Raw genomic sequence first — 48,199 nt, 5'->3', positions numbered from 1 at the left:
GACCTTGACAGGCCGCCCAATACTCTATGTCTTTTGCTTGGTTGAAAAAAATAAAGTTCTTATCCCGAACTCACGTTAATAGTACAGACTTATATCACATCAAATACGGCCAAGCTATCAACAACCCACTTTCTGCAAACAACATTTTTAAGAAGGGAACAAACCGCCCCCTCTCAGGGGAAAAGCGTAAACTGCCAATGATGATTCGTGCTGCGGCTCTCATCCAGAGCAAAGCCTTCCCAAGCAAAGGCTTTCAAGTCTTCAGGACGCCCTATGCGGTTCTTGACGATGAAACGCGTCATCTCTCCCCGGCACATCTTGGCATAGATGACGATGGTTTTCAGCTGCCCGTCCTTCCACACTTGAAACTCAGGCGTAATAACGCGCACCTCCCGCTCCACCCGCTTCCATTCAAACAAGTCCTTCATTTCAGCACTTGCCAAATTAACAAGAACACCACCACTATTTTTAATTTCTTCTATAAAACAGTCCGTCAACAAGGGTTTCCAATAATCAAACATGGAGACTCCCCCTTTTTCGGGCAAGCGGATATCTCCCTCCAGACGATAGGGTTTGATGCCGTCCAGCGGACGAAGCAGCCCATAAAGAAAAGAAGTGATACGCAGATGCTCTTGCGCATAACGAAAATCCTCCACTGAAAAATCCTTCGGAAGAATGCGTTTGAAAACAGCTCCGGTATAGGCGCAAATAGCCGGCATCGGATGATTCTCTTCCGAACAGAAATCATGAAAACGCAAACAGTTCTCGGTGGCAATTTTGGTATTCACCCGAAGAAGCCTTTCCAATTCGGATACTGGATACTGCGACATTTCCAACGCATTACGCACAGCCTCCGCTTCGAATTTCGGCACCGTGACTTCAGGCACGACAACCGAACAGCGTGATGCCATGGTCTTCGCACAAGAGATAAGGACAAGCATAACAATTCTTTTTTAGCAGATGCAAAAATAAAGGTTTTCGACGGAGAATTATGTATACCTATAAAGTTTTTCTCTGGAATTCACCTCCATTTCAAGAGTTTTTCATACCTTTACACCTTGTTGGAGAAGAGTGCACGTATTGAACCTTCCTGCTCCCCAACATATTGAGACAGAAAAAGAAAAAACAATATATAAAATGACTCACAAATGGAATTATCAACCCATTACACCCGAACAGGCAGAAACAAGCCAACAACTGGCCCAAGAATTGGGAATTAGCCCAATATTGGGAAAATTGCTGGCGGAGCGGGGAATAACAACGGCAGCGGATGCCCGGAAATTTTTCCGCCCCCAACTACCGGACCTATACGACCCATTTCTGATGAAGGATATGGATATAGCCGTAGAACGCCTGAACAAGGCAATGGGAAAGAAAGAGCGCATTCTTGTTTATGGAGATTATGACGTAGACGGTACCACGGCTGTGGCATTGGTCTACAAGTTTATTCAACAGTTCTATTCGAACATCGACTACTATATCCCCGACCGTTACAATGAGGGGTATGGAGTTTCAACCCAAGGAATAGACTATGCCGCAGAGAGTGGTGTAGGCTTGATTATTGTATTGGACTGCGGTATCAAAGCCATCGAAGAAATCACATATGCCAAGGAGAAAGGCATTGATTTCATCATCTGCGACCATCATGTCCCCGATGACGTACTGCCTCCTGCCGTAGCCATTCTGAATGCCAAACGGGAAGACAACACCTATCCTTATGAGCATCTGTCCGGATGCGGCGTAGGTTTCAAGTTCATGCAAGCATTTGCCATCAACAATGGCATCGAGTTCCATCACCTGATTCCCCTATTAGACCTTTGCGCTGTCAGCATCGCATCGGACATTGTCCCCATTATGGGTGAAAACCGTATTCTTGCCTACCACGGCCTAAAGCAGTTGAACAGCAATCCCAGTGTAGGATTGAAAGCCATCATTGATGTATGCGGACTGACGGACAAGGATATCACTGTCAGTGACATTGTATTCAAAATAGGTCCCCGTATCAATGCCTCCGGACGTATTCAGAACGGAAAAGAAGCCGTTGACCTGCTTACTGAAAAAGATTTCTCTCTTGCTCTGGAGAAAGCCGGACAAATCAATCAATACAACGAGACCCGCAAGGACTTGGACAAAACCATGACCGAAGAGGCCAATAAGATTGTGGCCGATTTGGACGGACTTGTCGACCGCCGTTCCATTGTATTGTACAATGAAGACTGGCATAAAGGCGTCATCGGAATCGTTGCCTCCCGGTTGACGGAAATCTATTACCGCCCGGCAGTAGTACTGACACGTACGGATGATATGGCAACCGGTTCCGCCCGTTCCGTCTCCGGATTCGACGTCTACAAAGCTATTGAATACTGCCGCGACCTTCTGGAAAACTTCGGAGGTCATACCTACGCTGCCGGTCTTTCCATGAAGGTGGAAAATGTACCAGCCTTTATCGAACGTTTCGAAAAGTTCGTATCACAAAACATCCTGCCGGAACAGACATGTGCCGTCATCGATATCCATGCCGAGATTGATTTCAGAGACATCACTCCGAAATTCTTCAGCGACCTTAAGAAATTCAATCCATTCGGTCCGGACAATGCCAAACCCATTTTCTGCACGCACAATGTCTATGATTATGGTACCAGTAAAGTCGTAGGGCGAGACCAGGAACATATCAAGCTGGAATTGGTGGACAACAAATCAAACAATGTGATGAACGGCATCGCTTTCGGACAAAGTTCTCACGTACGCTTCATCAAGACCAAACGTTCCTTCGACATTTGCTATTCCATTGAGGAAAATACCCATAAACGAGGCGAGGTACAATTGCAGATTGAAGACATAAAACCGAATTAAAAGCCTCTCCCCTCCCCCTCTCTCCGGTTCTCCGTTATAGGGGGGGGATAATCCCGTAAGAAGGAAATAAGGATAATACTGCATTATATAAGGAAATGATAAATATCGGTTGATACTATAAGATAATTAATCACTAATACTTAATTAGGAGAAAACATCAGTTCAACGATAAGAAGTAGTAAAAAAGTCCAGTAAAGTAATGAGCAGCAATAGCAACTTCAAAACTCCCCTCCTTGCGGGATTGCTCTCTCCCGATAACGGGGGAACCGGAGGGGGTGGATTGGAGATAAAGCTTTTAAAGCAGTACTGGGGTCATGACGCCTTCCGGGGGATACAGGAAGACATCATCAACAGCATTACCAAGGGACGGGACACTTTGGGACTAATGCCCACGGGAGGAGGAAAATCCATCACTTTTCAGGTTCCGGCGCTTGCCAAAGAAGGACTTTGCCTGGTCATCACCCCGTTGATTGCCCTCATGAAAGACCAGGTACAAAACCTGAAAAAGCGAGGAATCAAGGCACTTGCCATCTACTCGGGCATGAGCAGGCAGGAAATCATCGTCACATTGGAGAACTGCATATTCGGCAATTTCAAGTTTCTCTATATTTCTCCCGAAAGGCTCGATACAGAAATCTTCCGCACCAAACTGCAAAAGATGAGAATCAGTATGATTACGGTAGATGAAAGCCACTGCATATCACAATGGGGCTACGATTTCCGTCCAGCCTATCTGAAGATAGCCGAAATACGCAAACTGCTGCCCGGCGTACCAATCCTGGCATTGACAGCCACCGCCACTCCGGAAGTAGTGAAAGATATCCAGGCCCGTCTGCATTTCCGTAAGGAAAATGTGTTCCGTATGAGTTTCGAACGCAAAAACCTCGCCTATATCGTCCGCAAAACAGAAAATAAGACGGGAGAGCTGTTGCACATCCTGCGCCGTATGCCCGGAAGCGCCATCATCTATGTGCGCAACCGTCGCCGCACCAAGGAAATTACCGAACTGCTACACAACGAAGACATCACCGCAGATTTCTACCATGCCGGACTGGATGACGCCACCAAAGACATCCGTCAACAACGCTGGCAGACAGGAGAAAGCCGTGTCATGGTCGCCACCAATGCATTCGGTATGGGTATAGACAAACCGGATGTACGGATTGTCATCCACATGGATTTGCCCGATTCCATCGAAGCCTACTTTCAAGAAGCAGGACGTGCCGGAAGGGACGGACAAAAAGCCTACGCGGTCGTCCTTTACGCCAAGTCGGACAAGGCAACACTGCACAAACGCATTCCCGACACCTTTCCTGAAAAAGAGTATATAAAAGAAGTATATGAGCATCTTCAATACTATTACCAGATGGCAATGGGAGATGGACAAGGCTGTGTACGCGAATTCAATATAGAAGACTTTTGCCGAAAGTTCAAGTATTTCCCCGTTCCCGTGGACAGTGCCTTAAAGATTCTGACACAAGCGGGATACCTGGAATATACAGATGAACAAGACAACGCATCCCGGCTACTGTTCACTATCCGGCGAGACGAGCTTTATAAACTGAGGGAACTCGGCGAAGACATGGACAAACTCATCCAAACCATTCTCCGCTCCTATACCGGAGTCTTCACAGACCATGCTTTCATCAATGAAGAATCACTGGCCATACGCACCGGGCTCACACGCCGGCAAGTGTATGAACAGCTCATCCACCTTGCCAAGCTACGTATCGTCAGTTACATCCCCCGCAAAAAGACACCATATATAATATACACGCGAGAGAGAGTTGAAATGCGTCACCTGCAAATTCCTCCCGCCGTGTACGAGGAACGCAAAAAGCGATACGAGAAACGCATAAGTGCCATGCTGGATTACGTGAGCAGCGACACCGTGTGTCGCAGCCGGATGCTGCTGCACTACTTCGGAGAGAAAAACGGACACGACTGCGGACAATGCGATACCTGCATCAGTTTGAGGAACAAGAAAACTTCCGACCACCTTTCGGAAAAGGAACTTTCTGAAAAGATTCTTCAAGCCCTATCTGACAAACAACAAACTCCGGCCACTTTGGCAGAACAAATACCGGCTGATAAAAACATGTTCATCGATGTGTTACATGGATTGTTGGACGAAGGCAAGGTAATTGCTGTCAACGGAATGCTTCAAATCAAAAAATAATTCACTACTTTTGCCGTTGGAAAAGAATGCCCTGCCACTGAAAGGAACATCACTTATCAGCCATGCCCACCTTTTCCTTTTTAATTTTTAATTCTTTAATTTGTAATCACTTATGGGATTCTTTAAATCTTTTTTCTCCGGCAAGTCAGACAATCCGAAAAATGAGAAACAAAAAAACGAACAGAAGAATTTTGAGATATTCAAGTATGACGGTATGCGTGCACAACGCATGGGCCGTACAGACTACGCTATCAAATGCTTTACTGAAGCTCTTGCCATTCAGGAAGACTTTGAAACCATGGGATATCTCGTCCAAGTCTGCATCCAGACCAACAAACTGGACGAGGCACACAAACTGCTGGAACGCATGACCGAAATAGAACCGGAACATACCTCCTCCTACCTCAGTCTTGCCAACGTATGCTACATGCAGGAAGATTATCCTGCCATGGCAGATGCAGCAAAGAAGGCTATCGAGATAGAAGAGGGCAACGCCATAGCACACTACCTGCTAGGCAAAGCGGACAATGGGCAAGGAGACGGCATCATGTGCATCGCCCATCTTACGAAAGCCATCGTACTGAAAGATGATTTTACTGAAGCCCGTCTGCTCCGTGCCGAGGCTCTGGCACAAATGCAACAATATAAGGAAGCGATGGAAGACATAGACGCCATTCTGGCACAAGACCCGGAAGACGAAGGTGCCATCTTGCTCCGCGGAAAGATAGAAGAAGCTACGGGAAACAAAGAAAAAGCTGAAAGCAGTTATCAGAAAGTAACGGAGCTGAATCCCTTTAACGAACAAGCCTTCCTCTACTTAGGCCAGCTTTACATCACCCAAAATAAGCTGACAGAAGCCATCGGGCTCTTTACGGAAGCCACAGAACTGAACCCCAATTTCGCAGAGGCCTATCATGAGCGCGGACGTGCCAAGTTGCTGAACGGCGACAAGGAAGGTTCTGCAGAAGACATGAAGAAAGGACTGGAACTCAATCCTAAGGAAATACAGAACTTTAACGGACAATATGGTAACCAGCCGGAGGGAAGAACCGGTAATATCCTGGGATTATAACAAATTCAATTATTGCCGCCAATGAAACGAAATTTGTTTCTGTCAGTACTTTTTGTACTGATGTTCGCACCTGCCCATGCACAGCAAGTGAACATACTGTCCTATAACGTACATAATTGCATCGGCATGGACAAGGAGTACAATTACCAACGCATTGCCAATGTTATCAGTCAAACTTCTCCTGACATAGTTGCCCTGCAGGAGCTTGACAGTATAACGGTGCGCAACAAAGGAATCCATACTCTTGGAGAGCTAGAAAAACTGACCGGAATGCACGGCACCTATGCAGCAGCCATTCCTTTTCAGGGTGGAAGCTACGGCATCGGAATTCTCTCCAGAGAGATACCCATAAAATACGAGATTATTCCAATGCCCGGACGGGAAGAAAAACGCACCTTCATTATTGCAGAATATAAAGATTATGTATTTTGTGCCACACACCAGTCTCTCACTCCAGAGGACCAGCTCCTTGCCGTGCCATTGATAGAAAAAGCCTTGCAAAACCTCGATAAGCCCATTTTGATGGCAGGCGACATGAACTCTGCACCAGCAAGCGCTCCTCAGCTGGAATTGGCAAAACATTTTGCCACCCTCAATGACACAACCTCTTGTACTTTCCCGGCAGACCGTCCCAACCAATGTATAGACTACATCTATGGCTATTCCAAGAATGGGTATCGGTTTGATGTGCAATACCGAAAAGTCATAGAAGATACCATTGCATCCGACCATCGTCCGGTTCAAGTCATTGTACAAATCAAAGGGAAATAAGTTAAATTGCTACTATCCCTAAAAAAAACATTGTTTTTTGTTTGTATATAAAAGAAAAGCATTACTTTTGTCGCGTAATCCAAAAAAACAGAGAATACAAGTATGAAGTCATTTACTTATGCATATTACTTCTTTTTTTACTTTTACTTTAGCCAGAAAGTAGAGCGGGAGTTTGTATGTATCAAGTGACAGTGATGCTTAAGGACTGAATAGAGAACCAAGTAAATATACTGAATCCCGCTCCATCGTATGGAAGCGGGATTTTTTTATAGCATAACCAAGAAAATAAAGAATAATGAAAAAGGTAGCCATTCAAGGAACATTAGGCTCGTATCACGACATCGCCGCACACAAGTACTTCGAAGGAGAAGAAATAGAGTTAATCTGTTGCGCCAGCTTTGAAGACGTATTCGGCGCCATCAAGAAAGACAGTCAGACCATAGGAATGCTGGCAATAGAAAACACCATTGCAGGTAGTCTGCTGCACAACAATGAGCTATTACGCCAAAGTGGCGCACAGATTGTCGGCGAGTACAAGCTGCGCATTTCCCATAGTTTTGTTTGCCTGCCCGATGAAGACTGGGATGATATTACTGAGGTCAACTCCCACCCCATCGCCCTGATGCAATGCCGTGAATTCCTCGGACAGCACCCCGGTATAAAAGTGGTGGAAGGCGAAGATACTGCCCGCAGTGCCGAAATCATCCGAAAAGAAAACCTGAAAGGTCATGCCGCCATCTGCTCCAAAGCAGCCGCAGAGCGTTACGGCATGAAGATTCTGCAGGAAGGCATCGAAACAAACAAGCACAACTTCACCCGCTTCCTGGTAGTGGCCGACCCTTGGCAAGTGGATGAGCTGAACCGGCACCGTAGCAAGGACGTCAACAAGGCAAGCATGGTATTCACCCTTCCCCATACCGAAGGAAGCCTTTCTCAGGTATTGTCCATTTTGTCCTTCTACCGCATCAACCTGACCAAGATACAATCACTGCCCATCATCGGACGGGAATGGGAATACCAGTTTTACGTAGATGTCGTGTTCGACAATGTACTGAGATATAAACAATCCATTGCGGCCATCACACCGCTGACCAAAGAACTGAAAATATTAGGAGAATATGAAGATGGAAAGTCAAACATCTAAGATAAAGCCGGCCGAACGTCTGGCAAGCGTAAGCGAATACTACTTCTCGAAAAAACTGAAAGAAGTGGCACAAATGAATGCGGAAGGCAAGGACGTCATCAGCCTGGGCATCGGAAGCCCCGACATGCCACCTTCCGAAAAAACAATCCGAACACTTTGCGAAGCCGCCTGCAATCCAGACGGACATGGCTATATGCCCTACGTAGGCATCCCCGAACTGCGCCGCGGTTTTGCGGACTGGTACAAAAAATGGTACGGTGTAGCATTGAATCCCAACACAGAGATACAACCGCTCATCGGCTCCAAAGAAGGCATCCTGCACGTGACACTGGCTTTTGTCAATCCCGGCGAACAAGTATTGGTTCCCAATCCCGGCTATCCTACTTATACTTCATTAAGCAAGATTCTCGGCGCCGAGGTCGTGAACTATGACCTGAAAGAAGAAAACGGCTGGATGCCCGACTTCGACGAGCTGGAACGGATGGACACGAGTCGTGTAAAACTGATGTGGACCAACTATCCCAATATGCCCACAGGGACAAATGCAACACCGGAACTGTACCGGAAGCTGGTGGACTTCGCACGCCGCAAGGATATCGTCATCGTGAACGACAACCCTTACAGTTTCATCCTGAACGAACATCCCATCAGCATCCTCAGCATTCCGGGTGCCAAGGAGTGCTGCATAGAATTCAATTCCATGAGCAAAAGCCACAATATGCCGGGCTGGCGTATCGGCATGCTTGCCTCGAATGCCGACTTCGTACAATGGATACTGAAAGTAAAAAGCAACATCGACAGCGGTATGTTCCGTGCCATGCAACTGGCAGCCGCCACCGCTCTGGAAGCAGAGCAGGACTGGTACGACGGCAACAACGCGAACTACCGTAACCGCCGCCGGATGGCAGGAGAAATCATGCATGCCTTGGGTTGTACCTACGACGAAAAGCAGGTAGGAATGTTTCTCTGGGGCAAGATTCCCGACAGTTGTACAGACGTAGAAGAACTGACCGAACGCGTGCTGCATAAAGCCAGGGTATTCATCACTCCCGGGTTTATCTTCGGAAGCAACGGGAAACGGCATATCCGCATCTCACTCTGCTGTAAGGACAATAAACTGGCAGAAGCATTGGAACGCATCAAGAGTATGAAATAAATGCTTACAGGCAGGAGATAGACCACCTAAATCCGGAATCCCCGTTTACAAAAACTCCACCGGAGATTTAGTAAAACGAGAGGAATGATTTAGTAAAATCCTCTCCGACGTTTTGGTAAATCTTGGGAACCGCGTTCAGAAAGGTCTCCCGAGAGGGAAAGAATTATAAAAGAAAAAGAGTATAAATAAAGAATATTATTAAACAAATAAAGAATATGGAACTCGAACTAGAACCTATCACATTGCCCGGTGTTGAGAACAAACGCCCTATGGTAATAGCCGGCCCCTGCAGTGCCGAAACCGAAGAACAAGTAATGAGCACAGCCAAACAATTGGCTGACAAAGGCCTCAAGTTATTCCGTGCCGGTATCTGGAAACCGCGTACCAAACCGGGCGGCTTCGAAGGAGTAGGTGTAGACGGCCTTGCATGGCTGAAGGAGGTAAAGAAAGAAACCGGCATGTATGTTTCTACAGAAGTTGCTACCGCCAAGCATGTATACGAATGCCTGAAGGCTGGAATTGACCTTCTTTGGATAGGCGCACGTACCACCGCCAATCCTTTCGCCGTACAGGAAATTGCCGACGCACTGAAAGGCGTAGATATCCCGGTACTGGTGAAGAATCCGGTAAATCCTGACCTGGAGCTGTGGATTGGAGCTTTGGAACGTATCAACAATGCAGGCTTGAAGCGTCTGGGTGCCATCCACCGCGGGTTTAGCAGCTATGACAAAAAGCTCTACCGTAACTTGCCCCAATGGCATATTCCCATTGAGCTGCGCCGACGCATCCCCAACCTGCCCATTATCTGCGACCCCAGCCACATAGGTGGAAAGCGCGAACTCGTTGCCCCGCTCTGCCAGCAAGCTATGGATTTGGGCTTCAACGGACTGATTATCGAGAGCCACTGCAACCCGGACTGTGCCTGGAGCGATGCAGCCCAGCAAGTCACCCCGGATGTGCTCGATTATATCCTCAACCTGCTCGTCATCCGCAAGGAAACGCAAAGCACCGAAAATCTCAGTGAATTACGCAAGCAGATTGACGAATGCGACAACAATCTTATTCAGGAGCTGGCCAAGCGAATGCGTGTGGCACGAGAAATCGGCACTTACAAGAAAGAGCACGACATAACCATCCTGCAAACCGGACGCTACAACGAGATTCTCGAGAAACGCGGCTCGCAAGGCGCATTGTGCGGCATGGATGCCGAATTCATCAAAAAGGTATTTGAGGCGATACACGAAGAGAGCGTGAGACAACAAATGGAAATTATAAACAAGTAATTATTCAATGCACCAATATCAGCACATTAAACATCATGAGAATATTAATACTTGGAGCCGGGAAAATGGGCTCTTTCTTTACAGACATATTGAGTTTCCAGCACGAGACGGCCGTGTTCGACGTCAACCCGCACCAACTGCGCTTTGTCTATAACACCTACCGCTTCACCACGCTGGAAGAAATCAAAGAATTCGAGCCGGAGCTAGTCATAAATGCCGCTACGGTGAAATACACACTGGACGCTTTCCGTCAAGTGTTGCCGGTACTGCCCAAAGACTGTATCATCAGCGACATCGCCTCGGTAAAGACCGGGCTGAAGAAGTTCTACGATGAAAGCGGTTTTCGCTACGTGTCGACACATCCTATGTTCGGCCCCACTTTCGCCAGCCTCAGCAACCTGAATACAGAGAATGCAATCATCATCAGCGAAGGCGACCACTTGGGCAAAATCTTCTTCAAAGACCTCTACCAGACCATGAAGCTGAATATCTTTGAATATACATTCGACGAACATGATGAAACCGTAGCCTATTCCTTATCCATTCCTTTTGTTTCCACCTTTGTGTTTTCGGCAGTCATGAAGCACCAGGAAGCTCCGGGCACTACATTCAAAAAGCACATGGCCATCGCCAAAGGTCTGCTGAGCGAAGATGATTACCTGCTCCAAGAAATTCTCTTCAATCCACGCACCCCCTCACAAGTGGAGAACATCCGTCTGGAACTGAAGAACCTACTGGAAATCATCAGCAATAAGGATGCGGAAGGAATGAAGAAATACCTGACCAAAATCCGGGAAAAAATCAGATAACCAAGCGCAAGTGTGTGCTCCGATGCCAAAGCACACACTTGTATCTCAACTAAAAACCACATCTTTGCCTCCTGAAAGCTGCATCAAAACAGCAGCAATATTTTATCCACTTTAATTTTTTTAATTCATGGCATCTATCAAGAACAAATCAAAGCTTGCCGCCACGCAAAGCAAGCAGGCAAAGAACAATGCTTCGCCCAAAGCAACCTTACAACTATTCATGCAAGAAAACATCGACCGCATGCACCGACTGGGCAAAGTGCGCACCGGCGAGACCTACACGTGTACGCTCAACAGCTTCATGCGCTTCCGTCAGGGAAAGGATGTACTTTGGAAAGATTTCGACGCAGACTTGACGGCTTCCTATGAGGCCTATCTCAAATCGACCGGAGTGAGCATGAACACCATCTCCTTCTACAACCGAATACTGCGGGCCGTGTACAACCGGGCGGTAGAGAAAGGCTTTACGAAACAAGTATTCCCCTTCAAGAATGTCTATACGGGAGTGGAGAAAACCATACGGCGAGGACTGCCCATAAAAACCATTCGCAACATCCGAAACCTGGACTTGTCACACTGCCCCTCATTGGACTATGCACGCGACATGTTTTTATTCAGCTTCTACACCCGAGGCATGTCATTTGTGGATATGGCTTACCTGAAAAAAAATGACCTGAAAAACGGAATCCTCACCTATCGACGTAAGAAAACCGGACAACGTCTTTGCATACGATGGGAACGAGATATGCAAGATATACTCGAAAAATACCACATATCCCAAGAATCACCTTATCTGCTCCCCATCATTCATAAGATAGGAAAAGAAGAAAGAAAACAGTACAATAATGCGCTACACCTCGTCAACAAAAAATTAAAATTTATCGGCAGCATATTGCAACTTTCCATACCGCTCACCATGTACGTTGCCCGCCATTCTTGGGCCACTGTGGCCAAAAGCAAAAACATTCCGCTTTCTGTCATTAGCGAAGGAATGGGACACGACTCTGAAAATACAACGCTGATATATCTGGCTTCACTTAATACAGAAATTATAGACAAAGCCAATAAGCTCATTTTAGACCTACTTTAAACATACAGAGGCAAATACATCTCTTCCCAAGAGATGGAACCAAGCTGATGTTAAAATCAAAACTTCATCTCTTCCCAAGAGATGTATAGCATAATAATCAATGACAACATGCTGCAAGGGCATAAGTACAAAGCCGCATTCCAATATACGTTTCGATATACAATTTCACAAATTCATGAATTCCAGATAAAAAAACAAAGAAACATTTGGATATTATCACTGTTTATCATACTTTTGCAACCCAAATCCGTCTCTTGGGAAGAGATGAATCCTGAAACTACAGTCCGTAAGCGCAGACTGTAAAGAATATAGAAACTAAAAAGCACTATTACACATTGTAATTGTACAACAAAAAAACAATGAATAGTAATTCTGGCAGTATCTATGTTTTTGCTGAATACTCTTCATTGCAACCACCAGCGACATATAGGCTGGGCATACGGAATTTTGTTTGATTCCTTTTAGGAATTTATTGGTAATTTGATAATTTTTCTCTATAAGTAGAAGAGATTAAGATATTAATGACACTAACAAATCTTAAATAATGGGAAAGATGACTTTAAAACTTTATGCGGTTTTGTTTTTAGGTCTTTTCAGCATGGGAGCCAAATGTCAGGAAGTGGCTCTGAAAAGTAATCTGCTATACGACGCCTTCGCTACACTGAACGCAGGCGTGGAAACGGGATTGGCAGACAGATGGACGCTCGACGTATCTGCCAACTACAACGGATGGACACTCTCGCACGACCGGAAGTGGAAGCATTGGCTTCTTCAACCTGAAGCCCGCTATTGGTTTTGCGACCGATGGGCAGGACACTTCGTTGGAGCACACCTGCTCGGAGGTCAATACAACGTTGGCGGGCTGAAAAACGACTTCTCTTTTCTGGGAAGCGACTTCTCCAAACTCTCTGACCGGCGTTACCAGGGATGGTTCCTGGGCGTGGGTGCGGCATACGGGTATTCCTGGATTCTGGACAAGCATTGGAACCTGGAAGCCGAAATAGGCTTCGGATATGTCTACACACGATTCGACGCCTACCCTTGCGCCAACTGCGGAACAAAGCTCGAGAAAGACAAACCGCACCACTACGTCGGTCCTACCAAGGCCGCGGTAAACCTTGTATACACATTCTAAATTCATCCGGTGGTTATGGACACTATGAACAAATTAGCTAAGAAAATGATTTTTGGCTTGTTATGCCTATGTTGCGCACTGGGAGCCGACGGCCAAACACTGACGGACGGACAGATAGCAGTACAAAACCTAGCCGTCTCAAAGCAAGAAGACAAACTATTCGTGGCGATGGACCTCGACATCTCCGCACTTAAGCAAGGAAGCAACCGTGAAGTACTGTTCACCCCTTCGCTCACCCTTAAAGACGACAGCCTCAGCCTGCCTGCCATACGCATTGCGGGGCGTAACCGTTATTACCACCACCTGCGAAACGCCTCCGACACCGAACGGCTCTATCGCAACGGCGAACGCAATCTGATAGAATACCGCGTGACGGTGCCCTATGAAAAATGGATGGGAAGAGCCCGGCTCAGCGCCACCGAAACCACTTGCGGATGTTGCGACGCCCCCTTGACCAGCACCACTACCCCTCTGAGCAAACTACGGCTGGAAAAACGCGTACCTACACCTTTCGTACCCGCGTACGCCTATATACGCCCTAAGGCCGAGCAGAAAATCAACCGGATTGAAGGTTCAGCCTACATCGACTTCCCCGTGAACCGTACCGAAATACATCCCGACTACCGACGCAACCCTGAGGAGCTGAAGAAGATTCTTTCTACCATCGATGCCGTGAAGAATGATGCAGACAGCAAGATTATCAGCATCAGCATCAAGGGATATGCCTCGCCCGAAGGATCGTACAGCAACAACATACGCCTGGCCAAGGGACGTACTGAAACCCTGAAAGAATATGTACGCAAGCAGTATGTTTTCCCCCAATCACTCTTCACCACCGGCTTCGAGCCCGAAGACTGGGAAGGACTGGAGCGCTTCGTAACCTCCTCGCAACTAAAGAACAGAGAAGGCATTCTGGCCTTAATACACAGCGACCTGGACCCTGATGCGAAAGACCGGAAAATCAAGGCAACCTATCCCGCCGACTATGCTTACCTACTGAGCGAAGTCTATCCCGGACTGCGCCATTCCGACTATGCCGTACAGTATGAGGTACGTGCCTATACAGACCTTGCGGAAATCAGGAGCCTGCTCAAGAGCCAACCTCAGAAGCTGAGCCTGAACGAAATGTACCTCGTCGCGCAGGAGATGGAACCGGGCAGCGACGAGTATAACGCTACCTTCGCAACTGCCGTACGTATGTTCCCCGACGACCCCGTGGCAAACCTCAACGCTGCCAATACTGCCCTACGCCTCGGTGACCTGAAAGGAGCCGAAACTTATCTGAGCAAGGCGGGCGATGCTCCCGAAGCCATCTACGCACGCGGCATACACGCCGCCCTGCTGAAGCACTATGACGCAGCCCAACCACTACTGAAGCAAGCGTTACAGAAAGGAGTGGCGCAAGCGGAAGACGCGTTGCAACAGATAGAACGCATAAGACAAGAGATGGCCGAAGACGCGGAATAAAGGAGAGGAAACAACAAGAATATAACACCGAAATAAATAAACTCTTAATAAATTATACGCTATGAAAAGAAAAAACTGGAGTATTTTTTTCATTGGTATGCTGGCAATGTGTACCATTGCAGGATGCAGCGACAACGAACTGAACGGCAGCAATGAACCGGGCGTATACCCGGGACATCCCGAAGATGCCGTATACATGAATGTGAACATACAATTGCCCGTAGGAGGAAAAAACACAAGAAGTGAAACCGACTCAGACAAGGATGATGACTATGGAACCAGTACAGACGGTACGGAAATAGGAAAGGATTACGAGAACAAGGTGAATGGCGTCTTGATTGTATTGGCGGATGCAAGCAACAACTTCATCGCTGCCGGCGAACACAACTCATTGCCGGTAGTGCGTGAAGGAATCGTCAACACAACCCAGAAAATCAATAAATCCGCATTGGCCGCTTACTATGGCAACGGGACACTTGGAGCAGGAAAAGACCAAGTCAATCTTTATGTATTCTGCAATCCGACAATGGAGTTGAAACAAATCTTCGAAAAGTCCGGTACCGACAACAAATGGATTGACGAGATTGCCACTCTTGAAGAAAAACCTAACGGAACTGCTACAGGAGCAGCAGTCTGGGGAGGAAACGACCACAAGGCAGGCTTCCTGATGGCTACGGCTAGCAGCAAAGACATAAACAAGCAAATTCCGAAGAATTTTACCGATTGGGACAACTTTACAACTGAAAACAATGCCTTTGATTTCTCGGGCAAAAACACCTTGAGCAACGGCACCGAAATCGGAAATATCGGAAATATCCGTGTGGAACGTGTCGTGGCACGCTTCGATTTCAAAGACGGCAGTCCCAGCAAGGACCAGACATACGTCATAGCAGAAAAAGACGACAAGCCTACGCTGAAAGTCAAACTGAACAAGATGGCGTTGATTAACATGAGCAAGCATTTCTACTACCTGCGCCGTGTATCCGATAACGGTCTGGCCGATAACGTGGAAATCTGCGGAACTGAATATGACAGCGGACAAAGCTGGAACTACGTAGTAGATACCGATGCCGAACAAAAGAGCGGAGGCATCGACGAAAGCTATCCTTTTGACACCTACTTCAATTTCTGTCTCGGACACCAAGATAACAACACTTGGAGCATTGATGAGAAAGCCCGCGACCAGTGGTACACCAGTCTGATTAGCGACGTTATCAAGAAAGAAGAAGAAGATAACGATGACGAATGGAACAACGGACACAGTCGAGACGGTTACCGCATCTGGCGTTATGCCACCGAGAACACCATCCCCGGCATGAACAACCAGGAGAACGGCATCAGTACCGGCATCGTGTTTAAAGGAAAAATTCAGGTAACAGAAAATGCTCCCAAAGCATTGCAAGATGCTATCAACAAGGCAACAGGCAATTCTGACGCCGATGCCATCCTTTACGCTTACTCCAACCAACTTTATGTAAGCTGGACAGAAGTACGCAAAGCCGCACTTGACGCAACGGCAAACGAGGAATTCAAGAAAGCGGTATTCGGAACACCGAAAAATACTCCGTCGGAAAGCGTCTATAGTGATGATACCGAGAGCCCCGACCACCTGTGGAACATATGGCATAATGAAAAGAACCACAACGATGCAGCCGCCCTGTCGGCTTTCAAGAAAGTAGCCACCAACAAAGACCATCAGTTCACCCTCTACCAGTCGAGCGAGGACAAGGATGACGGTGCAGGCTACTACTGCTACTACTTCTACTGGAACCGTCACAACGACAACGGCAACAACGGTGTAATGGGCCCGATGGAGTTTGCCGTGGTTCGCAACAACGTGTACAAACTGTCTGTTGTCGACATCAACCGCCTTGGTCATCCGCGCCTTAGCGAAAACGACCCCGACCCCGTCGACCCCGGAACTCCGGACGAGAAGGGCGACATCTACCTGAAGCTCTCTGTCGAGGTGCTTCCTTGGGTGGTTCGCATAAACGACATTGAATTCTAAAAAAGCAACAAGTATGCAAAGCAATAAGCGAAATAGATTTTCAAGGTTCGCAGGCAGGGTGCTCGTCGCCCTGCTGGCAGCCGTTGCCTTATCCTCGTGCGAGCGCATCTTTGAAGACCTCGACCCGTGTCTCCACGGCGTATCGCTGCGCTTCGTCTACGACTACAACATGGAGTACGCCAATGCGTTCCCCAACCAAGTGGACTGCCTCACCCTCTATATCTACGACGAGAACGACGACTACGTAGATACCAAGATTGTAACCGGAACAGAACTGCAAGACGAGAACTACCGGATGAAGCTTGACCTGCCCGACGGCAAATACCATTTTGTGGCATATGGAGGAATCGCATGCGAAAAGAGTTCTTTCACCGTAAACACAAGTACCAAGCGCACCGAGCTCAGGACCCGACTGAACGCCGACTGCCTCAGCCTGCCCGAACGGAAATTGCTGCACGATATGTTCTGGGGAGAACTCACCATGGAAACGGCCGAGTCTTACAACGAAGGCACGGTAAAGATGATGAAGAACACCAACGGCATACGCATCGTGCTGCAGCAAGTGGCGGGAGGCATTGTCAAAGCCGAGGATTTCGACTTCGAGATTACGGACGACAACACCCTCTTCAACTACGACAACGACCTGCTGCCGGTGGCCGACGTCACCTACACCCCGTGGGTGAAAGGACAGGCACGGACAGGAGCATCCGTCATAGTGCCCGGAGTAGCGCCCGAACCCATCGAAGTGGCATATGCCGAACTGAGCGTGCCGCGCCTGATGGCCAGGAATTCTCCCAGGCTGGTAGTGAAACGGCATGCCGACAAAGCGACCGTGATAGACATCCCCCTCAACAAATACCTGCTGCTGATGCAGAGCGACCGCTACGACATGGACGACCAAGAGTATCTGGACCGCGAAAGCCGCTGGACACTCTTCTTCTTCCTAAAGAACAACGACGGCAACGACAGCTGGTTGAATACATGTATTGTGGTAAACGATTGGGTGGTACGCATCAATGACGTGGAACTGTAACAACTACGGCATGCGTGGCACATAAAAACCGGACTACCCGGCAAACGACTTTCAACAAACCAAGAACAGCTTTTCAAATGGAATTGAAGCATCGACATATCATCGGAATCTGCCTCCTCTGCGGCCTACTGGGAGCTACTTCGTGCAACGACGAATCCATCGTGCAGCAGCCCCCCGCCGAGGAAGACAATACCGTGTATCTGGCCTTCCACACAGCCGTAGTGGGAGCCTCTACACGTGCCGACGGCACCCCCGATGACGAAAATATCAATCAATTGCGAATCGTCATCGCTTCGAAGGCGAGCGACGATACGGACGGCGCAAGCGCATGGGAGGTGGAAGAAAACCGGCTCATCACCGAGACAAACATACAACTCTCGGACGAGTACACTTTCCGGGTGAAAGCCGGCTGCCAGAAACGTATCTACCTGCTGGCCAACTGCAACGGACTGGAGGACACGAACGGCAATCTGCTAGACTTCACAAGCACCCGTGCATTCTTGCCCGACGCAAATGGGAAAGCACCCGTAGACGGCTATGTCTTCGGACTGGGAGACAAAGACGGCGGCTACCAATATGCCACAGCCCTCGAAGCGGGAAACGGCATACCGATGACGTCGGTCTACGAAATAACTATTCCCCCAAAAGACGAGGCGCACGAAAAAGACTTCGCAAACGGCTTTTACCAAGGCATGCCCGAAGTGCTGTACGTGGTGCGCGCCGCCACCAAGTTCTCCTTCGCATTCGGCAAAACCGCGAAACGGGCCATCAACGTGACCGGATTCAGCCTGAAGAAAGCCATCAAAGACCGGATGTATCTGATGCCGCATGTCAACAAAGATACAAACGGAAAATACTGGGTGGCAGATACCGGGGATAAGGATAATCCTGACAAAGCAATATTGCCCGGAGAAGGTTCTGCCCAAGACTGGATAACATGGATGGTGGCGGAATCGGAAAAGACGGAAAGCGAAGCGACCCAATACCAATGGCTGACCGACTACGAAGTGCCGCAGCCCGAAGAAGGAGAAGAGGACGGAGATGTCGCCTATTCATTCAGCAAGGCCATAGAGGTATCTGCCCTCAAAGCAGGAGAAGAAGCAAAATTCACCACACCCGTCTACCTGCCCGAAAGCGACGGTACATTGGCAAAAGACAAGGACGCAAACCTGAAACTGCAGGAGTACGAAGTGACCATCCACACGGAAGAGAGCTTTGATGAAGAGACGACTGCTCCGGACAGTCCTAAAGTGGCAAGAAGCTACACCGCCACATTGCCGAATCTGGCCTCACTCTTCCGCAACACGCACGTCAAGGTAAAGGTGAATTTCAATAACCTTTCCGAGGCGGAACTGAAGTGGGAAGTGGACGTAGAACCTTACTGGGAAGTAGTGCTCGACCCCGTATTCGGACTGGACGACAAAGACGCCCCGAAGAAACGCTAAACACCGGAGAAGCCCTCCTTCTCCCCTCGAGAAAAGAGACGCCGGAAGGCTTCACACTTAAACATACATACAAAAAACAGCAACAGATATGAAACGCAATTTTTTGACCTACATACTTTTGTGCATATTGTTCCTCGGCAGTGCCGCCTGCCAGGACGACCCGCTCTACAACGGCGGCGAGACAGGCGAAGGCGAAAGCCTCGTCAGCGCAACCGTGAAGTTCAAGCCCCTTACTCCTGCATTGAATGGAAATACGCGTACGGCAGGGAATGTGATAAAGAATATCAAGGACTTGTGCGTGTTGCTGTATAATGAAAAGGGAGAGTTGCTGAAGACATATCCGCTTACCGAAGGAACAGGCGAAGGGCAATATCAATTGGAAGATAAAGACAGACCGGATAATAATCCCGACTCGGGTCTTCCTCCCGCCGAAGCACAGACGCCCCATGCCGACTTCAAACTGAAAATCCCCTACGGACGCTATCGGATTTATGCGGTGGCCAATATGGAGAAATTGCTTACGAATGAAACATATTCCAAAGCCATAGAAACTGCCGACGGCCTGAAAAGCATTTCCCTCCAATGGGATAAGGATGAAGTAGCCAACAACAACCAGATGTTCGGCTATTTCACCGTTACAGGAAGCGAGCAGAACGATGAAGTGGCAGTTATAAACCGGGCATCCGTCAAATTGCACGCCTGGATACGCCGTGCCGCTTCCAAAGTAACCATTGCATACGACGGTTCCGACCTTCACGAGAATGTATATATCTACCTCAAGTCGGTTACCATCAAGGACATACCTACGGAATGCTATCTGGGCAAGAAAAGCACCATCAACCGGAATCCAGATGATGACATTGAAGATTATGGAGACCTTATCGCAGATGGCGAAAGCATTACGTATGCCGAAGGAACAAGCTACGATGAACATTGGACGGCACGTATCACGAAAGGTAAACCGTATTATTACTACATCGACAACGGGCAAAAAGGAGTCTCTGTAGCGAAAGCGGAATATGACAGCAAGAGGGCGGAGTATGCCAAACTGGCTCATGGAGAAACCAACGAAGCACTCTTCTTCTATGAAAACATGCAGGGAAAAGGAAAAGACAAACAACAGGACGCAGACGGTGATAAAGAACTGGATGCACCGGGACTGAACAACAAGCCCGGAGATAAATACTATAAAGACCAAAAGCCCTATGGTACTTACATCGAAGTAAAAGCCTACTATGTTTCCAATGTTGACGGCCGGGTGGGCAACGGTGACATCATTTACCGCTTCATGCTGGGCAAGGATGTCTATACGGACTATAACGCAGAGCGTAACCACCACTATAAACTGACACTGAAGTTCAACAAATATGCCAACGACGTGGACTGGCACATCGAATACGAAGAACCTGAACCCGGTATCGAAGTTCCCAACCCTTACTATATATCCTATCTGTATAATCACTCAATGATGCTTCCGCTTAAAATCAGAACGGGGGGACAAAAAATTGAACAGATAGAAGCACGAATCATGGATAACAGATGGGCTCCCAATAATCCTGCAACGGATTTTGTCTATTGGAAGAATATGAATTTACCATACCAAAATCAGTGGAATGGTTTTTTATCACTTCGACAAACAAAAGATTTGAATGTAACGGCAAACTCTAACGAAGAGTATTACCAAAGTCATAAAAGAGGAGAACGTGAGTACATACCTGCTGGCGAGAAGTTGCCGGAGTCAGGTGAAAGCAAAGAGTATGAGACATTTGACAAACAAGATAATAGTGATGGGAAATGTATTGTAAGGAATGAGGGCGACAGTGTGTTTCATGTCCAATTACCCATGTACACCCGTGCCAAACAATTAATTAAAAACACCGGTTATACCGGAAATAATCCATACGTGGCCTATCAACGCAAATCAGAGGTAAAAATAGTGGTAACATTTATGAATGGTAGTAAGATATCAACAGATGGTACGGATTTCGATGGTCGTCCCCTATCAAATGCAGACAATAAGGATAATCAAAATCCTGTCATCTATCAAGTGCGGCGTATAGTCAATCCTAAAGGAGTTTGGCGTAGCCATAACAACGACAACGACTTTCACGTACAACTGAAACGTCTTCCTAGAGAAAATGCAACACAGTTTGAAACATTTACTTCAGAAGGTCCTTGGAAAGCGTATGTATATTGTGGAACAGACAATTTTATTACATTAAGTGACGAAACAAGAGCTTCCACCGATACCATCAAAGGAGAGACTGGTTCTGCGATAGATTTTCGTATCAAATTTAATGGAACCTGTGGCCAGCAGGAAAACCGTTATGCCATTATCCGGGTAGAATATCACAATTATACTTGTTATCATCTGATTTTCGTCAGACAAGGAGATGCTCCGGATGACTTATTCGATGGAACAGGAACCAAGTGGCATGCCCATAATCTACGGACAAGTTCGAAGGAAACAGATTCTCCTTTGGAAGAAGGCTCCTTGTTCAAATTCCAGAACTTAGAGCAACCGATTGATGCAATGTGCAATAAAAATCCGACAAGTCCTTGGATTAATATAAATCCGGGTAGTTTTCAAAATGATGCAGATAAGTTACAGATTGCCACCAATAACACGGAAAATAAAACGAATACTACATGGAACAGTATAAAATCAATTGACTTCAGTCCTTGGGGGAATACAGAGGAACCCGAGTTTGGAACCCCGGAAATTCCCAAAGCCCGCATAGCTTCTTTTGAAGATTTTTTAGCTCTATACCAAGGAGAAGATATAGCAGAAGGATATGGAGTGCTATATGGGGATGAATCTCAAGAAACTTTGGATAGAATAACAGAGGTCTATGAGTACAATTATGAACAGACCCGACGCGGAATGCGGGGGTGCTTTGTCTACAATAAAAAAAATGGAAAGAACCTGTTTTTCCCCATTGGAGCTTCCGGATACGGTCATAGAAAAAATCATGATAGGGAGGGGTTTGGCAGCAGCACGCCTGAGGACGGCAAAGGAGTGGGAGTACTAAGATATGCCGCTTATCGAAATACATTCTTAGCGGAGACTACAGCAAATAATTCTCCTCTCCTTTATGATATATATATGAGACCGGGAGCAGTTTATTGGCTTAACAAATATAATATAAATCAGAATCATGATATGGGAGTCGATTTTAGCAATGTAATAGCGTGGGATTTCAACTACTTTACCTTTGACTTTTACCCATTTGGAATATCTGCGGCACAATCCGGTAAGGATGCTTGCTTCATCCGTTGTGTAGAAGAATAATCAGCGGACATTCAAGGGCTTGTTTAAATTTTGCTTAAAGAAGTTTTTACTCAGTTTCTTTTGAGAATATCGGACAAAATTTACACAGGCTCTTAAACCACCAGAGAGAGAAATGAATGACAGACTTTCAATTTTTCTGCTATGCCTCCTGCTTGCCGCCACCAGCGGCATCAGGAGCGCACGGCAGTCCTCCCAATCGCAGCTGCGGGCAGTTTCTGCAACAAGTATCGCCCCTGATACCCTCTCCCCGGACCTGCCCCTGCCTGCCATCCCCGCAACCCTGCGCACTCCCCACGAACGCGCCTCCTACCTCTTGGCACACTTCTGGGACGGCATGTCCTTCGCCGACACCCTGCGCAGCCGCAATCCCGGCTTCATGGAGCAGAACCTCGTCAACTACCTCTCCCTCTTCCCCCATGCGCCCGCCGAAGCCCGCACCCGAGCCGTGCACCTGCTGATGCAGCGCGCCGAAGCCGACAAACCCGCCTACCTGCTGCTGGCCGAACTGGCCGAGAAGTACCTCTATGCCACCGGTTCGCCCATGCAGAGCGAGGAGCACTTCATCCCCTTCCTGGAAGAAACAGCCCGCACCCCCCTGCTGGACGAAACCGAGAAGTCGCGCCCCCGCTTCCTGCTCGCCGCCGCCCTGAAGAACCGCCCCGGCACCACGGCCGCCGACTTCACCTACCACACTCCGGAGGGAAACCTACAGACGCTGCACGCCACCCCCTCCGCCCCGCGCCTGCTCCTGATGTTCTATAACCCCGACTGCACCCACTGCCGCCAGGCCATCGCCCTGCTGCACGACGACGGGCTATTCAAGCAGATGCTGCACGACGGCCGGCTCACCGTGCTCGCCATCAATACCGAAAACGACCATGAATCCCCGACCCGCCACGAAGCACGCCCCCGTAGCGGAAACGAACTGCCCGACGGCTGGACTGCCGGGACCGCCACCCCCACCCTCGCCGACGACGAACCGTACATACTCCCCTCCATGCCCGTCCTCTACCTGCTGGACCAGGAAAAACACGTCCTCCTGAAAGAGGCGCTGCCCGAGCAAATCCTCGCACGCCTTGCAGAAGAAAGCCGGAATCACCCCCGCCCCAAAGAGTGATTTTCAATCCTGCACAGCCTTCACCTGCCACGACTTTCGCCCTGTTCATCGGCCTTTCCGGTGAAACCTCCCTTTTCCTGCGAAAAAAGGGAACAGCATCCCCGGACGCTTTCACGCAAGCGAACGACCAAGGTCGTTCGTTCGGCCGGCCTCCGTTGTTCGATTGAACGACCCGTGCTGTTCAATCGAACGACCCGGGTCGTTCACTTGCAAGCGGCCGACCGTTCCGAAGATTGCAGCAATGTGCGCCTCGCTCATCCGCCTACTTGTGCCGGAAGCGACATGGCGACGGGCAGCCCCCCGACTGGCAGAAGAAGAAGAGATTGAGAATTTATAAAGCAGAACGATAGTGCCAAACTGATGTTAATTCATGAAAATCAGAAAAAAAATAGTTAAAAATTGGAATACATTGTCGTTTGTCTTATTTTTGTATGCCGAAATTCTTAATAACTTTATGCTATGACAAAGAGCAAACGGAACATTTTTTTTATCAGCATACTGGTAATTTTCATCATTGCAGGTTGCGGCAACCCCACTGACAAAAAAGCAGGCGTAAAAACGGATGTAAAGCCGGAAAAGTCGAAAGACGTGGTGTACGTAAATGTGCAGGTGCAACTGCCTACAGCGAATATCAATGCGGACAACGAAAACAATAAGGCAGACAGTGATGGCAGTACAAGCAACACCGCGACAAAAGAACACGAGAACCGGGTGAACAGCATCCTGCTTGTGCTGGCCGACAAAGACGACAAATTCATTGCCTGCGGTGAACAAGTATCGTTGACAGCCCTCAACAAAGCCAAAGGCACCATCGGCACCGTCCAGAAAATAGACAAAGCCGCACTGGCTGCCTACTACAAGCCCGACGGTACGCTGGATGAAGGAAAAGACAGGATTCATATCTATGCCTTCTGCAACCCGACAAACGAATTAAGAGACCTCTTCAAGGAGCACTTCATGCTGAAAGAATGGATACACAAAACCGAAAACATCACTGAAGACGCCAATGGCAACATAATAAGAGGAGAAACCGTGTGGGGAGGAAAAGACCATCAGCATGGATTCCTGATGTCTACCGCAGACAGAGCAAGCATCGAAAAGAACATACCCCGAAAAATGGAGCATTGGGAAAAACATACCCAAAAGAACACCCCCTTCAACTTCTCCGGCACGAACCGCCAAGGCCCTGAACAGAAAGAGATAAACAACAAAGGCAATATCCGGGTGGAACGCGCCGTGGCACGTATCGACTTCAAAGACGGAAGCAGAAACGGAGACCAGACCTACGTGCTGGGAAATGACGAAGCCAATGCCACCCTGAAGGTGAAACTGACCAAAATGGCGCTGGTGAACATGAGCCGCGACTTCTACTACCTGCGACGCGTGTCGGACGACGGTACCAATGCCGATGCACTGATTTGCGGAACGGAATATAGACACGGCCCCCAGACCAACTATGTGGTAGACACGGACGCTGCCATAAAAAAAGGAATTACCCGGAACATCGATAAAGGTTATCCGTTCAAGGACTACTTCAACTTCTGCCTCGGCAACTACGAAGGAGGCAACTGGCACATCGATGCCACCGCGCGCAGCCAATGGTACACCTCGCTGATTTCAAAAGTCATCAAGAACAACGGAAAAGACTACCACACGTGGCGCTATGTGACCGAAAACACCATTCCCGGCATAGAAATGCAGCAGAACGGCATCACCACCGGCATCGTGCTCAAAGGGCAAATCATGGCAACCGACAAAGCCTCCCGGAAATTGCAGGATGCCATTGCAAACGCCAAGGGGAATCCGGCCAAAGACCCCATTCTTTATTTCTACGCCAATACGCTCTACGTGACATGGGAAGAGGTACGCGAAAAGGCATTGCTGACAGAAGAGACCGGCAGATTCTATAAAGCCGTATTCGGAAACACCCCAAAGAACCGTCTCGCCATAAAAAGCAACGGACAAGCAGCCGTCTACAGTGCGGACAAGACCAGTCCGGACTATTTGTGGCAAAAATGGCATGAGCAGAACATTGACAACAAGACGTTGCAGGCAGATTTCAGGAAAGCCGCCAAAAAGGCGCAATTCACCCTTTATCAATCGAGCACGGACGACTACGATGCGGCAGGTTATTACTGTTACTACTTCTGCTGGAGCCGCCACAACGACAATCGGAACAATAACGTGACGGGACCTATGGAGTTTGCCATAGTGCGCAACAATATTTACAAACTCTCCGTAACGGGAATCAACCGCCTGGGGCATCCGCGCATTTCAGAAAACGACCCTACTCCCATAACTCCGGACACCCCGGATGAGAAAGACAGCCACTACCTCACACTGTCCGTCGAAGTAACCCCTTGGAGAGGTGCATTGACCACCCGGCCTGACTGATATAAAAAATGGCAAAAAAAAAGAGGGTTTTGACACACCCTCTTTTTTTGTCACATTACATAGGCAGATTCTCTACCTGCTCTTTTGAACATACCGGCAACTTGCCCTCTTGCCCCATGGCCACAAAAACCGTAGCACAAAGCACTGTCCACTGATTGCCGTATGTCATCGTACTGCTATGACTGTAGCCCAAGCAATGCCCATACTCGTGAAACATAGCCTGGCGGGGATAACTATGCGGATGAGACCCCGGCGCCGTGGCATCAAAGTAGACACCCTTATAACAATAATCGGCCAGACCATAAGTATTGCCTCCACCCAGGCCGCCTACTCCGACCACACGTCCCAGCACAAGACCACCATGACTGCGGATTCTTTGTCGTAAGGCATCCAGATTTATCGGTTTTCCTCCATTGTCCTTCAGCTTTCCCTCGTATGCATTCATCTCCACATTGAACTCTTCGGAAGCAAACATGAAAGCCATGTTGAGCGCCAACGCCACTCCGTGACGGCAAAGCAAGGGGTCCATGTGCCGCCAATAAGCATGCCCCTTATCGGCCGAATAAGCGGAAAAGCGGATAAACCACCGGCTGTCTATCTGCTCTATCTTTTTCATGAAGGGGTCTTCCGTACGGACAAGCAACGTCACGTCGTCATTGGAGAGTTCCGGCTGTGCCGGAACCGTTATCCGACGACCGTTCTCCGAAACAAACGTACGTTCCGAACTGACCACCGGCAAGGGGAACGATGCCTCCATAAACGGATAAATACGGTCGAAACGAGCCAACTCGAAGAATTCCGTACTCACTTTGTTGAAACGGCACAGTATCTTGACATCACTGATGCCCACCGGCGAGAAGAACTTTACAAGCAACTGATGATTATCGGATACTGACACCTGCAACGGGGCATTCACCCGAAAGGAACGTCGATTGCTATCGTAGAACACCTCACGCGGCTCGTCGGCCAGAAACATGGTATCCGCCCGGAACCGGGAGAAATCTTCCTCGCGCACATAGAGCAAGCCTTCGCCACTTTCGGGATGGCGGTAATCGATGCGGATATGCGACACGCGCCCGGCTTCTACCTTGCAATCACCGAAGCGATAAACCTGCACAAAAGAGGTTCCGTCGCTACGCTCCGACTCAATCGTTATACGTCCGGAAAGCGCCTCCCGGCCGGGCAACGAGTAAAATGAACGGCGCTGCGTGACATCGTACGCGTCCACTCCTCCGGCACCTGCGTACTCGCCGTCAGCCTGAATGCCGGTATATACTCCTTGGGCATCATCGAAAGAGACCGCTATGTGGCGGATAAAACGCCACATATATTCGGACGACACGTCCAGGTCAACATCCACCCTGCCCACACAAGGTTCCAGACAGACGGTCTGCATCACCGGAGCCTGCTCCCTGCCGATATGCAACGCTATCTTCTTATAAAACCACGCCTCATCAAGCGGTGCCTTCTCCTCGCTATTCACCAACCAGGCGTCCGACAGCAGGGCCGGCTCGTCGACCGCAAACTCCGATTCCGGATGAGTCGTAGCAAGAAACACCACGGTATAGTCACCATGCCCCAGCCCTTCGATGGTCAGTTTGGAAAAGTCGGCTTCCAGTTTCTGATACAACGGCTTGATTACTTCGCCCCGTTCATCGGCTATGGCATACCACATACGGGCTATCGGTTCCGGCTGTTCGCTGCGGGTGCGCACCCCGGCAATGACATCTGCCTGCAAGCCGAACCGGAAGGTCACCTGCCCTGCGCCGGCCTGTTCAGCGCTGTCGAAGCCAAGCCCGTCCGAAGAGCAGCTGGCCAGCAACGGCAGCAATCCCAAAAGCATTATAATTCTTATAATCTTCATGTCCTGCCCTCCTCTATTTCTTTACACAACGCAAGGACGCGAACGCCTCCATCTGCAATCGCTGTTCGGCAATGACCGCCGACTCTTTTCCCTCGAACTGCATCCAATAGGCCCAGGCATATCCTCCGGGACATCCGTCGCGCTGGCTGGTCCACAATACGGCACGTTTTCCGAAAGCGGGATTGTTGGTAGTCGATTTGTCGCCCTTCCCGCCTGCCAAAGGTATGATGAGGTAACGGCCGGTATCTTCCGAAGTAAACTTCACGTAATGCTGCGTGCCGGTGACACCGGTAGGAGTCACCAACGTACCTTCTCCCACATGGAGTGTGGCGGTAATCCGCTCTCCGTTTCCTGCCGTATAAGTACCAGGAATTTCCTGACCTTTAGGGAACAAAGAGTTCAGTTCGTTGCGGGTGGGCACTCTATATCCTTCGGGACAAGGCATGTGCGAATCGTTCTGCCAAGGCATGTCGGCAGTCTGGTTGCCCAAGTTGTTGGAAGGGTTATATCCCTGCCAAGGCACATACATATACTTACGGCCGCACTGGAACAGACCTCCGACCGTATTAATCCAGCTGGTGCGGTACATGTCTTCCACCGTGACACCGTCCAACGGATAAATCTGGTCTTCGAGGTCGCGGCTGCGCGCGTTGAAGGCCATCCACACGTTTCCAGCCATCTCTACCGTTTCAATCTGCTTGTCGCTGGGAGCCACACGCACTTCCACGAAATCATAGGAACCGGTCATGAGCGCATTCTTCAGGTGTACCATGAACGAATAGCCCAACCGTCCGCTGCCTTGCGCCGGAACAGACACGCTGAAGGAAGAGACAATCCCTTCGGCCTCTTCGCTTACCGTCATGTCGGTCAGCATCACGCCATCCACAACTCCTTCGGCAGACGCAATGTCTATCCGGGTATCGGCAAGAAACGCCAGTTGCATGCCATCGACTCCCGTCATAGGCACTTCTACAATGTTGTTCTCATAGTCTACCGATACTCCCTCGGGTATGACCGACCGGGAGGCATCCAACAGAATTCGATGGTCTGCGTCGGGCTTGCCGGTCACCGTTTCGCCCTCTTCCCAAGGCTTGATTTCGAAAATTCCTTCCACTGTAGCCCCTACGTTAAGTACCGACAATTCATACACTTTGTTGCGTTCTATACGCGGCAACTCCATTTTCAGCCTGATGGGAATCCCATCATACGCACCACGCAAAACGACATGGACCGGACACATGCTTTCAAAAATACGGAATACGCTCGGCTGTTCTCCTCCGAATGCCGGTTCAAACGTCTTCACATATTTCACCGTCTTGTCTGACACGGCAACGCCTTCCTGAAACGGAAAAGTTTCGGCCGGGGCATCTTCCACTATAATCTCCTCAATCCGTATCTTATCATCGGACGTAGTATTCAAGTCGATACGGGCCACACCACGTTTCATGGCCACACTGACCTCCGGATTACTGCGTGTCTCGGCACCATTTTCCAATTGAACCACCGCCGACATGAAGTCCGGAGCGGAATTATCATGAAGTCCCTCGCCAATGGCCATATTACACAAGTCTTCTTCGGTAAGGCTCTCTTCCTGAACAGGCAACTGCACTTCCGAGAGAAAATATAGCCGCGACCCGCTGAGCGCGGAGATGCTGGATGTACCGTCTTGTTTCGGATTCAGCAACTGCGTCCTGTATAGAATGCCGTCACTAAACTGAAAAACAGACACTTCACGTAGTTCTCCGAAGGAATCTTCTCCTGAAGCAGTGATACTTTTCACTACCAATGAATAAGTTTGTTGCCCGCTATCCTCTCCGGACGGTGCGTCATCCGAGCAAGCGCCCCAAAATAATGTTCCGCACAAAAGGAGGACACTGATTTTCTTACAAAAAATGTTCATAATACCAATTGAATTTATATAAAAACAAAAATGTCTCCAATACAATTTTCAAAAGCGGGTGCAAAAATATAACTTTTTTCAGGATGAAAAATATCTTCCTCATCTTTTTATTACAATCCGCCAACTCCCTTTTTCACCTCCTCTCGTCACTGCACACACCTGCCGGATAATTGAAAGAAAAACTCAACACTACAATCCACAGGAGTCTTATGATGATGTAGCCCTCCCCCGGCCTGCTCTTTCCTGCATGATATTTTTTGATTATCCAAGAAATATCATGTACTTTTGCACAAGTTAGAAAAGAGACAATGATAGACCAACCCACCATAGACCGCATACTTGATGCCGCACAAATATACGATGTGGTATCAGACTTCGTCACCCTGCGTAAACGCGGCGTGAACTATGTAGGCCTGTGCCCTTTCCACGATGACAAAACCCCCTCCTTCTATGTGTCCCCTGCCAAAGGACTCTGCAAATGCTTTGCCTGCGGAAAAGGAGGAAATGCGGTGCACTTCATCATGGAGCACGAACAGATGTCCTATCCCGAAGCGCTGAAGTACCTTGCCAAGAAGTATGGTATCGAGATTAAAGAACGCGAACTATCCAGTGAGGAAAAGATAGCACAGAGCGAACGGGAAAGCCTCTTTATCGTAAACAACTTTGCCCGCGACTACTTCCAGAATATCCTGAAGAACCATGTTGACGGCAGAAGCATCGGCATGGCCTATTTCCGCAGCCGCGGCTTCCGCGATGACATCATCGAGAAGTTTCAATTGGGTTACTGTACCGAGAGCCACGACGCCCTCGCTCTGGAAGCCCTGAATAAAGGATACAAAAAAGATTATCTCGTCAAGACCGGCCTCTGCTACGAAACGGACGACCACCGACTGCGCGACCGCTTCTGGGGACGGGTCATCTTTCCGGTACATACTCTCTCCGGCAAGGTGGTGGCCTTCGGAGGACGCGTACTTGCCGGTGCCACCAAAGGTGTCAAGGTGAAGTACGTCAACTCGCCTGAATCGGAAATTTATCATAAAAGCAACGAGCTGTATGGCATATACTTTGCCAAACAAGCCATTGTAAAACAAGACCGTTGTTTTCTGGTAGAAGGTTATACGGACGTCATTTCCATGCACCAATCGGGCATAGAGAATGTGGTTGCCTCTTCGGGCACAGCATTGACACCCGGACAAATCCGGATGATTCATCGCTTCACCAACAATATGACAGTGCTCTACGACGGTGACGCTGCCGGTATAAAGGCCTCTATCCGAGGTATTGACATGTTGCTGGAAGAAGGCATGAACGTAAAAGTTTGCCTCCTGCCCGACGGTGACGATCCGGACTCCTTTGCCCGCAAACACAATGCGACGGAATTCCAGAACTTTATACAAGAGAATGAAACGGACTTTATCCGCTTTAAAACCAATCTGTTGCTTGAAGATGCAGGAAAAGATCCCATTAAGCGTGCCGAGCTTATCGGTAACCTCGTGCAGAGCATTTCCATCATTCCCGAAGCCATTGTGCGCGACGTCTATGTAAAGGAATGCGCCCAATTGCTGCATGTAGAAGACAAACTGCTGGTTTCCGAAGTCGCCAAGCGTCGCGAAAAGCAAGCCGGGCAACAAGCAGAACGGGCAGAACGCGAGCGCCGATTGGCCAATGCCGCAAGAGCCAACGCAGAAGCAGGCATTGCCAACGGTAACCATACAGCAGCTACAACCACCCCTGATGCACAGCAAGCCGTCGGCTATCCGTCTGAATTGCTGCCCGACGGTTCCCTTTCCGAAACTCCTCCGCCTTTCCCTCCGGAAGAATATGTATCTTTCATCCCGCAGGAAGGAAAAGAAGGACAGGAGTTCTATAAGTATGAACGGCTGATTTTGAAGATGGTAGTACTCTATGGCGAACGGGTGATGTGCAATATCACCAATGAAGAGGGGCAGGAAACTCCTATCACTGTAACCGAATACATTGTCAATGATTTAAAAGAAGACGAGCTTGCCTTCCACAATCCGCTTCACCGGCAAATCCTGACGGAAGCTGCCGAACGCATCCATAATGAGGGTTTTACCGCTGAACGGTATTTTGTGGCGCATCCCGACCCCGTCATCAGCAAGCTGAGCGTGGAACTTATCAGCAACCGCTATCAGTTAAGGAAATCACAGATAGAACAAATGGTGACGGACGAAGAACGCCTCTATGAACTAATCCCACGGTTAATGATTAACTTCAAATATGCCATCGTCTGCGAAGAATTGAAGCATACTCTATCTGCATTGCAAAACCCTGCCATAGCCAACGATGAAACTCAGTGCAACAGCATCATGGAGCGCTACAACGAATTGAACAAAGTAAAAAGCCTCATGGCAAAACGGCTGGGAGACAGAGTCATCCTGAATCTTTAAATTCAATCCGGGGAGTTCTCCGTCACGAATTATGCCTGATTAAATTCATAAATTCCTCGCGGGTCTTCGCTTGGTTGAATGCTCCGGTAAAATCGGATGTAGTGGTAATGGAATTCTGTTTCTCTACTCCGCGCATCTGCATGCACATGTGTTTGGCCTCCACAACAACCATAACCCCCAGCGGATTCAGGGTCTCCTGGATACACTCCTTTATCTGGAGTGTCATGCGTTCCTGCACTTGCAGGCGGTGAGAGAAAATATCCACTACACGGGCTATCTTGCTCAGTCCGGTAATGTAGCCGTTAGGAATATATGCCACATGTGCCTTTCCGTAGAATGGAAGCATGTGGTGTTCGCAAAGTGAGAAGAAGTCAATGTCTTTCACAATCACCATCTGGCTGTACTCTTCTTGAAATTTGGCCGAACGAAGCACCTCGTGCGGGTCCATATGATAACCTTTCGTCAACGATAACATGGCCTTCGCCACCCGTTCAGGTGTCTTCTGCAAACCTTCACGTCCGGCATCTTCACCCAGCAGAGTAAGGATGCGGTGATAATGTTCCTTCAGTTCATCCAATGAAGGAGATACGATTTCTTCTTTTCCTAACATGACAATTCTTTATAAGGGGATGTTTATCTGCTCTTTCACGATAGAAACTTCCTTGAATATACCGGTAGCCCGCAACCGACGCATCATGGCATCCGCTTCTTCAATGCTGCGGAAGTCTCCTGCACGGCACAGCCAACGGGGAGGATTGAAAGAGGTATAAACTGTAAGTTCGGGGAAATGTTCCTTAATGCGGGTAGCCACCGCATAAGCTTCGTTCTTGGCCTGACGGGTATTATTCCCTGCATAAACCTGTATGCGGTAACCCGAACTTTTAATCGCTTTCCGTTCGTCTGATCCGACAGGTACATACGCCGAACCTATCAATGCCGCAATGCGCGCATCCTGATGGATAGTCACCTTACCTTGTCCCGGCACATTACGTTCCAGACTTTTCACAATATTGTTCTGCGCTACAGAAATGGTTGCAAAAGCGAAACATGCAACTAAAAGTAAACCAAGCTTTTTCATAATTGATAATTGATAGTGGATAATTGATAATAAGAAACAAAGGGAATTGATAACCGACAACAAGCACATACATACCCGTTATCAATTATCAATTCTCCATTATCCATTAGTTAAAAGCATCGATGATACCCTTGAAGTCGGAAACCTTCAAGGCAGCGCCACCAATCAGACCGCCGTCAACATCCGGGTTGGCAAACAGTTCCTTTGCATTGGAGGGCTTGCAGCTGCCACCATAAAGAATAGAGCAGTTGTCAGCGATTTCCTTACCATACTTTTCAGCAATCAATGAGCGGATGAAAGCATGGATTTCCTGTGCCTGTTCCGCAGTAGCAGTCTTACCGGTACCGATAGCCCAAACCGGCTCGTATGCCAAGATAATCTTAGAAAAATCTTCGGCAGACAAAGAGAATACAGAAGCCAGCTGAGCGGCTACCACTTCATTCTGCTTGTTTGCTTCACGTTCTTCCAGTACCTCACCGATACAGAAAATCGGAGTCAGACCGTTAGCCAAAGCCAATTTCACTTTCTCTTCCAGAATAGCAACTGTCTCACCGTAATAAGCACGACGCTCAGAGTGACCCAGAATTACATATTTTGCACCAGTAGAAGCAACCATAGCAGCTGATACTTCGCCGGTATATGCGCCCGACTCTTTGTCTGCACAGTTTTCTGCACCTACACCAATCTTGGCTGCATCTACCAAAGGAGTAACAGACGCCAGGTGGATAAACGGAGTACAGATGATTACATCACAATTAGGCTTCTCGTTAGCCAATGTTTCATTCAGTTCTTTCGCAAGGGCAATACCCTCCTGGAGGGTCTTGTTCATTTTCCAGTTACCTGCAACAATGTTTTTTCTCATTTTGTTTTATTATTAAAAGGGTTAATTATTTACTATTTGATACTATTCTCTATTCTCGTCTGAGCCGTTGTCTCTCCCGGCGCCTTACGACTAAAATATCGACACAAAGCACCATCATCAGAGGGATGATGAACCATAACAACACATAGCCTATGGTTCGTAAGTCACTTTCCTGCTTCTGCCTGCCCAGTTCCAAGTTGTCCAAGCTGTCAATCAGCACATATTCATCAGGCAGCCGATTGTCACTCCATTTGTTTAAAATCGTTCCGTCCTTTATCAACAGCAAACCGGGATTTGAACGGATAATGGTCTTCAACGTAATATCATCCGTCTGGCAGAAAGGATATTCCGCTCCAGTCTTGTCACGCCACAACTCAATCTCGTCTTCCGGAGATGAAGTCAAGGCATAAAAACCGTAACCGTGCTCCACACTGTAATCATATATTTCGTTGATAAGGTCGATATTGCTGTCATCTGCCTCTTCTATCCGATGGGCAACCAACAGAAACGTATATCCCTCATCCGACAAGACACTGTCCGTTATATCTTCCCATGCTTCCAGACTCATCATGGAAAAATCATGAATGAGGGGTTCATAGCCTTTTTCTTTCAATATCATACGCGACTCCACAAACGTCCATGTGCTGTCCGGGTAATTTTGCAACGTAAATTCCTGACGCTTGCCTCCTTTTTCCAATATGAACCGACTCTCAAACACGCTTGGTTTGGCACCTTCGGGAATTTCCATACCTGCCTTGATATTCGCTCCGATTCTATAAGGACGGAAATCAAGTATCGGCAAATTCTCCAGACAATAAAAGGACAACGCAAACACAAACAGAAACGTATACATGGAAATCATCCACTCTATCTTCGGTGTAATGAAGCGTACCAGCAAATCCTGCCATTTGAATACAGACACTGCCGCCACCAACAACATCACGTTTTTACTGAAAGTCTGCCAATTGGTCAATACCCACGCATCACCAAAACATCCGCAGTCGGACACCGGATTTGCTAAAGCCAGATAAAGCGTCAAAGGGGTCATCACCACCATCAGCAGCAGTGCCAATACAGACGCCACCTTCCGGCGTATACCCAAAAACAAGAAAACACCTACACAGAACTCTATGGCAGACAACACGATTCCCAACAACAACGGCAAATAAGAAGGAAACCAGGAAATTATGCCGAAAGCCGTCAGATAATCCTGAATCTTATAAAAAAAGCCCAACGGGTCAACGGCCTTTACAAATCCGGAGAAAATGAACAAAGCCCCCAGCAGAAAACGACAGAGGTTCACCCAAACCTTTCCGACAATATGTTTCTTGTCAATCTCCAAATTCAATCTTAATTAAGCCGAACACGGAATAGTTAATCATATCCATATAGTTGGCATCAATACCTTCCGAAACCAAAGTCTCTCCGGACAAGCTTTCAATCTGCTTTGTCCGGTAAATCTTCATCAAAATCAAATCCGTATACGAACTGATGCGCATACTGCGCCAAGCTTCATCATAGTCATGATTCTTGGCAAGCATCAACTCCAAAGAGGTTTTGGCATATTTATCATACAGCACCAATGCCTCTTCATTGGTCATATCGGCAGCCTCGGCATAGCCAAGTTCCAACTGTATCAGCCCTACAATTCCATAGTTGACAATAGCTATGAATTCAGAACGGATGCCTTCGTCTACCAAGGTCACTCCTTTCGTTTCAATGCTTCTGATGCGGTTGGCTTTGATGAATATCTGGTCTGTCACGGAAGACGGACGAAGAATGCGCCACGCCGGACCGTAATCATGAAGTTTCTTGGAGAACAAGTCACGGCAAACCGCAATGATATGTTCAAACTGTTGCTTGGTATCTTTCATTTCCTTGCTTGTTTATGCTGAAATACAGCCTATTTTCACAATGCGCTGCAAAGATAGGAATAATTAAAGAAAAAGAAAAAGAGGGCACTCTAAAATCTATTAAAGCCCCTCTTTCTATAGAGATTGTTTTACGTTTTTATGAGCAGCGCAATACTTGTCCCGGTCTCAGGATTGTCTTACGCGTAATCCTGTTCAGTTTGCAAAGTTTGTCTATAGAGGTTCCTTGACGTGCTGCAATTCGTCCCAATGTATCTCCCTTCTTTACCTTATAGAACAGACCTTCACCCGACGCCATGCTACGTGCAGTACCGGAAGAGCCTTTTGCCTTATGGAATGTATAGGAGTCAGCTACGATATCCTGCTTTTCAAAATCAAACATAAGTGCAGGATTGATGGGGATTCCCAAGAAACGGGTTTCAAAGTGAAGATGTGAACCGGTGGAACGTCCGGTATTCCCTCCCAAAGCAATAGGTTCACCGGCTTTTACCAACTGGTTCGTATCAACCAACTGCTTAGACAAGTGTCCGTAAACGGTCTCCAAACCATTGTCGTGACGAATAACGACGTATTTGCCATATCCGCGACGACCTTGATTCTTGACTACACGTACTTTTCCATCAAAAGCCGCGCGAATTGTATCTCCTACATACACCTTGATGTCCAAGCCGTAATGGGCCCTTCTTCTCCGGGGACGGTAACCGAATACATCTGTAATACGGGTATTTGAAGTAGGCATGCAGAAACCGGTCAAATCAAATGTATAGTTCTCAGGCACAATAGCGTTGCCATAAGCTTGTACGAATTCGTTATTCCAGTTGGGATATAAATCCAAACCCGGATACAAGGATTGTTCCGCACGTATCTGTTTCTGCAAAGCAAGCGAATCTACACTTTTAAGTTTTCTGTCGATGGGGGCTTGGCGGGCAATCAGGTCTTGCGAGAAAGAATTCAAGCTGACCATTGCCGTCGCAGCCAATAAAGCAGTTTTTATCCAATTAAAATTCATTCGTTTCGTCATTCATTTTGATATCCGTCGCAAGCATCTCGGCAAATCAAACACCACTTGTTCTACACGAATATCCGGATTGATTTTCAAAAAAATTCTCCCAAAGGTAATATTTCTCTCTGAAAAGCGACATCAATCATTAACTATTTTTTTGAAGAAGAGAAAGCTGTAAAACCCACAAAGTAGCCTTAATCTTTTATTAATATGAGACTTACACATAAACATGTTTTACAACATAAAACACAACAAAAGTGTATATTCAACCGTTTTTCTTAGCTAATGGCAGCCCAATTAACGTTCGTTTTTCTCAACGCTTTCAATTGTCGCCACAAGACCTCATTCTCGGGCAACATGCCATGTGGGTCTGCATCCACCACCGTTTGGGCCACTTCACGGACATATTGCAGCAATTGTCCGTCACGGGCTACATCGGCAATCTTCAGGTCGAAAGCAATGCCGCTCTGCTGTGTCCCTTCCAAATCTCCGGGACCACGTAGTTTCAAGTCCGCTTCCGCTATTTCAAAACCGTCATTGGTCCGCACCATTATCTCCAAACGCTTCCTTGTGTCTTCCGCCAACTTATAACCGGTAACCAGAATACAATACGATTGGTCGGCTCCACGTCCTACGCGTCCCCGAAGCTGATGAAGCTGAGACAGCCCGAAGCGCTCGGCGTTCTCAATCACCATCACCGAAGCATTGGGCACATTTACACCAACCTCGATTACAGTGGTAGCCACCATTATCTGTGCCTCGCCGGATACGAACAACTGCATCTGGGCATCTTTCTCGGCAGGTTTCATCTTTCCATGCACCTTGCAAACCCTGCACTCGGGAAATTCCTCACAAATATGCAGATATCCTTCCTCAAGATTCTTTAAGTCAATCTTTTCGCTTTCCTTAATCAACGGATAGACAATATAAACCTGCCTACCTTCGGTAATCTGCTTGTGCATGGACTGGTACAAGCTTATCCGACGGCTATCAAACTGATGAAGAGTGACAATCGGCTTACGTCCGGGAGGTAATTCATCGATGACAGACACATCCAAATCGCCATAAAGCGTCATTGCCAATGTACGGGGAATCGGGGTTGCCGTCATCACCAATACATGGGGGGGCTGTACATTCTTTGTCCACAACCGTGCCCGTTGGGCCACGCCGAAACGATGCTGCTCGTCAATCACCACCAAACCGAGCGAAGCAAAATTCACCGTATCTTCAATGACGGCATGAGTACCTATCAATATATGTATGTCTCCCGTCAACAAACCGGCAAGGATAGCTTCACGCCGCTTGCCCTTGACAGAACCGGTCAACAGTTCCACACGAACTTCCATTCCATACAGCAGTTCACGAATGGTTTCATAGTGCTGGTTTGCCAGAATCTCGGTAGGCGCCATCATACACGCCTGATAACCATTATCGAGCGCCATCAACATACTCATCAGCGCGACAAGCGTCTTTCCACTTCCCACATCGCCTTGCAACAAGCGGTTCATCTGCTTTCCCGAGCCTACATCCTTACGGATTTCCTTCAATACCCGCTTCTGCGCATTGGTCAGTTCAAAAGGAAGATTACGGGAATAGAAAGTATTGAACACTTCCCCCACCCTTTCAAAAATATAACCGCGATATTTCCGCTGACGGTCTTTTGCATACCGCAGGATGTTCAACTGTACGTAAAAAAGCTCCTCAAACTTCAGCCGATACTGTGCCTTGCGCAATACATCCGGATTAGCGGGAAAGTGTATATTGGCCAAAGCATCCGTCAACGGTATCAGATGATGCCCGGCAAGTATGGCGGGAGAAAGGGTCTCGGGTAATGGCTCACGCAACTGTTGCAGCGCCGTATTCATCATCTTCTCAATGGCATGTGAATTGAGAGAACTCCGCTTCATCTTTTCAGTCGTATTATAATAAGGTCGTAACCCCATGGACGACAATTTCAAATCCGAAGCAGAGTCTATGTCCGGATGAGCCATGTTTATCCTGCCATTGAAGAAGGTGGGTTTTCCGAATACAATATATTCCTGACGCACCTTATACCTCCCCACCAGATATTTGATGCCCTGGAACCAAACCAGATCCACCACTCCCGTACCGTCAGAAAAATGGGCAATCAGCCTGCGCTGGCGCCCCTCTCCGGCTGTCTCAAAACTCAAGATTTCACCTTTCAGCTGAATATAGGGCATCGTCCCGTCAATCTCCCGAACATAATAAATCCGACTGCGGTCTACATATTTGTATGGAAAGTAATATAGTAAATCGTGCAAGGAGTAAATGCCCAATTCCTTATTGAGCACCGAAGCACGCTGCGGCCCGACGCCCGGCAAATATTTTATGTCACGCGTGGCTAAATCGAACATGAATCTATAAGAGCTGTGGCTATTTTTAAATCAAAAGGAGTGGTTATTTTAATGTTTTCCCTGTTTCCCGGTGTCAAAAAGACAGATGCACCCAATGCCTCCACCACAGAAGCATCATCGGTAAAGTGGGGCATATAAGGCTGCTCGTATGCCGCTTTCAGCAATTCTGCGTCAAAAACCTGGGGAGTCTGCACCAATCTATAGTCATCCCTACTGACAGTCACACTGCCTTTCCCTCCTATACGTCGAACGGTCTCTACCACACCGATTACTGGAATTACGGCCTTTTTCTCAGCTGCCAAGTCATAGCAGCGCGTAATCACCTCCCGGGCCACAAACGGACGTACCCCATCGTGCACACCAACCAAAGCAGGTGTCTTTACCAAAGCCAAACCATTCTTTACGGAGTGAAACCGCGTCTCCCCTCCATCTGCAATAACATGCGGCAATGAAAAACAGTACTCCTTGCACAGCTGCCTCCAGTAGTCCTGCTGGCTGTGAGGAAGTACTAATATAATCTGTATCTCAGCATTACAGGCATAAAAAGCTTCCAACGTGCGCATCAAAACCGGCTTTCCTCCTATCGGAAGAAACTGTTTGGGAAGGTCGGTTCCCATGCGCAAGCCCTTACCACCTGCTACAATCAGAGCATACTCCATTAATTGAGATTTGAAAATTAAAGAACACACATGGCTTCTTTCAGTTCCTGCACTTTTCCTTTGCCTTGTAGCAGTTCCACTACAGCCAATGCAAAGTCCATAGCAGCACCCGGTCCTTTTCCTGTAATGACATTGCCGTCTCTTTCCACCAGGGCACCCGTACATTCCGCACCTTCCAAATATTGTTCAAATCCGGGATAACAAGTGGCTTTCTTGCCTTTCAGCAATCCTAATTTACCCAATACCATAGGAGCTGCACAGATGGCAGCAATCGGTTTCCGCTCTTGGGCAAAACGCAGTATCAGGTTACGCAGTTCTCCACATTTTTCCAAAGTGGACGCACCCGGCATACCGCCCGGCAATAATATAAGCTCCGCATCGGAGAAATCACAGTTCGCTATGTTCTTATCGCACAAGACCGGAACATGGTGTGCTCCCGTCACTATTTCATCAGGAGTTACCGTCACCATTTCTACGTTCAATCCGGCACGTCTCATCACATCTACAGAAGTAAAAGCTTCTATTTCTTCAAATCCGTCGGCAAAAAAGACATAAACTGTACCCATAATTGTTCCTCCTCTTATTTTAGATTAAAATAATACGTTATTGTTCCCGTCTGATTGTTCAAGCCGCTTACCGCATTGAAACGGGCTTTCCTGGCAGCATCTTCCGCCGCTTTCCGCAATGCCGGATTGACGGTATTGGTCTGACGATTGATACTGGTCGCTATCACATGTCCGGCAGGGTTCACTGTGATGGTCACCACAACCCGGCCCTCATCCTGCACATTATATACCGGTCGGGGCAATCCGCCCTCACCGAGAGAACGCCCGCCCAAATTAAACGAACCGTAACCTCCCGTACCCGAAGTAGCTCCGGACGGAGCATTCCCTGTAGGACTTCCTTGAATACCTTCTCCTTCCGTGTCACCTTTACTACCCATCTGGGCACCTTTGCCAAAAGCGCCGGCCACTCGTCTGCGGGCAGCCTCTTCGGCTTCCTTACGCTCCCGCTCGGCCTTTGCCGCCGCCAGTTTACGGGCTTCTTCCGCTTTTTCGGCTTCCGTTTTTTCCGGCTTCTTCACCTCCTCTTTTTTCTTGGGTTGGGCTTTGGGTTTTATCGCAACTGACTCTTCAGTTTCCTGCGTAATGATATCCTGCTCCACCGTTTCCTGCACCCGGGGGGCAATTTCCTCCGGCATAACGTCCACCTTTACCAAAGAAGGATCGGCAGCACCGAGTGCATCGGGCACTTCTCCCAACATAACAGGCACACCACCTTCTTCCGAAGGTTCCGGCCGGGTGAATCCTACCAGTATCAAAAGGACAATAATGGCAATATGCACCACGAGTGCACCTACCATACCTATATATTTTCCTTTCTTCTTCTGATTCACCATTGCATTTACAATTTAACCATGTACAATGTACGATTTAGTTTTCCGGCGGCCGTGTTGCCAGCACCATCTTGAACTTATTCTCATTCGCAATATTCAACACCTTCACGATTTCCCGATAGGGCACCGTTTCGTCAGCATACAAAGCTATATACATTTCAGGTTCCTTCTCCGCACACGATTGCAGGAAAGGAGTCAATTCTTCAAGCGTCAGAGACTGTTCCTTGTCATTGCCAAAAGCAGCATAATAATTCAGGTTTTTATCTATGATAACTCTTGTCAAAGGCTTCGCAGAGGTCTGTTGCTTTCCCTGCGGCAACAGCACCTTGATAGCATTGGGTGATACCATGGTAGACGTTATCATAAAGAAAATCAGCAGCAGGAAAATCAAGTCCGTCATGGACGCCATACTGAAATTGGGCGATATTTTAGCTCTACGTTTTAACACGCTTCTCCTCTTCTTTTAATTATTCATTTTTTAATTAATCATTTCGCCGGTTCATTCAACAAATCCATGAATGCCATTGTCTTGGCTTCCATTTTGTTGACCACGCCATCTATCAGTGTCACCAGATAATTATAGGCAAACATAGCTATGATGCCGACTATCAAACCGCCCACCGTAGTAATCATTGCCTCATAAATACCACCGGAAAGCAAGCCGATATCAATATTATTCCCGGCATTCGCCATTTGCCAAAACGCACGTACCATGCCTGTCACCGTGCCAAGGAAGCCAAGCATAGGAGCCCCACTGGAAATAGTGGCCATAATCGTCATTCCCTTCTCCAGTTTGGCAACCTCAATATTACCCACATTCTCAATGGCAGCCTGCACATCGTTCACCGGGCGTCCCAAACGGCTGATACCTTTTTCAATCATACGAGCCGAGGGAGTATCCACACTGCGACAATAAGCAATGGCAGCTTTCAATTCCCCACCCAAAATATAATCCTTTATTTTATCCATGAACTGAGGGTCTTCTTTCCCCGCCTTCCGGATAACATAATTACGTTCAAACAAGATGTAAAAACAAAGTACGGACATCAAGCCCAAAACAACCATAATCCAGCCACCTTTGATGGCCATGCTCCATAAATTCATTTCGTCGGAAGCGTTTACTTGTGTCAGTACCGGATTGGCACCTGAAATAGAGTCAGTCAGTGCCGGAGCCACTTGGGCCAATAACAACATTACATTCATCAGCGAAGACAGTTTTTATATTCCTTGACCGTACGCTCCAATCCCAGATACAATGCGTCACTAATCAGCGCATGCCCGATGGACACCTCGTCCAGCCACGGAATGTTTTGATAAAAATAATTCAGATTCACCAGACTCAGGTCATGTCCGGCATTCAGCCCCAGACCTAAGCTTCGGGCCACCTTGGCAGCCTCGACAAAAGGAGCCACAGCCGCTTCCCGTCCTTTGGGATAAGCCGTAGCATAAGGTTCCGTATATAGCTCCACGCGGTCGGCACCGGCCTTGGCGGCATATTCAATCATTTCGGTATCGGTGGAAACAAATACGGAAGTACGGATACCGGCATTGTTGAACTCATCCAGCACTTCGTTCAAGAAGTCAAAATGGGTCTTGGTATCCCAACCTGCATTTGAAGTCAGCTGTGTAGGACTGTCGGGAACCAAAGTAACCTGATGCGGTTTCACCTTCAAGACCAAATCCATAAAATCGGGTGCAGGATAACCTTCGATATTGAACTCCGTACGCAACAACGGCCGCAAATCATACACATCCTTACGGCGAATATGCCTTTCATCAGGACGGGGATGCACCGTAATACCATCAGCACCAAAGCTTTCACAATCCTGCGCAACCTTTATAACATTCGGAACATCACCTCCACGGGCATTGCGCAGCGTTGCAACCTTATTTATATTTACGCTTAATCTCGTCATAATTTGGTTTATAGTTTGGGACAAAAGTACAAATAATAGCAATATGTTGGCAGCATTCTGAGAAAAAAATAGCATCTTTGCGCAGCATAACAATAGATTGACTATGAAATTTGCCATAATTGGAAATACTTACCAAGCAAAAAAATCTTCCCATGCAGAGAATCTTTTCCGCATATTGGAACGGCATAATGCACAACTTTGTGTCTGCCGGGAATTCTATCATTTTCTGACTGCCGACTTACATCTTGACATACCGTCTGCCGAATTATTTGACGAAGATGACTTTCATGCCGACATGGTTATCAGCATCGGTGGTGACGGTACTTTTCTGAAGGCAGCCAGCCGTGTAGGAAAAAAGAATATTCCAATTTTAGGCATTAATACCGGCCGTCTGGGATTTTTAGCGGATATCTCTCCCGAAGAAATGGAGAACACTTTTGAAGAAATTTACAATAACCATTATAAAGTGGAAGAGCGTAGTGTGCTACAACTGAAATGTGATGACGAACTATTGATGAAGTTTCCTTATGCACTCAATGAAATTGCCGTACTAAAAAGAGACAGTTCTTCCATGATTAGTATCCATGCAGCTATCAATGATGCTCCACTGACAACCTATCAAGCCGATGGACTGGTCATTTCCACCCCTACTGGCTCTACTGCCTATTCGCTCAGCGTAGGAGGTCCGGTCATCGTTCCTCACAGTAAGACGATTGCCATTACTCCTGTGGCTCCGCATAGTCTCAACGTCCGTCCCATCGTCATTTGTGACGACTGGGAAATTACACTTGATGTGGAAAGCCGTAGCCATAACTTCTTGGTTGCCATCGACGGGCGTAGCGAGTCCTGTAAAGAAACTACCCGGTTGCATATCTCACGGGCAGATTATTCCATCAAAGTAGTAAAACGCTACAACCACATCTTCTTTGACACATTACGGAATAAATTGATGTGGGGGGCGGATATCAGATAATATCCGTATATTTGCAAAGCATTCTAACTTTATCTTCAATATAAATGAAAACATTTTTCACCTTCCAAAGAACAGGAATATGCCTCCTGCTCGCAATGTTATTATCAGTATGCCATATTCAGGCACAAAACAACCTGGCAGCTTTACTCCCCTTACCCAACCACATTCAACAAGGTGAAGGTTTATTCCGACTTTCGGAAAATGAAAAAATGGTTATCAGTTCCGGTACATTATCGTTCATTGCCAATGAACTACAAAACATTTGGCACCAACGATTCGATATGGAGCTCCCGATTGGTACAGAAGGAAGAATCAAGCTTCTACTTAACTCTGAAATTCCTGACTATGAACAATACAGGCTCTCCATAACTCCCAACGAAATAACCATTGAAGGTAAAACCGCCGCCGGCATACTCTATGGCATATACACCCTTGACCAAGTACTCTTAGGAGATGTCATAAACACCGGAAACAAAAAAATCCAGTCCCTCTTCATCGAAGACAGCCCGGCGTATGCACACCGTGCGTTAATGCTCGACCCTGCCCGTCATTTTCTACCCGTGAATGATGTGAAACACTACATCCGGCAGATGGCACGTTATAAATTCAATGTATTGCAGCTCCACCTCAGTGACGATCAAGGCTGGCGAATTGAAATCAAAAGTCATCCTAAACTAACCGAAGTGGGCGCTTTCCGTACTCCTCAAGGGGGTAATAACGGACCCGACAACGGTTTCTATACCCAAGAGCAAATTAAAGACCTGGTAGAATATGCCGCAAACCTGAACGTGGAAATCATTCCCGAAATAGATATACCCGGACATACGGCTGCCATTCTTACAGCTTATCCGGAACTGCGTTGTGACATCCATAAAGACTCCATCTTCAAATTGGGCAAAACGGACAATGTCATGCTTTCCGCAGCCAATCCGCAAGTATATAAGCTCCTTGATGATGTCATCCGCGAAATGTCACTTCTCTTCCCCTCCAAGAAGATTCATTTGGGAGGGGATGAATCCGCCATCAAGAAGAACTGGGCAAAAAGCCCCGAAAACCTTCAACTGATGAAGGAACACGGCTATACCAATCCTGACCAATTAATGAACATCTTCTTCGGAAAGGTGTTGACTTCTACCAAACGGTACGGACTCCACACCATCCTCTGGTGCGAGCTGGATAATATCTATTACCCTGCCAGCAAATATCTCTTTGACTATCCACAAGATGTCACCCTCGTGACTTGGCGAAACGCCCTCACTCCTAAATGTATCGAACTGACACGGAAATCCAACAACACTCTTATTCTTGCTCCCGGTGAGTACGCTTATCTAGACTACCCGCAATACAAGAACGATTTTCCGGAATTCCACAATTGGGGAATGCCCATCACTACCCTTCAGAAAACATTCAGCTTCGATCCCACTTACAAACTAGAGGCTGACAAGCGCAAACAAATCATAGGAATCATGGGAACCCTATGGGGAGAAGCCATCAAAGATATAAACCGTGCCACCTATATGACTTTCCCCCGAGGGTTGGCTTTAGCCGAAGCCGGCTGGAACAAAAATCCCGGTACAAACTGGAAAGACTTTAAACGCCGGATGTTACCTAACCTATACAATCTGATTCAACGGGGGGTGTCTATCCGTGTGCCTTTTGAGGTGTTCGGGAAAAATGAGAATTAAACTGCTACCAAGCCTAAAAAATAGATAGCGAACTATCTGGTTAGGGAAAAAGAATATAATCATTTTGCATTAATAGAATGCACTCAAATAATTAAATAATTCATAACTTTACCACCGGATTTTCTATTCTCTTTATCAAAGAGAATGATTTTATCTTTTGTTTTAGTATGGTTGCAGATGATATTTTATTATTGAAACTTATACAATCTAAAGATGAGCACGCTTTCAAATATCTATTTGATATGTATTTCGTGCCCCTCTGTCGATATGCGCATTTATATCTGAACAACACACAAGAGGGAGAAGAACTCGTTCTTGATATTTATATGTACTTATGGGAGCATGGTAATCAAATAAATCTGACTTTATCACTAAAAGCCTACCTTTTCCAAGCAGTACGTAACCGATGTCTGAACTGTTTACGAGACAAAAAAAAGATGCTTCCGCTTGACGAGGCAAACGATATAATCAATGATGAAACAGCTTCAATGCTTGAAATGGAGGAATTGAATCTTCTTGTACAGGAAGCTATTTACGCATTGCCCGACAAATGCCAAAAAGTATTCCGATTAAGCCGGGAAGGAAGCAAAACCAATCAAGAAATAGCCAATGAAATGAACGTCTCGGTAAAAACAGTGGAGGCACAGATTACCAAAGCATTAAAACGTATCAAAAATTTTCTTGATGATAAATATGCCTATCTCTTTCAAATCCCCTTGCTTTAGCCACATGCTATTACGAACCAATACTAAAGCAAGGGGATTTTTTATATTCGCCTCACTTTTTAAAACCCGGAATGCTCCTGCTTATTTTCATAAAATTCAGTTCCCCTGTTCTTTTCTCCGGAATAATTCCACTCTATTTCGTCCATATATTCCTCTCCATTTTTTACGGCCACTGCCTTCAATATATTCTTTCCATTATCAAGGGAAACATGGTCAAAGACATAATGCACTTCTGTATAGCCTTTTCGAATACCCTGCAACTCTTTACCATTCAGATAGACCTTGGGAGTTCCAATATTCGAATAAACTGTTACTGAAGTTTCTTTACGCTCCCTGTCTATATTACGACGTTGAGTAAGATGCACTACAGGCTCCTTGCTCCAATTCGCTTTATACCAATAATAGGAATCTTTTCTTGTTTTTCTATCAAATGTCATCAAGCCTTTCATATTCCTGGCCACAATTCCTCCACGATTAGCCATAGGAGTAGCAAAGTCAAAAGAGTTCCATAAATAAGAAGCTACGATATACGGATGTTTAGCAATCACACTCCAATGATATTCATGCACTTTGGTCTGAAATGTCTCCGGATAATATTGTTCCCACCATTTCAAAGATTCTCCCAACAGTTCCGTCTGATGATTAATATTGGCATCCGCACCATACTCCGAAAGAATAAATTTTTGGCTAGGATACTCTTTTTCCAAATCTTCTATCCACGTGTCTATATCCTTGATTTTTTTCTCATACCAGCCAAAATAACGATTCATTGCCTGAATATCAGCATTTAGATTCACCGGATGATTCATGTGTCCATAACCATTTACTGAAACAGTATAACGGTCAGGGTCTTCTGTTTTAGCAAGGTCATGAAGATCGGCAGTAAGCTGTGCCGTATATTCATGGGGAGAATATACCTCATTGTGCAATCCCCACACATAGATGGAAGGATGATTGTAATTCTGACGGATTAGCTCCCTAAGCTGGTTCTTTGCATTTTCGGCTTCTTCTCCTGTCACCCGATTCACAAAAGGAGAAGCTGTTTAAAATTTATTGAAGATAAACGTTATTACAATGAATAATATATTGTAAATCAGCAGGTTAATTGAAGGTTTATTTGTAGCTTTATGAGTGTCAATCAATTAGAGTTATGGAACAATACTCAACTAACCTTACTGATAAACAGTGGCAAGTTATAGAAAAAATTATAAATCCGCAAGAAAGGAAGCGAAA

The 48,199-nt window shown here is 47.3% G+C and carries 38 protein-coding genes and 1 pseudogene; 22 read left to right on the top strand and 17 right to left on the bottom strand.

The features are described 5' to 3' along the window. Nucleotides 1–173 precede the first annotated feature (173 nt). Nucleotides 174–941, bottom strand: a complete 768-nt coding sequence (gene yaaA / locus M1B78_RS12635; RefSeq protein WP_136009086.1) for a peroxide stress protein YaaA — start codon at nt 939–941, stop codon at nt 174–176. A gap of 196 nt (nt 942–1,137) precedes the next feature. Between yaaA and recJ the strand changes: the two genes are divergently transcribed. The 18 genes from recJ to M1B78_RS12545 all read left to right on the top strand — a co-directional run bounded on the left by recJ (nt 1,138) and on the right by M1B78_RS12545 (nt 26,248). Then, nucleotides 1,138–2,853 carry a single-stranded-DNA-specific exonuclease RecJ gene (gene recJ / locus M1B78_RS12630; protein ID WP_257940857.1) on the top strand — a complete coding sequence of 572 codons (1,716 nt, stop codon included), beginning with the start codon at nt 1,138–1,140 and terminating at the stop codon, nt 2,851–2,853. Between the two features lie 199 nt (nt 2,854–3,052). Further along, nucleotides 3,053–5,032 (top strand): RecQ family ATP-dependent DNA helicase, encoded by a 1,980-nt coding sequence (locus M1B78_RS12625; protein ID WP_257940856.1) that lies wholly within the window; start codon nt 3,053–3,055, stop codon nt 5,030–5,032. 112 nt (nt 5,033–5,144) lie between these two features. Continuing rightward, nucleotides 5,145–6,104 (top strand): tetratricopeptide repeat protein, encoded by a 960-nt coding sequence (locus tag M1B78_RS12620; protein WP_257940855.1) that lies wholly within the window; start codon nt 5,145–5,147, stop codon nt 6,102–6,104. A 21-nt stretch (nt 6,105–6,125) separates the two neighbouring features. Further along, complete coding sequence (locus M1B78_RS12615; RefSeq protein WP_035457763.1) at nt 6,126–6,875, top strand: endonuclease/exonuclease/phosphatase family protein; 750 nt, start codon at nt 6,126–6,128, stop codon at nt 6,873–6,875. 295 nt (nt 6,876–7,170) lie between these two features. Continuing rightward, a complete protein-coding gene (locus M1B78_RS12610; protein ID WP_257940854.1) occupies nt 7,171–8,019 on the top strand; it encodes a prephenate dehydratase in 849 nt (282 codons plus the stop codon). Next, nucleotides 7,994–9,175 (top strand): pyridoxal phosphate-dependent aminotransferase, encoded by a 1,182-nt coding sequence (locus M1B78_RS12605; protein ID WP_016273091.1) that lies wholly within the window; start codon nt 7,994–7,996, stop codon nt 9,173–9,175. Before M1B78_RS12610 ends, M1B78_RS12605 begins: the two co-directional genes overlap by 26 nt. A 215-nt stretch (nt 9,176–9,390) precedes the next feature. Continuing rightward, the gene (locus tag M1B78_RS12600; protein WP_016273092.1) at nt 9,391–10,458 is read left to right on the top strand and encodes a bifunctional 3-deoxy-7-phosphoheptulonate synthase/chorismate mutase type II; all 1,068 of its coding nucleotides are present in this window, start codon (nt 9,391–9,393) and stop codon (nt 10,456–10,458) included. A gap of 35 nt (nt 10,459–10,493) precedes the next feature. Then, a complete protein-coding gene (locus tag M1B78_RS12595; RefSeq protein WP_016273093.1) occupies nt 10,494–11,267 on the top strand; it encodes a prephenate dehydrogenase/arogenate dehydrogenase family protein in 774 nt (257 codons plus the stop codon). 127 nt (nt 11,268–11,394) lie between these two features. Continuing rightward, the gene (locus M1B78_RS12590; RefSeq protein ID WP_016273094.1) at nt 11,395–12,357 is read left to right on the top strand and encodes a site-specific integrase; all 963 of its coding nucleotides are present in this window, start codon (nt 11,395–11,397) and stop codon (nt 12,355–12,357) included. Nucleotides 12,358–12,910: 553 nt separating this feature from the next. Beyond that, nucleotides 12,911–13,492, top strand: a complete 582-nt coding sequence (locus M1B78_RS12585; protein ID WP_138297940.1) for a DUF3575 domain-containing protein — start codon at nt 12,911–12,913, stop codon at nt 13,490–13,492. A 15-nt stretch (nt 13,493–13,507) separates the two neighbouring features. Beyond that, entirely contained in the window at nt 13,508–14,959 is a 1,452-nt protein-coding gene (locus M1B78_RS12580; protein WP_257940853.1) for a DUF3868 domain-containing protein, read from the top strand. A gap of 61 nt (nt 14,960–15,020) precedes the next feature. Then, nucleotides 15,021–16,967, top strand: coding sequence for an Mfa1 family fimbria major subunit (locus tag M1B78_RS12575; protein WP_257940852.1), 1,947 nt, complete (start codon nt 15,021–15,023; stop codon nt 16,965–16,967). Between the two features lie 13 nt (nt 16,968–16,980). Further along, nucleotides 16,981–18,000 (top strand): FimB/Mfa2 family fimbrial subunit, encoded by a 1,020-nt coding sequence (locus tag M1B78_RS12570; RefSeq protein ID WP_257940851.1) that lies wholly within the window; start codon nt 16,981–16,983, stop codon nt 17,998–18,000. Between the two features lie 77 nt (nt 18,001–18,077). Then, on the top strand, nt 18,078–19,445 hold the full coding sequence (locus M1B78_RS12565; protein WP_257940850.1) for a hypothetical protein: 1,368 nt from the start codon (nt 18,078–18,080) through the stop codon (nt 19,443–19,445). Between the two features lie 88 nt (nt 19,446–19,533). Continuing rightward, complete coding sequence (locus tag M1B78_RS12560) at nt 19,534–22,737, top strand: fimbrial protein (RefSeq protein WP_257940849.1); 3,204 nt, start codon at nt 19,534–19,536, stop codon at nt 22,735–22,737. Between the two features lie 112 nt (nt 22,738–22,849). After that, the gene (locus tag M1B78_RS12555) at nt 22,850–23,854 is read left to right on the top strand and encodes a DUF5106 domain-containing protein (RefSeq protein ID WP_257940848.1); all 1,005 of its coding nucleotides are present in this window, start codon (nt 22,850–22,852) and stop codon (nt 23,852–23,854) included. Next, a complete protein-coding gene (locus tag M1B78_RS12550) occupies nt 23,851–24,021 on the top strand; it encodes a hypothetical protein (RefSeq protein WP_257940847.1) in 171 nt (56 codons plus the stop codon). The genes M1B78_RS12555 and M1B78_RS12550 overlap by 4 nt, the downstream gene beginning before the upstream one ends. A gap of 292 nt (nt 24,022–24,313) precedes the next feature. Continuing rightward, nucleotides 24,314–26,248 (top strand): Mfa1 family fimbria major subunit, encoded by a 1,935-nt coding sequence (locus M1B78_RS12545; protein WP_257940846.1) that lies wholly within the window; start codon nt 24,314–24,316, stop codon nt 26,246–26,248. A gap of 55 nt (nt 26,249–26,303) precedes the next feature. Here M1B78_RS12545 and M1B78_RS12540 read toward each other — a convergent pair whose 3' ends face one another. Both M1B78_RS12540 and M1B78_RS12535 read right to left on the bottom strand, forming a co-directional pair. Further along, a complete protein-coding gene (locus M1B78_RS12540; RefSeq protein ID WP_257940845.1) occupies nt 26,304–28,112 on the bottom strand; it encodes a hypothetical protein in 1,809 nt (602 codons plus the stop codon). A gap of 13 nt (nt 28,113–28,125) precedes the next feature. After that, nucleotides 28,126–30,012, bottom strand: coding sequence for a fibrobacter succinogenes major paralogous domain-containing protein (locus M1B78_RS12535; RefSeq protein WP_257940844.1), 1,887 nt, complete (start codon nt 30,010–30,012; stop codon nt 28,126–28,128). A 308-nt stretch (nt 30,013–30,320) separates the two neighbouring features. Here M1B78_RS12535 and dnaG point away from each other — a divergent pair, with 308 nt between their 5' ends. Further along, complete coding sequence (gene dnaG, locus M1B78_RS12530; RefSeq protein ID WP_257930681.1) at nt 30,321–32,423, top strand: DNA primase; 2,103 nt, start codon at nt 30,321–30,323, stop codon at nt 32,421–32,423. A 22-nt stretch (nt 32,424–32,445) separates the two neighbouring features. Here the strand turns inward: dnaG and folE are convergent, their stop codons facing one another. The 13 genes from folE to M1B78_RS12465 all read right to left on the bottom strand — a co-directional run bounded on the left by folE (nt 32,446) and on the right by M1B78_RS12465 (nt 43,583). Then, on the bottom strand, nt 32,446–33,033 hold the full coding sequence (gene folE / locus M1B78_RS12525; protein WP_005829983.1) for a GTP cyclohydrolase I FolE: 588 nt from the start codon (nt 33,031–33,033) through the stop codon (nt 32,446–32,448). 9 nt (nt 33,034–33,042) lie between these two features. Further along, a complete protein-coding gene (locus tag M1B78_RS12520; protein ID WP_035457767.1) occupies nt 33,043–33,501 on the bottom strand; it encodes an SPOR domain-containing protein in 459 nt (152 codons plus the stop codon). Nucleotides 33,502–33,607: 106 nt separating this feature from the next. Further along, nucleotides 33,608–34,363, bottom strand: coding sequence for a triose-phosphate isomerase (tpiA, locus tag M1B78_RS12515; protein ID WP_005829974.1), 756 nt, complete (start codon nt 34,361–34,363; stop codon nt 33,608–33,610). Nucleotides 34,364–34,412: 49 nt separating this feature from the next. Further along, nucleotides 34,413–35,705: a BT_3928 family protein gene (locus M1B78_RS12510; RefSeq protein WP_257940843.1), complete on the bottom strand. Its 1,293-nt coding sequence runs from the start codon at nt 35,703–35,705 to the stop codon at nt 34,413–34,415. After that, nucleotides 35,695–36,237, bottom strand: coding sequence for a DUF1599 domain-containing protein (locus M1B78_RS12505; protein WP_016273109.1), 543 nt, complete (start codon nt 36,235–36,237; stop codon nt 35,695–35,697). Before M1B78_RS12505 ends, M1B78_RS12510 begins: the two co-directional genes overlap by 11 nt. Nucleotides 36,238–36,373: 136 nt before the next feature. Continuing rightward, on the bottom strand, nt 36,374–37,243 hold the full coding sequence (locus tag M1B78_RS12500; protein WP_035457839.1) for a M23 family metallopeptidase: 870 nt from the start codon (nt 37,241–37,243) through the stop codon (nt 36,374–36,376). A gap of 272 nt (nt 37,244–37,515) precedes the next feature. Then, complete coding sequence (recG, locus tag M1B78_RS12495; protein ID WP_257940842.1) at nt 37,516–39,612, bottom strand: ATP-dependent DNA helicase RecG; 2,097 nt, start codon at nt 39,610–39,612, stop codon at nt 37,516–37,518. Then, complete coding sequence (locus tag M1B78_RS12490; protein ID WP_257940841.1) at nt 39,600–40,271, bottom strand: 2-C-methyl-D-erythritol 4-phosphate cytidylyltransferase; 672 nt, start codon at nt 40,269–40,271, stop codon at nt 39,600–39,602. Before M1B78_RS12490 ends, recG begins: the two co-directional genes overlap by 13 nt. A gap of 17 nt (nt 40,272–40,288) precedes the next feature. Beyond that, complete coding sequence (locus M1B78_RS12485) at nt 40,289–40,837, bottom strand: DJ-1 family glyoxalase III (protein WP_257940840.1); 549 nt, start codon at nt 40,835–40,837, stop codon at nt 40,289–40,291. Between the two features lie 14 nt (nt 40,838–40,851). Beyond that, nucleotides 40,852–41,670: an energy transducer TonB family protein gene (locus M1B78_RS12480; protein WP_257940839.1), complete on the bottom strand. Its 819-nt coding sequence runs from the start codon at nt 41,668–41,670 to the stop codon at nt 40,852–40,854. Between the two features lie 34 nt (nt 41,671–41,704). After that, nucleotides 41,705–42,115: an ExbD/TolR family protein gene (locus M1B78_RS12475; protein WP_246866876.1), complete on the bottom strand. Its 411-nt coding sequence runs from the start codon at nt 42,113–42,115 to the stop codon at nt 41,705–41,707. A gap of 38 nt (nt 42,116–42,153) precedes the next feature. Then, nucleotides 42,154–42,870 (bottom strand): MotA/TolQ/ExbB proton channel family protein, encoded by a 717-nt coding sequence (locus tag M1B78_RS12470; RefSeq protein WP_257940838.1) that lies wholly within the window; start codon nt 42,868–42,870, stop codon nt 42,154–42,156. Beyond that, on the bottom strand, nt 42,870–43,583 hold the full coding sequence (locus M1B78_RS12465) for a pyridoxine 5'-phosphate synthase (RefSeq protein ID WP_257930674.1): 714 nt from the start codon (nt 43,581–43,583) through the stop codon (nt 42,870–42,872). Before M1B78_RS12465 ends, M1B78_RS12470 begins: the two co-directional genes overlap by 1 nt. 103 nt (nt 43,584–43,686) lie before the next feature. Between M1B78_RS12465 and M1B78_RS12460 the strand changes: the two genes are divergently transcribed. From M1B78_RS12460 to M1B78_RS12450, 3 genes are all read left to right on the top strand, one after another. Next, nucleotides 43,687–44,556, top strand: a complete 870-nt coding sequence (locus M1B78_RS12460) for an NAD kinase (RefSeq protein WP_257940837.1) — start codon at nt 43,687–43,689, stop codon at nt 44,554–44,556. A gap of 44 nt (nt 44,557–44,600) precedes the next feature. After that, complete coding sequence (locus M1B78_RS12455; protein ID WP_430732571.1) at nt 44,601–46,241, top strand: beta-N-acetylhexosaminidase; 1,641 nt, start codon at nt 44,601–44,603, stop codon at nt 46,239–46,241. 167 nt (nt 46,242–46,408) lie between these two features. Further along, a complete protein-coding gene (locus M1B78_RS12450) occupies nt 46,409–46,966 on the top strand; it encodes an RNA polymerase sigma-70 factor (RefSeq protein WP_257940836.1) in 558 nt (185 codons plus the stop codon). 59 nt (nt 46,967–47,025) lie between these two features. Here M1B78_RS12450 and M1B78_RS12445 read toward each other — a convergent pair. Next, nucleotides 47,026–48,000, bottom strand: a pseudogene (locus M1B78_RS12445) (glycoside hydrolase family 2 TIM barrel-domain containing protein); the annotation flags it as partial. Nucleotides 48,001–48,199 lie beyond the last annotated feature (199 nt).

The organism is Bacteroides muris (ex Fokt et al. 2023) (assembly GCF_024704895.1).
Lineage (GTDB): Bacteria > Bacteroidota > Bacteroidia > Bacteroidales > Bacteroidaceae > Bacteroides > Bacteroides muris.
Note: the sequence above shows the minus strand (reverse complement) of the source record. Positions and strands in the feature narration are given on the sequence as shown.

Bases quoted from the DNA above. Each gene is read 5' to 3' on its own strand.
- yaaA (WP_136009086.1), bottom strand. From the start codon at position 941: ATGCTTGTCCTTATCTCTTGTGCGAAGACCATGGCATCACGCTGTTCG.
- recJ (WP_257940857.1), top strand. From the start codon at position 1,138: ATGACTCACAAATGGAATTATCAACCCATTACACCCGAACAGGCAGAA.
- M1B78_RS12625 (WP_257940856.1), top strand. From the start codon at position 3,053: ATGAGCAGCAATAGCAACTTCAAAACTCCCCTCCTTGCGGGATTGCTC.
- M1B78_RS12620 (WP_257940855.1), top strand. From the start codon at position 5,145: ATGGGATTCTTTAAATCTTTTTTCTCCGGCAAGTCAGACAATCCGAAA.
- M1B78_RS12615 (WP_035457763.1), top strand. From the start codon at position 6,126: ATGAAACGAAATTTGTTTCTGTCAGTACTTTTTGTACTGATGTTCGCA.
- M1B78_RS12610 (WP_257940854.1), top strand. From the start codon at position 7,171: ATGAAAAAGGTAGCCATTCAAGGAACATTAGGCTCGTATCACGACATC.
- M1B78_RS12605 (WP_016273091.1), top strand. From the start codon at position 7,994: ATGAAGATGGAAAGTCAAACATCTAAGATAAAGCCGGCCGAACGTCTG.
- M1B78_RS12600 (WP_016273092.1), top strand. From the start codon at position 9,391: ATGGAACTCGAACTAGAACCTATCACATTGCCCGGTGTTGAGAACAAA.
- M1B78_RS12595 (WP_016273093.1), top strand. From the start codon at position 10,494: ATGAGAATATTAATACTTGGAGCCGGGAAAATGGGCTCTTTCTTTACA.
- M1B78_RS12590 (WP_016273094.1), top strand. From the start codon at position 11,395: ATGGCATCTATCAAGAACAAATCAAAGCTTGCCGCCACGCAAAGCAAG.
- M1B78_RS12585 (WP_138297940.1), top strand. From the start codon at position 12,911: ATGACTTTAAAACTTTATGCGGTTTTGTTTTTAGGTCTTTTCAGCATG.
- M1B78_RS12580 (WP_257940853.1), top strand. From the start codon at position 13,508: ATGGACACTATGAACAAATTAGCTAAGAAAATGATTTTTGGCTTGTTA.
- M1B78_RS12575 (WP_257940852.1), top strand. From the start codon at position 15,021: ATGAAAAGAAAAAACTGGAGTATTTTTTTCATTGGTATGCTGGCAATG.
- M1B78_RS12570 (WP_257940851.1), top strand. From the start codon at position 16,981: ATGCAAAGCAATAAGCGAAATAGATTTTCAAGGTTCGCAGGCAGGGTG.
- M1B78_RS12565 (WP_257940850.1), top strand. From the start codon at position 18,078: ATGGAATTGAAGCATCGACATATCATCGGAATCTGCCTCCTCTGCGGC.
- M1B78_RS12560 (WP_257940849.1), top strand. From the start codon at position 19,534: ATGAAACGCAATTTTTTGACCTACATACTTTTGTGCATATTGTTCCTC.
- M1B78_RS12555 (WP_257940848.1), top strand. From the start codon at position 22,850: ATGAATGACAGACTTTCAATTTTTCTGCTATGCCTCCTGCTTGCCGCC.
- M1B78_RS12545 (WP_257940846.1), top strand. From the start codon at position 24,314: ATGACAAAGAGCAAACGGAACATTTTTTTTATCAGCATACTGGTAATT.
- M1B78_RS12540 (WP_257940845.1), bottom strand. From the start codon at position 28,112: ATGAAGATTATAAGAATTATAATGCTTTTGGGATTGCTGCCGTTGCTG.
- M1B78_RS12535 (WP_257940844.1), bottom strand. From the start codon at position 30,012: ATGAACATTTTTTGTAAGAAAATCAGTGTCCTCCTTTTGTGCGGAACA.
- dnaG (WP_257930681.1), top strand. From the start codon at position 30,321: ATGATAGACCAACCCACCATAGACCGCATACTTGATGCCGCACAAATA.
- folE (WP_005829983.1), bottom strand. From the start codon at position 33,033: ATGTTAGGAAAAGAAGAAATCGTATCTCCTTCATTGGATGAACTGAAG.
- M1B78_RS12520 (WP_035457767.1), bottom strand. From the start codon at position 33,501: ATGAAAAAGCTTGGTTTACTTTTAGTTGCATGTTTCGCTTTTGCAACC.
- tpiA (WP_005829974.1), bottom strand. From the start codon at position 34,363: ATGAGAAAAAACATTGTTGCAGGTAACTGGAAAATGAACAAGACCCTC.
- M1B78_RS12505 (WP_016273109.1), bottom strand. From the start codon at position 36,237: ATGAAAGATACCAAGCAACAGTTTGAACATATCATTGCGGTTTGCCGT.
- M1B78_RS12500 (WP_035457839.1), bottom strand. From the start codon at position 37,243: ATGAATTTTAATTGGATAAAAACTGCTTTATTGGCTGCGACGGCAATG.
- recG (WP_257940842.1), bottom strand. From the start codon at position 39,612: ATGTTCGATTTAGCCACGCGTGACATAAAATATTTGCCGGGCGTCGGG.
- M1B78_RS12490 (WP_257940841.1), bottom strand. From the start codon at position 40,271: ATGGAGTATGCTCTGATTGTAGCAGGTGGTAAGGGCTTGCGCATGGGA.
- M1B78_RS12485 (WP_257940840.1), bottom strand. From the start codon at position 40,837: ATGGGTACAGTTTATGTCTTTTTTGCCGACGGATTTGAAGAAATAGAA.
- M1B78_RS12480 (WP_257940839.1), bottom strand. From the start codon at position 41,670: ATGGTGAATCAGAAGAAGAAAGGAAAATATATAGGTATGGTAGGTGCA.
- M1B78_RS12470 (WP_257940838.1), bottom strand. From the start codon at position 42,870: ATGAATGTAATGTTGTTATTGGCCCAAGTGGCTCCGGCACTGACTGAC.
- M1B78_RS12465 (WP_257930674.1), bottom strand. From the start codon at position 43,583: ATGACGAGATTAAGCGTAAATATAAATAAGGTTGCAACGCTGCGCAAT.
- M1B78_RS12460 (WP_257940837.1), top strand. From the start codon at position 43,687: ATGAAATTTGCCATAATTGGAAATACTTACCAAGCAAAAAAATCTTCC.
- M1B78_RS12455 (WP_430732571.1), top strand. From the start codon at position 44,601: ATGAAAACATTTTTCACCTTCCAAAGAACAGGAATATGCCTCCTGCTC.
- M1B78_RS12450 (WP_257940836.1), top strand. From the start codon at position 46,409: ATGGTTGCAGATGATATTTTATTATTGAAACTTATACAATCTAAAGAT.